The organism is Helicobacter rappini (assembly GCF_900198625.1).
Classification (GTDB): Bacteria; Campylobacterota; Campylobacteria; order Campylobacterales; family Helicobacteraceae; genus Helicobacter_A; species Helicobacter_A rappini.
Genome location: NZ_FZPK01000022.1, coordinates 1 through 48,299 on the forward strand (window position 1 = coordinate 1; position 48,299 = coordinate 48,299).

The 48,299-nt window shown below is 34.7% G+C and carries 53 protein-coding genes; 33 read left to right on the plus strand and 20 right to left on the minus strand.

What is annotated here, in order from left to right:
* The 12 genes from C6H17_RS05615 to C6H17_RS05670 form a co-directional block, all read left to right on the plus strand.
* Positions 1-908: hypothetical protein (locus C6H17_RS05615; RefSeq protein ID WP_233714096.1), on the plus strand; the 908-nt coding region annotated here is incomplete at its 5' end.
* Between the two features lie 210 nt (positions 909-1,118).
* Complete coding sequence (locus C6H17_RS05620; RefSeq protein WP_020995624.1) at positions 1,119-2,915, plus strand: HAD-IIIC family phosphatase; 1,797 nt, start codon at positions 1,119-1,121, stop codon at positions 2,913-2,915.
* Positions 2,908-3,150, plus strand: a complete 243-nt coding sequence (locus C6H17_RS05625) for an acyl carrier protein (protein WP_005218994.1) — start codon at positions 2,908-2,910, stop codon at positions 3,148-3,150. Before C6H17_RS05620 ends, C6H17_RS05625 begins: the two co-directional genes overlap by 8 nt.
* Position 3,151: 1 nt before the next feature.
* Complete coding sequence (locus tag C6H17_RS05630; RefSeq protein WP_104731374.1) at positions 3,152-3,580, plus strand: MaoC/PaaZ C-terminal domain-containing protein; 429 nt, start codon at positions 3,152-3,154, stop codon at positions 3,578-3,580.
* A gap of 23 nt (positions 3,581-3,603) precedes the next feature.
* On the plus strand, positions 3,604-4,332 hold the full coding sequence (locus tag C6H17_RS05635; protein ID WP_005218998.1) for an SDR family NAD(P)-dependent oxidoreductase: 729 nt from the start codon (positions 3,604-3,606) through the stop codon (positions 4,330-4,332).
* Positions 4,332-5,819 (plus strand): MBOAT family O-acyltransferase, encoded by a 1,488-nt coding sequence (locus tag C6H17_RS05640; RefSeq protein ID WP_020995626.1) that lies wholly within the window; start codon positions 4,332-4,334, stop codon positions 5,817-5,819. The genes C6H17_RS05635 and C6H17_RS05640 overlap by 1 nt, the downstream gene beginning before the upstream one ends.
* 8 nt (positions 5,820-5,827) lie before the next feature.
* Positions 5,828-6,820 (plus strand): hypothetical protein, encoded by a 993-nt coding sequence (locus C6H17_RS05645; RefSeq protein ID WP_020995627.1) that lies wholly within the window; start codon positions 5,828-5,830, stop codon positions 6,818-6,820.
* A 122-nt stretch (positions 6,821-6,942) separates the two neighbouring features.
* On the plus strand, positions 6,943-7,233 hold the full coding sequence (locus tag C6H17_RS05650) for a DUF2018 family protein (protein ID WP_004088200.1): 291 nt from the start codon (positions 6,943-6,945) through the stop codon (positions 7,231-7,233).
* Positions 7,226-7,726: a hypothetical protein gene (locus C6H17_RS05655; RefSeq protein ID WP_004088192.1), complete on the plus strand. Its 501-nt coding sequence runs from the start codon at positions 7,226-7,228 to the stop codon at positions 7,724-7,726. The genes C6H17_RS05650 and C6H17_RS05655 overlap by 8 nt, the downstream gene beginning before the upstream one ends.
* 220 nt (positions 7,727-7,946) lie before the next feature.
* Positions 7,947-10,064 (plus strand): polyribonucleotide nucleotidyltransferase, encoded by a 2,118-nt coding sequence (locus C6H17_RS05665; protein WP_020995628.1) that lies wholly within the window; start codon positions 7,947-7,949, stop codon positions 10,062-10,064.
* A gap of 1 nt (position 10,065) precedes the next feature.
* Positions 10,066-10,191 carry a hypothetical protein gene (locus tag C6H17_RS13265; RefSeq protein WP_020995629.1) on the plus strand — a complete coding sequence of 42 codons (126 nt, stop codon included), beginning with the start codon at positions 10,066-10,068 and terminating at the stop codon, positions 10,189-10,191.
* Between the two features lie 199 nt (positions 10,192-10,390).
* Entirely contained in the window at positions 10,391-11,008 is a 618-nt protein-coding gene (locus C6H17_RS05670; RefSeq protein WP_004088188.1) for a hypothetical protein, read from the plus strand.
* A 19-nt stretch (positions 11,009-11,027) separates the two neighbouring features.
* On the opposite strand, the gene C6H17_RS05675 is transcribed toward C6H17_RS05670, so the two are convergent.
* The gene (locus tag C6H17_RS05675; RefSeq protein WP_223808340.1) at positions 11,028-11,621 is read right to left on the minus strand and encodes a hypothetical protein; all 594 of its coding nucleotides are present in this window, start codon (positions 11,619-11,621) and stop codon (positions 11,028-11,030) included.
* A gap of 195 nt (positions 11,622-11,816) precedes the next feature.
* A complete protein-coding gene (locus C6H17_RS13270) occupies positions 11,817-11,942 on the minus strand; it encodes a hypothetical protein (protein WP_263363167.1) in 126 nt (41 codons plus the stop codon).
* A gap of 244 nt (positions 11,943-12,186) precedes the next feature.
* Between C6H17_RS13270 and C6H17_RS05680 the strand changes: the two genes are divergently transcribed.
* Entirely contained in the window at positions 12,187-12,786 is a 600-nt protein-coding gene (locus C6H17_RS05680; RefSeq protein WP_020995630.1) for a hypothetical protein, read from the plus strand.
* Between the two features lie 351 nt (positions 12,787-13,137).
* Here C6H17_RS05680 and C6H17_RS05685 read toward each other — a convergent pair whose 3' ends face one another.
* The 6 genes from C6H17_RS05685 to folD all read right to left on the minus strand — a co-directional run bounded on the left by C6H17_RS05685 (position 13,138) and on the right by folD (position 18,990).
* Positions 13,138-13,632 carry a ferritin gene (locus C6H17_RS05685; protein ID WP_004088183.1) on the minus strand — a complete coding sequence of 165 codons (495 nt, stop codon included), beginning with the start codon at positions 13,630-13,632 and terminating at the stop codon, positions 13,138-13,140.
* Positions 13,633-14,013: 381 nt separating this feature from the next.
* Positions 14,014-15,063: an N-acetyl-gamma-glutamyl-phosphate reductase gene (gene argC, locus C6H17_RS05690; RefSeq protein WP_005219008.1), complete on the minus strand. Its 1,050-nt coding sequence runs from the start codon at positions 15,061-15,063 to the stop codon at positions 14,014-14,016.
* Positions 15,057-16,106 (minus strand): AI-2E family transporter, encoded by a 1,050-nt coding sequence (locus tag C6H17_RS05695; protein WP_005219010.1) that lies wholly within the window; start codon positions 16,104-16,106, stop codon positions 15,057-15,059. Before C6H17_RS05695 ends, argC begins: the two co-directional genes overlap by 7 nt.
* Positions 16,107-16,172: 66 nt before the next feature.
* Positions 16,173-17,534, minus strand: a complete 1,362-nt coding sequence (locus tag C6H17_RS05700; RefSeq protein WP_020995632.1) for a ComEC/Rec2 family competence protein — start codon at positions 17,532-17,534, stop codon at positions 16,173-16,175.
* A 145-nt stretch (positions 17,535-17,679) separates the two neighbouring features.
* Complete coding sequence (locus C6H17_RS05705) at positions 17,680-18,075, minus strand: hypothetical protein (protein ID WP_005219014.1); 396 nt, start codon at positions 18,073-18,075, stop codon at positions 17,680-17,682.
* A gap of 51 nt (positions 18,076-18,126) precedes the next feature.
* Positions 18,127-18,990, minus strand: coding sequence for a bifunctional methylenetetrahydrofolate dehydrogenase/methenyltetrahydrofolate cyclohydrolase FolD (gene folD, locus C6H17_RS05710; protein ID WP_005219016.1), 864 nt, complete (start codon positions 18,988-18,990; stop codon positions 18,127-18,129).
* 133 nt (positions 18,991-19,123) lie between these two features.
* Between folD and guaB the strand changes: the two genes are divergently transcribed.
* The 7 genes from guaB (at position 19,124) to C6H17_RS05745 (ending at position 26,057) form a co-directional block, all read left to right on the plus strand.
* Positions 19,124-20,569, plus strand: coding sequence for an IMP dehydrogenase (gene guaB / locus C6H17_RS05715; RefSeq protein ID WP_004088172.1), 1,446 nt, complete (start codon positions 19,124-19,126; stop codon positions 20,567-20,569).
* Positions 20,570-20,974: 405 nt separating this feature from the next.
* A complete protein-coding gene (gene fabZ, locus C6H17_RS05720; RefSeq protein WP_005219018.1) occupies positions 20,975-21,463 on the plus strand; it encodes a 3-hydroxyacyl-ACP dehydratase FabZ in 489 nt (162 codons plus the stop codon).
* Between the two features lie 24 nt (positions 21,464-21,487).
* The gene (lpxA, locus tag C6H17_RS05725) at positions 21,488-22,318 is read left to right on the plus strand and encodes an acyl-ACP--UDP-N-acetylglucosamine O-acyltransferase (protein ID WP_005219020.1); all 831 of its coding nucleotides are present in this window, start codon (positions 21,488-21,490) and stop codon (positions 22,316-22,318) included.
* Complete coding sequence (gene clpX / locus C6H17_RS05730; protein ID WP_005219022.1) at positions 22,311-23,597, plus strand: ATP-dependent protease ATP-binding subunit ClpX; 1,287 nt, start codon at positions 22,311-22,313, stop codon at positions 23,595-23,597. The genes lpxA and clpX overlap by 8 nt, the downstream gene beginning before the upstream one ends.
* Before the next feature lie 22 nt (positions 23,598-23,619).
* A complete protein-coding gene (locus tag C6H17_RS05735) occupies positions 23,620-24,657 on the plus strand; it encodes a rod shape-determining protein (protein WP_004088161.1) in 1,038 nt (345 codons plus the stop codon).
* A 22-nt stretch (positions 24,658-24,679) separates the two neighbouring features.
* Entirely contained in the window at positions 24,680-25,495 is an 816-nt protein-coding gene (mreC, locus tag C6H17_RS05740) for a rod shape-determining protein MreC (RefSeq protein ID WP_005219025.1), read from the plus strand.
* 64 nt (positions 25,496-25,559) lie between these two features.
* Complete coding sequence (locus tag C6H17_RS05745) at positions 25,560-26,057, plus strand: hypothetical protein (RefSeq protein ID WP_005219027.1); 498 nt, start codon at positions 25,560-25,562, stop codon at positions 26,055-26,057.
* Between the two features lie 203 nt (positions 26,058-26,260).
* Here C6H17_RS05745 and C6H17_RS12480 read toward each other — a convergent pair whose 3' ends face one another.
* Positions 26,261-26,431 carry a hypothetical protein gene (locus C6H17_RS12480; RefSeq protein WP_020995633.1) on the minus strand — a complete coding sequence of 57 codons (171 nt, stop codon included), beginning with the start codon at positions 26,429-26,431 and terminating at the stop codon, positions 26,261-26,263.
* Positions 26,432-26,717: 286 nt separating this feature from the next.
* Between C6H17_RS12480 and C6H17_RS05750 the strand changes: the two genes are divergently transcribed.
* The 3 genes from C6H17_RS05750 to hemN all read left to right on the plus strand — a co-directional run bounded on the left by C6H17_RS05750 (position 26,718) and on the right by hemN (position 30,037).
* Positions 26,718-27,458 carry an efflux RND transporter periplasmic adaptor subunit gene (locus tag C6H17_RS05750; protein WP_004088153.1) on the plus strand — a complete coding sequence of 247 codons (741 nt, stop codon included), beginning with the start codon at positions 26,718-26,720 and terminating at the stop codon, positions 27,456-27,458.
* A 230-nt stretch (positions 27,459-27,688) separates the two neighbouring features.
* Positions 27,689-28,471 carry a toxin-antitoxin system YwqK family antitoxin gene (locus tag C6H17_RS05755; RefSeq protein WP_005219038.1) on the plus strand — a complete coding sequence of 261 codons (783 nt, stop codon included), beginning with the start codon at positions 27,689-27,691 and terminating at the stop codon, positions 28,469-28,471.
* Between the two features lie 186 nt (positions 28,472-28,657).
* Positions 28,658-30,037, plus strand: a complete 1,380-nt coding sequence (gene hemN / locus C6H17_RS05760; protein WP_005219040.1) for an oxygen-independent coproporphyrinogen III oxidase — start codon at positions 28,658-28,660, stop codon at positions 30,035-30,037.
* A 7-nt stretch (positions 30,038-30,044) separates the two neighbouring features.
* On the opposite strand, the gene yaaA is transcribed toward hemN, so the two are convergent.
* The 5 genes from yaaA to flhA form a co-directional block, all read right to left on the minus strand.
* On the minus strand, positions 30,045-30,890 hold the full coding sequence (gene yaaA, locus C6H17_RS05765; RefSeq protein WP_020995634.1) for a peroxide stress protein YaaA: 846 nt from the start codon (positions 30,888-30,890) through the stop codon (positions 30,045-30,047).
* Between the two features lie 120 nt (positions 30,891-31,010).
* Positions 31,011-31,241, minus strand: coding sequence for a YdcH family protein (locus C6H17_RS05770; RefSeq protein WP_004088143.1), 231 nt, complete (start codon positions 31,239-31,241; stop codon positions 31,011-31,013).
* Between the two features lie 66 nt (positions 31,242-31,307).
* Complete coding sequence (locus C6H17_RS05775; protein WP_005219046.1) at positions 31,308-31,805, minus strand: DUF4149 domain-containing protein; 498 nt, start codon at positions 31,803-31,805, stop codon at positions 31,308-31,310.
* Positions 31,806-32,363: 558 nt separating this feature from the next.
* A complete protein-coding gene (locus C6H17_RS12890) occupies positions 32,364-33,296 on the minus strand; it encodes an FkbM family methyltransferase (protein ID WP_233714097.1) in 933 nt (310 codons plus the stop codon).
* Between the two features lie 134 nt (positions 33,297-33,430).
* A complete protein-coding gene (gene flhA, locus C6H17_RS05790; RefSeq protein ID WP_005219048.1) occupies positions 33,431-35,668 on the minus strand; it encodes a flagellar biosynthesis protein FlhA in 2,238 nt (745 codons plus the stop codon).
* Between the two features lie 229 nt (positions 35,669-35,897).
* Here flhA and rpsO point away from each other — a divergent pair, with 229 nt between their 5' ends.
* Positions 35,898-36,173, plus strand: coding sequence for a 30S ribosomal protein S15 (rpsO, locus tag C6H17_RS05795; RefSeq protein ID WP_004088133.1), 276 nt, complete (start codon positions 35,898-35,900; stop codon positions 36,171-36,173).
* 253 nt (positions 36,174-36,426) lie between these two features.
* Here rpsO and C6H17_RS13275 read toward each other — a convergent pair whose 3' ends face one another.
* Entirely contained in the window at positions 36,427-36,561 is a 135-nt protein-coding gene (locus C6H17_RS13275; protein ID WP_263363168.1) for a hypothetical protein, read from the minus strand.
* Between the two features lie 89 nt (positions 36,562-36,650).
* Here C6H17_RS13275 and ccoN point away from each other — a divergent pair, with 89 nt between their 5' ends.
* The 9 genes from ccoN to C6H17_RS05840 all read left to right on the plus strand — a co-directional run bounded on the left by ccoN (position 36,651) and on the right by C6H17_RS05840 (position 43,982).
* Complete coding sequence (gene ccoN, locus C6H17_RS05800) at positions 36,651-38,114, plus strand: cytochrome-c oxidase, cbb3-type subunit I (RefSeq protein ID WP_005219050.1); 1,464 nt, start codon at positions 36,651-36,653, stop codon at positions 38,112-38,114.
* Positions 38,115-38,123: 9 nt separating this feature from the next.
* Complete coding sequence (gene ccoO / locus C6H17_RS05805) at positions 38,124-38,822, plus strand: cytochrome-c oxidase, cbb3-type subunit II (protein WP_005219052.1); 699 nt, start codon at positions 38,124-38,126, stop codon at positions 38,820-38,822.
* Between the two features lie 24 nt (positions 38,823-38,846).
* On the plus strand, positions 38,847-39,080 hold the full coding sequence (locus C6H17_RS05810) for a cytochrome c oxidase, cbb3-type, CcoQ subunit (protein ID WP_005219054.1): 234 nt from the start codon (positions 38,847-38,849) through the stop codon (positions 39,078-39,080).
* A gap of 2 nt (positions 39,081-39,082) precedes the next feature.
* Positions 39,083-39,970 carry a cytochrome-c oxidase, cbb3-type subunit III gene (ccoP, locus tag C6H17_RS05815; protein ID WP_005219055.1) on the plus strand — a complete coding sequence of 296 codons (888 nt, stop codon included), beginning with the start codon at positions 39,083-39,085 and terminating at the stop codon, positions 39,968-39,970.
* 14 nt (positions 39,971-39,984) lie between these two features.
* On the plus strand, positions 39,985-40,194 hold the full coding sequence (locus C6H17_RS05820; protein ID WP_004088124.1) for a DUF4006 family protein: 210 nt from the start codon (positions 39,985-39,987) through the stop codon (positions 40,192-40,194).
* Between the two features lie 117 nt (positions 40,195-40,311).
* Positions 40,312-41,073 (plus strand): hypothetical protein, encoded by a 762-nt coding sequence (locus C6H17_RS05825; protein ID WP_005219056.1) that lies wholly within the window; start codon positions 40,312-40,314, stop codon positions 41,071-41,073.
* 2 nt (positions 41,074-41,075) lie between these two features.
* Positions 41,076-41,696 carry a hypothetical protein gene (locus C6H17_RS05830; RefSeq protein WP_005219057.1) on the plus strand — a complete coding sequence of 207 codons (621 nt, stop codon included), beginning with the start codon at positions 41,076-41,078 and terminating at the stop codon, positions 41,694-41,696.
* A gap of 15 nt (positions 41,697-41,711) precedes the next feature.
* Positions 41,712-42,134: a ribonuclease P protein component gene (gene rnpA / locus C6H17_RS05835; protein WP_005219058.1), complete on the plus strand. Its 423-nt coding sequence runs from the start codon at positions 41,712-41,714 to the stop codon at positions 42,132-42,134.
* Positions 42,135-42,434: 300 nt separating this feature from the next.
* Positions 42,435-43,982, plus strand: a complete 1,548-nt coding sequence (locus C6H17_RS05840; RefSeq protein ID WP_005219059.1) for a peptidase U32 family protein — start codon at positions 42,435-42,437, stop codon at positions 43,980-43,982.
* Between the two features lie 100 nt (positions 43,983-44,082).
* Here the strand turns inward: C6H17_RS05840 and C6H17_RS05845 are convergent, their stop codons facing one another.
* From C6H17_RS05845 to C6H17_RS05865, 5 genes are all read right to left on the minus strand, one after another.
* Entirely contained in the window at positions 44,083-44,769 is a 687-nt protein-coding gene (locus C6H17_RS05845) for a C39 family peptidase (protein WP_005219060.1), read from the minus strand.
* A gap of 1 nt (position 44,770) precedes the next feature.
* Entirely contained in the window at positions 44,771-45,658 is an 888-nt protein-coding gene (locus tag C6H17_RS05850; RefSeq protein ID WP_005219061.1) for a hypothetical protein, read from the minus strand.
* Positions 45,659-45,825: 167 nt separating this feature from the next.
* A complete protein-coding gene (locus tag C6H17_RS05855) occupies positions 45,826-46,587 on the minus strand; it encodes a hypothetical protein (protein WP_005219062.1) in 762 nt (253 codons plus the stop codon).
* A gap of 100 nt (positions 46,588-46,687) precedes the next feature.
* Positions 46,688-46,999: a hypothetical protein gene (locus C6H17_RS05860; protein ID WP_005219064.1), complete on the minus strand. Its 312-nt coding sequence runs from the start codon at positions 46,997-46,999 to the stop codon at positions 46,688-46,690.
* A 416-nt stretch (positions 47,000-47,415) separates the two neighbouring features.
* Positions 47,416-48,168 carry a hypothetical protein gene (locus C6H17_RS05865; protein WP_005219067.1) on the minus strand — a complete coding sequence of 251 codons (753 nt, stop codon included), beginning with the start codon at positions 48,166-48,168 and terminating at the stop codon, positions 47,416-47,418.
* Positions 48,169-48,299 lie beyond the last annotated feature (131 nt).

The following is a 48,299-nucleotide window of genomic DNA, read 5'->3' on the forward strand; positions in this document are numbered from 1 at the left end:
TTGGGCAGATTTTCTATATGTATATAGAATATCCTCAATATACTCACCAAAAGCAGAAAACGGTACAAACGCATAATGTTGATATTGTGATAATTGGCAATTCTCGTGCAAAATCTGGTTTTATCCCAAATGAAATTAAAGATTCTAGCTCTATTAATCTTGGCGTAGGTGGTTCTAGCCCTATTATTGGATTCTATACATTAAAACGATATCTTGAAAACAATAAACCTCCAAAGGTTGTAGTTTTGTCATATTCCGCAGATTTTCTTATAGATCCCGCTGAGTATTTCTGGCAAGGTGGTGTAAAGACTAAATTTTTAGATTTTAATGAAATTTTTAGCGTTCTGGAAAAAGCTAGAGAGTTAAAAGATTGTATGCCATTTGAAAAATCTGGTGGGGGCTGTGAAAAAATAGATGTCTATAAATATTTTTTAGATTTAAGAAATTTTGGTGAAGAATTGACTACTATCAACATAACGCTAAGACGCTACAGAACCAATAAGCAAATATTGATAGAATTAGATGAATCAAAAGGACATTTCTATTATGGTAGAGAAAAAGCTGCTAATGGCAATTTTAGCGAAGTATCCCTGAAAGACTTTTCTGTCAGTCCTTTGGTGAGTTATTATCTTCATGAAATTGCCTCTCTTGCAAAGCAACATGGTATTATTGTGGCAATGTATGCAATGCCGATCAATATACATTCTTTTCAACACCTAAACCCAAGATTTTTGCAAAATTACAATAACTTTTATGATACCCTGCAAACACAATATGGAATTGTTGCGTTAAACAAACTTTATGCAATGCCAAATGAAGCATTTGGAGATCATTCTCACCTTTATGCAGGAGCAAAAGAAGTAACATGGGATATTTATGATAGATTAAGAAAAAGAAAGTTGATATGATGAGATTCATATCTATATAAGATATTCAATTCTCCACCTATTTCACAGAGTTCTTATTAAGATTATGACAAATTATCGCTTCATGTTGTTTTTATGCCATTAATACAATGACCATGTGTGTAGGTTTTGTAATTCTAAAAATTGCTTGACTTGTTTTTTTTTTTTTGTAATCTAGCGGACATGTTTTTGCTAAATGTAAAAAGGATATTTATGCTTTTTTCCTATCCGTTAGATTCTACACTTCTTTTGCGTAAGAAAAAATCGCTTAAGAAAAGGTTGCTAGATAATTTACAAACGAATACAGAATCCACTTTACACAAAAATATTGCTATTTTGGGTGGATCTAGCACGCAAGAAGTATGTGATATGCTAGAATTATTTTTGCTTGATTGCGGGATTGTGCCGCATTTTTATCAAAGCGAATATAATAAATTTTATGAAGATGCTGTTTTTGAAAATAAAGCCTTGAAGGATTTTAAGCCAGATATTATCTACATTCACACGAGCTTTGTTAATGTGCGTTTTGATGGGAGTGAATGGGCAGCTTTTACTCAAGTGTGGCAAAGTCTAAGCGATACATATCAATGTGCGATTATTCAAAATAATTTTGAATTGCCTCCGTATAGAATCTATGGCAACCTTGATTCTATCCTGCCGAGTGCGAAAACGCAGTATATCCACACGCTGAATGCGAAAATCCACACAAAAATATATGAAACCCCAAATCTCTATATACACGATATTTGCTATCTTTCAGCTAGTCTTGGACTAGAAAAATGGTATGACTTCTCGCTCTATGCAAGGACAAAATATGCCCTAAGTCTTGAGTGCATACCACATCTAGCGTGGAATCTAAGCCATATCATCAAAGCAATTTTTGGTATCAATAAAAAGGCTTTAGTGCTTGATTTAGACAATACGCTGTGGGGAGGTGTGATAGGCGATGATGGCTTAAGTGGGATACATATAGGCACAGAAACGCCATTGGCAGAGAGCTATACGCTCTTTCAAAAATACATTAAAGACTTAAAAGATCGCGGTATTATGCTCAGTGTCTGCTCTAAAAATGAATATGAAAATGCTAAAAACGGCTTCACACACCCTAGCTCCATTTTGCGATTTGATGATTTTATGAGTTTTCAGGCAAATTGGAATCTAAAAAGTGAGAATATAAAAGTCATAGCTAAAGAGCTAAATATTGGGCTAAATACACTTGTATTTATTGATGATAACCCAACTGAAAGACATCTTGTTTCACAATCTCTGCCAAGTGTAGCCGTGCCGGAATCCCACAACCAACAAATTGACAGAGATTCTCAAGCTGTCCCTCAAATGCTTGGCGTAGATGTGCTAGATTTTATCCCCCATATTGATAAAAATGGCTATTTTGAAAGTATCTCTGTATCACAAGAGGATTTAGAGCGTAATAGCTACTATACGCAAAACAAGGCAAGAGATGAGGCTTTAAGTGCATTTACAAACTACAACGAGTTTCTTCAAAGCCTTGCTATGAAAGCCCAAATTATTCCATTTTCTCCTCTATTTATGGAGCGTATAGCACAGCTTACAAATAAAACAAATCAGTTTAATCTCACCACTAAACGCTATACACAAGCCACTTTAGAATCCATAGCAAAAGATTCTAGCTTTATCACATTGCAGGGGCGGTTAAAAGATAAGTTTGGCGATAATGGGCTTATTGCCCTACTCATCGCAAGAATAGAGGATGAAACGGCACATATTGATTTGTGGCTTATGAGCTGCCGTGTCCTAAAGCGGACAATGGAGTATGCTATGCTTGATACCCTTATCAAACACGCAAAATCTAAGGGCGTGAAAACACTTATAGGCTATTACTACAAAACGCAGAAAAACGCTATGGTAGCGGATTTATATAGCGATTTTGGCTTTAGCTTGAAAGCACAAAATGGCGATGATAGCATTTGGCAGCTTGATATAGATAAGTATAAGCCCAAAGCTTATTTTATAGGAGTAAATGATGACTAAAGAAGCAATTCATAGTAAGGTGCAAGATATTTTTAGAGATATTTTTGATGATGAGACACTCAATATTACAGAGCAAACTCATAGTGAAGATATTGAAGAATGGGATTCTTTAAGTCATATTAATTTAGTTGCTGCGATTGAAAAAGAATTTTGCGTTAAATTTGCCTTAGGCGAACTGCAAGAGCTAAAAAATGTCGGCGATATGCTGAATCTTATTATAAAAAAGCGTGTATAAAATGAATGCTTACACATTTGATGAGATTAGCATAGGGCATACAGAAACTTTTGAATTTAGTGTGAGTGAAGAAAAAATGGATACATTTTTAAAGCTTACCAACGATACAAATCCTTTGCATATAGATTCTACTTATGCCAAGCAAAATGGCTTTAATTCTCGCGTAGCGTATGGAATGCTAAGCGCGAGCTTTCTATCAACCTTTGCAGGCGTGTATCTCCCCGGTAAGTTTTGCCTACTACACGAAGTGGCTATTGGATTCTTAAAGCCTGTGTATGTGGGCGATATGCTAAGAATCACAGGAAAAGTGATAGAAAAGCAAGAAGCATACAAGCAAATCACTATTAAAGTAGCTATTGAAAATACGGGGGGGGGGGTAAAACCATTTAAAATTGCCAAAGGACATATCAAAGCTGGTGTTTTACACTAGAGATTTTACACAAGGGGACAATATTGAAAGATTCCATTCTTATTACCGGAGCAAGTTCTGATTTAGGTGTATCACTTATTCAAAGGCTAGATTCTAAAGCTACCATTTTTGCACTTTATCATAGCAATAATGTTTTCAAGCAACAATGTTTTAATGATAGGCACATTATTCCACTGCAATGTGATTTGAGCAATACGCATCAAATACAAGCGATGATAGCACATATTCAAACCATAGATATACCTAACAAGATCGTTCATTTAGCTTCCCCTAGAATCTGCAATACACATTTTGGCAAACTTGCTTGGGAGGATTATAAAACACATTTAAGTATCTCTTTGGAATCCATATTTCACATTCTTCAAGCCTTTATACCGCAGCTTGTAAGGCAAAAAGATAAGCGGGATAAAAAGGTAGTCTTTATGCTTTCAAGCTACACTATGGGTGTCCCACCTGCGACGCTAAGTCATTATGTAACAGCAAAATATGCACTTTTAGGCTTACTTAAATCACTCGCAAGTGAGTATAGAAGCAAAAATATTCAATTTAATGCCATCTCTCCATCAATGATTGAAACAAAATTTCTATCAAATATAAATGAAAAAATAATAGAGCTAAACGCCTATAATCACCCACTTAAACGCAACGCTACAATAGATGATGTCCTGCCTGCACTGCTCTTTTTGCTAGGCAGAGAATCTAACTACATTAATGGCGAAAATCTCATCATATCTGGCGGAGAGGTGTTTTAATGCTATTTTCATCATATATCTTTATTTTTGCCTTTTTGCCTGTGGTGTTTTGTGTGTATTTTATGCTTAATCACAAAGGATTCTATAGGGCTTCTATTGTGTGGCTTACATTTGCTAGTTTATTCTTTTATTCATATTGGAATATTATGTATCTGCCGCTTTTGCTACTCTCCATTGGCTTTAATTACACAATTTCTGGCTTTATGCTAAAAGCTCAAGAGAAAGCAAAGCTTGGCAATGTGCTATTTTTGAGTAATAAAAAATTGCTTTACATCGCACTTATTTTTAATATCTCATTACTTTGTTTTTTTAAATATATGGACTTTTTTATAGAGAATGTGAATCTAGTTTTTGGCAGTGACATTGGGCTACTTCATATTGTGTTGCCTTTGGGGATTAGCTTTTTTACTATTACGCAAATTGCGTTTTTGGTGGATTGCTATGAAGGTTTGGTGAAAGAGAGAAATCCTATCAATTACGCACTTTTTGTTACATTTTTCCCTCATCTTATTGCCGGTCCTATTTTGCATCATAAAGAGATGATGCCCCAATTTGCCGATACGAATAATAAGATTCTAAACTATAAGAATCTCTCTCTTGGGCTATTTCTCTTTGCTATTGGTCTGTTTAAAAAAGTAGTCATTGCAGATAGTTTTGCAAAATGGGCGAATACTGGATTTAGTGTGGTAGAAAATGGCGAGATTCTTAATTTTTTTGAATCTTGGGCGAGTATTTTATGCTATGCCTTTCAGCTCTACTTTGACTTTAGCGGATATAGTGATATGGCTGTGGCTTTGGGACTTATGTTTAATATCAAACTGCCTATTAACTTTAACTCCCCATTTAAAGCGTGTAATATTTCTGATTTTTGGCGTAGGTGGCATATAAGCCTTACAAATTTCATCACCACTTATATCTATACGCCTATGATTAGAGCTTTTAAGAATCCTACATTTGCCAAAATGATGGTGGCTACATTTTTGACTTTTCTCATCGCTGGAATCTGGCACGGATCTGGCTGGGGCTTTGTGATATTTGGGGCTTTACACGGCTTAGCCCTTGTAATCCATCAATATTGGAGTAAAAAATGGAGTAAGATTCTAAAATTTAAATTTCCAAAGATTCTAGGTTGGCTACTCACTTTTCTACTCGTGCTTGTGGCTTGGGTATTCTTTCGTGCTGAAAATCTGCAAGGGGCGGTGAATCTGTTAAAGGGAATGTTTGGTGTTGTGTGGGTGGAGCTACCTACTAAGTGGTATATGGCTTCATCTGCATTACACGACATTCAAGGGCATGATAAGACTTTGGTTTTCTTGTTGTTAGGTTTTCTTATATGCTTATGTTGTCGCAATAGTATGCAAATACTAGAAAGATTTGACAAAAGAATATATCTTTTTTCCTTCTTTGCAAGTCTTATGTTTGCTTGTGCTATGTTTTATCTACTTGTTGCAGAAAGCTTACCAGAATTTATTTATTTTAATTTTTAGGGAATGTTATGCGATATAAAAAAGCAGTATTTATTATGATTCTTTTACAACCATTTTATCTTTTATGTTTGTATTGTCTTGTATTTTTTGGGCAGATTTTCTATATGCATATTGAGTATGCGATACATAGCAATAAAAAATACAAGACACAGCAGGCACACAATGCAGACATCATAATGATAGGAAATTCAAGAGCAAATGCTGGTTTTATCCCAAATGAAATTAAAGATTCTAACTCTATTAATCTTAGTGTAGGGGGTTCTAGTCCTATTACAGGTTTTTATACACTGAAAAGATATCTTCAGCATAATAAACCACCAAAGGTTGTAGTTTTGTCATATTCCGCAGATTATTTTATAGATCCATCTGATTATTTCTGGCAAGGTGGTGTAAAGACTAGATTTTTAGAATTCAACGAAATCTTTGAGGTTTTAGAGCATGCAAAAGCATTGAGCGAATGTGTATCGTTTGAAAAATCTGGTGGGGGCTGTGAAAAAATAGATGTCTATAAATATTTTTTAGATTTAAGAAATTTTGGTGAAGAGCTATCCGCTATAGATATAACATTAAGACGCTACAGGACAAATAGAAAAATTTTTGCGGAATTAGATGAATCAAAAGGACATTTCTATTATGGTAGAAAAAGTGCTGCGCATGGCAATTTTAGTGAAGTATCCCTAAAAGACTTTTCTGTCAGTCCTTTGGCAAGTTATTATCTTCATGAAATTGCCTCTCTTGCAAAGCAACATGGTATTATTGTGGCAATGTATGCAATGCCCTACAACGCATATTCACAACCTAATTTTAATCCACAATTTTTGCAAAAATATACTAATTTTTATAATACCCTAGAAGCACAATATGGCATTATTGCGCTCAATAAACCTTATATAATGCCAGATGAAGCATTTGGAGATCCAGCCCATCTTTATGCAGGAGCAAAAGAAGTAACATGGGATATTTATGATAAACTCATCGCAAAGAATCTACTAAAACAATAGAGAAATAATTATTTGGTGTAGCTATTTTGTAAATAAAACTCAATATAAAAACAACTCCAAACCTTGCATAAAAACAAAAAATATGTAAAAATACCCTAATCTAAAAACAGAAAGGATAAAACATGTGGGAAAATCCACTTGACAATATGGAAGTTTTTGAAGGCAGCCCAGTCGATAAATGGAAAGAAGTTATTTTTAATGCTAGTCGCACACTTGCTAGTAAAGAAATAGAGCGATTATTAGAAGAGTTGGCTCTATATGAAATGGCATTTGAAGCGGAAGAAAAGCCTACAAATCTTCGTGAGTTTTTCTATAATATCCACCATGATGCAGAGTTTAAGAAAAGATTCTTAGAAAAGAAAAATAGCCTAGCTATTGAATCTATGGCAAAGATTCTCAGTGAAAATGAATAGACACTATAAAGACTATATGATGGTAGTCAATATGCTATTGCCCCGTAAAAAGTATGTAAAAAGCCTTTTTATTGTATTAATAATGCTATGTTGCTACACGATAAGCCATGCAAAAGGCATTGTGCCGACAACAGAGCTTGACCTAGATCTGAAAAAAGATGAAGTAGTATATGCAACCATTAGTGCATCAAAAGATTCCCAAAGTATGAGTGCCACAAAAAACTTTACTTTGCGTTGGACTTTGTATCGTAATCAAGGGCTTGTAGTCCTTATGCGTTATGATAACTATCCCTATCAATTTATACTTTATAAGGATTATAGACTAAATAGCTTTACACTCAATCTACTTGACCCACAAGGTGTAAATAGAAGCCCAAAGCAACCGCAATTGCGTATAACATTTATGGGCATTGATGATCCATTTAATGATGAGAAAACCATTGCACACTTAAAAATCACTGGCTTTGGAGATATGGATTTTACACGGCAGTAGATTTTATCTTTAGTGGTTAAACATGAATAAAAACTACGGAATCACTCATGCAAAATTATTGTATGCTACACTACACACAAGATATGTGTTTGCTGGCTTATAAAGCATATTTTTCTTTTCACTTCTATTTGAGTTGCGGCAAGTATTAAACATCCTATCTACACAAATATTTGTTACAATTATCTTATTTTTGCCATATTTATTTTTTACAAGGATAGCTATGAAAATCATTGAGATTACCAACACCCAAACAGAGACATATATACTTGATAAATATGCGACACTTGCGGATAGGTCGGTTATGCTAAAGGTTGGTGGTAGCGTATTGTTATGCAGTGTTTGTGTAGATTATGAGAATCCAAGTAGTGAAGACTTCTTACCCCTTAGCGTCCAATATGTTGAGAAAATGTATGCTATCGGTAAAATCCCGCAAGGCTTCCTTAAAAAAGAGGGCAAACCAAGTGATAATGAGATTCTAATCTCGCGTTTAATCGATAGAAGTCTTCGCCCACTTTTCCCAAAAGACTATCCCTATCCCGTGCAAATCACAATACTTGTAATGAGCTATGATAATAAGATTGATATATGTCAAAAAGCTATGAATCTAGCAAGTATTTGTCTGTATCTCTCAAGCATTCCGCTAACACAAAAAGGGATTCTAAATGGCATAAGGGTTATGCGGCGTGATGATGAGTTTAGTCTTTGTGATGATTTAAATGATCTTTTAGAATCTAAACTAGATTTATTTGTAAGCGGCATAAATAATAATGTTAGCATGATAGAAATGCAAAGCTTAAAAACAACTACACAAAATAAAGATTCTATAATAGAAAATGCAAATGAGATAAGCAAAAATGACTTACTAGAAGCGATAAACCTAGCAAAAAAACATATAGAAACTATGTCTATGCTTTATATGAAGCATTTTGAGCCTTTTATTTTAGAAAAAAGGGAATATGAGGGTAGCAATAAGCTAGATTTAGCCTTGAAAGAAAGCTTAGAGAAAGAACACACAGATTCTATAAAAGAGTGTCTATGCGGCATGTCAAAGACAGAGCGACACACACAGCTTATAGCCCTTATTAAAGAGATTTCACAGACACACAATCTTGAGCGTGAAATTGTAGCAAAGCATGTATTTGCTATCAAAAAAGAGATTATGCGAAGCATGATTCTAAACGAGGGCAAAAGGGCTGATGGCAGAGCTTTAAGAGAGATACGAGAGATAAGTATAGAATCTAATCTTTTGCCTAAGACACATGGCAGCGCTTGTTTCACACGGGGGCAGACACAAGCCCTTGTTACCTGCACTCTAGGCAGTCAAAATGACGCACAAACACAAGAGGGCATTCTAACTCAGGGCAAAAGTAAGATTATATTCCATTATAACTTCCCCCCATTTAGTGTCGGCGAAGCCTATCCTATTGGGGCAAGTTCAAGACGAGAGTTAGGACATGGCAATCTTGCACTAAAGGCAATAGAATCTAATGTAGCAAATACGCCGCATACTATCCGCCTTGTATCAGAGATATTGCAGTCAAATGGCTCAAGCTCTATGGCGAGTGTATGCGGGGCTAGCCTTGCCCTGCTTGGTGCGGATATAAAAATGCATAATATGGTAGCAGGTATTGCAATGGGGCTAATTTATGAGAGTGAAGAGAGATTTGCGATACTAAGCGATATTATGGGCTTAGAAGACTTTGATGGCGATATGGATTTTAAGATTGCTGGGAATGAAAAGGGCTTTAGTGCCTTGCAGCTTGATATAAAGATACATGGACTTAGTGAATCTATACTAAACCAAAGCCTAGAGCAAGCAAGGGAAGGGATACTACATATTCTCTCACTCATGCGGAATGTAGAGATTAAGCCAAACTATGAGTTACTCCCGCAAAAAGAGAGCTTTTGTGTGCCACACACAAGCATTGGGGAGATAATCGGGCAAGGTGGGCGGACTATACGCGATATTATCTCTCGTTTTCAAGTTAGTATCAACATCGATAAAGATGAAGGTATCGTGCATATTAGTGCAAATAATAAAGATTCTATGCAGAATGCAAAAAATTTCATACTTGATCTTTTACGCAAAAAAGAGAAAAAAGAGTTGCCCTATAAAGTTGGAGAATGTGTTGAGGGTGTAGTGAGTAAGCAGGTAGAATCTGGCTTTCTAGTGGATTTAGCACAAGGTGGTAATGGAATCTTAAGGACTATTTCCATGCAAGAAGAGTTGCAAATAGGTCAAGCTTTATCTGTTAGGATTCTAAGTTGTAGTTATGGTAAGACTGAGTTAGAGATTATAGACAAAAAAGAAGAGAATGCAGAAAATTTAGGGGTTTAATATGCAAGTAGAGAATTTAGAAAATCTTAAGCAAGGCACTCTACTTGAATTACTAAAAGATCGTGAAACAAAAATCTATCGCATGATACATTACAACATGTCTATACGATATATAGGAAAACTATAAAATAAACTTTATATTTGCCGCAAAATGCCTAAAAGCAAGTATTTGCATGGGAAATAAAATAAAACTTAACATAGAATAATTTCTTTGAAACTTACTCATTGGAAACAAAATGCCCCCTTATGCAACCACAAAGCAATATATGTTAAATTTACAAAAACAATATAGAATCCTTTGCAAAAAATCTATAAAAAGGAATGCAATGTTTCGCAATATGCTTAAATATTATCTGCATGTTGTTTTATTTATCATGTTTATAAATACAAATTATTTATTTTCGCAAAATTATGGTGGAAATTATGATTGGCGTATGCTTGGTGGGGGACCATTGCAGCTTGTATCATTTCACATTGGCACAAATACAAGTATCAATCGCAATTCCACAGGCTATAATATCGGTGGGAGTGTGGGGTGGAACTATCTATCGAGTTTTTATAACGCATTTGATGGCATTGATCATATTTTTGATATGGGCGTAAGAGTTAAATACATGTTTAATGATTCCATTATTAAAAGCCATCTTGTTGGGACGGAGCTTTATTTTCATTTCCCATGTAGCACGACTAACCTTTTTCGTCATGCACCACAGCCTCTTTCGCTTATTATCGGCGGTGGGGCAATCTTTGCAAAAAATAATACTCAAGCGCAGAATCTATCTTTAAACGAAACAACAGGGTATTATGTAGAAGTGGGTGTTGGACTTTTTAAATACTTTGTTATTAATGCAAATTTATTATATCGTGCGAGTTTTTTTCAACCAAATGCTTTGAATATACAGCCTATCGAGCATAATTTCCTTGTGGAATTTGCGATTTTTTAGGGATTATAAGTTTAATCACTTACTTATTAAAAGCTGGTGCTATCAAAGCAGCTGGGATATAAATCGGTAGGGCAACAGCCGTTATAGCAGCAGCTGGATATACCGCAAATGGAAAGCGAAGTGAGAGCTGAACGGAGTGTTGCGTGGGGGCATTTGTGATAAAATCGCTTCTAAATACAAGTGAAGCATGCACGGGGCTACTTGGTAAAATAAGCATACCAGCATCTATATATGTCCCACCATTTATACCTATATTATCAAGTCTGCCACCAACCCCAAATACTACACTTGCAATTTGCCAACCTTGAATGTTAAACAAAGGCGGATGATAATATGTCTCAATGCCAAATCTATGTGTGCCATAACTTCTTACATCAAAGCCATACTCATATCTACCCTTTACACCAAAATCTAAGATTCTACAAGATGACCCGCCAATTCCCATCCACCCTATATCAAATGCAAGATGATGGGCTGGAAGTTGTCTATCCATCATAATAGAATCTGTGCTATGTGAAGATAGACTAAAGCCATATCCATATTCTGCTCCAAAAATATTACTAATAGCACTCAAATAGGTCATATTTTTATAAAAAGGCATGTTTTCATTCAATAAATCCCCATCGGATATATAGCGAATAAAAGATTCACAAGCCCTAGCGCTATTGCCTATAAAGATACTTATGATAAGAATGTATAAGGTATGTTTATAGAGTTTATTATAAAGTGGCATAAATGATAATTCCCATAGATTTGAATCTGTCTATTATAGCATTTGTTTGTTTTAAGAGAATGGCTTTGTTATAATTTAATCCGTTGTGATTATAGCAGGCAATGTGCTTGAGATTCTAATAGAGAGATTCAAATATGAGTAATTTAATAGGGATTTATGCAAAACACTTGCATTGCGAGTTATTTTATAGTAGGATTTCATAGATTTTCTTAGAGAAATACTATTTGCTTAAATCAATGTAAGTTTAGAATCTTCTTTGCTTAGTCGTTCCATAGTTTTGCAAGCAAACCGCTGTATTTGTAAATATTTTTGCCACAGATGTGTAAAATGCAGAATGATATATTGATTGGTATTATTGGATTGATATTTTGGAATCTCTTTTGCTTGTATAGGCGTTTAGTTAGTGTATTTTAGAATCTAGTGATTTTGTTGGTTGGAGTGTGTTGTGCGTTGTTGTAAAGTGCTGTTTATGTGTTTATGTGTAGTCTCTTTGTTGTTTGCTGAAGGTGATTTATCTGTGGGCGAAAAAGCTGATGTGGAGCAGCTTGAGCTTGCTGGTGGAGATTCATTTGAATATGATATTGACAATAAAATCCGTAGGGCAAAAAGCAGCGTGCAAGTTGGCGTGGGTATAAACTTCACACATAATGTTGATACGAAAGCATTGCAGGTAAATGCGAGTGTAGCACTTGGATATAGTTACTTTTTTCATAAGACTTTTGGCGTAAGGCTGAATGGCATTTTTGATAATACGCAGACAAGCTATTTTGGTGGGGTTGGATTGGATGTTATGTGGGATTTTATCCAGACAGAGCCATTTGGCTTTGGTGTGCTTGTTGGCAGTAGTGCTGGATATACAGAGCGATATGGCACTTATAAGAATGGTGGATTTTTAGGATACTTTCATGTGGGGCTAGGCATGGTGTTTGATGGTGGTAGAAGTAGGCTTGATGGTATTACTAGGATACCATATAATACTATTGGCACAGCAGGACAAATATCGACAGATATTACTTATGTGCTCATGTATTCCTATACTTTTTAATTATTTATTTTGCATTAGAAGACTTTGTGGTTCTTGCGGTAAGATAGTGAGAATCATAGAGTGTTTTTTATTTCTCTATTTTGTATATATTTTCAGAATCATATATAATTACTATGCTTTGAGTTATCAAGTTGAGATAGTTTTGGAAAATAGATTCTAATTAAGATATATGACTTAAAATGGCTTGGATTCTCTGCATTAAATATGTTTGGAAATATTATGTGATTAGAAAGATGATGACAATGAGAGTAATGAAATTAAAATCTTTTAATTTCATTACTGCAATAAAATTTATAAAAAAGCTAAGTCTTAATCTAGATTAAGACTTTGAGAGTTACACAGAATCTATACTTATTTGCCTATAAGTGTTTTAATGTATTGATCTGCTAAATAAAGCCCATTGCTTTGTTCGCCGATAAGCTTTATTTTATCCACTATGCCACGAAACAACGCCTCTTCTTCATGCTGCTCTGCTACATACCACTGCAAAAAGTTAAAAGTTGAATAATCCTTATTTTCTAGCATAAAACTTACAAGATCATTAATCGATTTTGTGATCGATAACTCATGTTGATAAGTTTTTTCAAACACATCAAGTAAATTTTTGAAATTAGATTCTGGCTTTTCTATCGCTTGTAGCTCCACAACAGAATCTGTTTCATTAAGATAAGTGATTAGCTTTTTAGCATGATCGCTTTCTTGTCCTGCATGTGAAAATAAAAACTGCCCCGCACCATCTAATCTGTTATGAAAACACCATGAACTCATACTTAAATACAGATTTGATGCAAACATTTCTTTTGCAACTTGCTCATTTAACTTTTTTGTAACTTCAGCTGATAACATATTATGCTCCTATATAATAAAATATTTTGATAATTTGATACAATTTCAAATTAACTTTATCATTATAGTATATTAAATGATAATAAGTCAATATGTAATCCACTTTTTACTATAATATGTAAATTATAAAAAAATATTATAGAAATGTTTTGGTAATAATATGTGGAGTCTAGATTTACAAACACATTATTGTTGAAGTATTAAGATATGGATTCTATATGCTATGTCGAGATGGTGTAAAAGTCATAATACAAAATATATTGTAAAGGTAATTATGAAAAATGGGGAATCTAAAACTCTATTCACAAAGTCTCTGTGTGTAGATTTGCATATTGCTAATTTCTTTGTAAATGTTAAAATGATTAAGCATATACTTATGAATCAAGGAAACAAAGGCAATTGATTTAGGGCTTTATGTTCTGTAAATCCAAAGCGGATATTAAGATTCTGTATGGCTTGTCCTGCTGCACCTTTTACAAGATTATCAAGGGCTCCCATCATAATTAATCGCTTATTTCGTTTATCAAGACATACACTCACATCGACAAAATTACTCCCTTTAACCCAACGCGTTTGCGGTGCTACGCCATATTCTAGCACTCTAACAAAATAGCTATTAGCATAAAAATTTGTAAGAATCTCTTGTATCTCTTTCTCTGTAATGCTCTCATATTTACTCTCTAATTGTGCGTAAGCAGTGATTAAAATGCCGCGATTCATAGGGATTAAATGTGGTGTGAAGCTAAGCGTGATTTCACTATTTGAAATGATAGATAAATTCTCTTCAATCTCTGCTGTGTGTCTATGATTTATAAGCCCATAGGCTTTCACATTTTCATGCACTTCGCAAAAGAGATTATCTAGCTTTGTGCTACGACCAGCCCCCGATACCCCACTTTTTGCATCGATTATAATGCTTTTTTTATCAATGATTCCATGCTTTAAAAATGGAGCGATACACAATGTGCTACAAGTAGGATAGCAGCCCGGATTTGCTATGAGATTTGCTTCTTTAATGCTATCTCTATAAAGCTCACTTAGCCCATATACAGAATCTTGTAGTAAAGAAATATTTGGGTGAGTGAAGTTATAATACTCTTCGTATTTCTTAGCATTTTTCAAGCGAAAATCTGCGGATAAGTCAATAATTACGCATTTTTTTAGCATATCTTTCGTGAGTATTTTTGCTAAAAAATCATGCGGGGTTGCTGCTAGAATGCAGTCATTTTCTTCACACACAGATTCTAAGTCTTTATTATCCATGATAGAATCAAAGTGTTTATAAAAATGCCCTAAGCTTTTATCTATCCTTTGCCCAGATTGTGTATTTGCCCCAAAATAATTGAGTTTTACCTCATCATGTGCGTTTAAGATTCTAAGAATCTCTGCACCACCATAGCCACTTGTCCCAAGAACCGCAACTTTTAACATATCATTTCCTTATTTTTATCTACAAATTCATGCTCATACACACGCAATAAAGCGATAAAAAGCGCTGTAATCGCAGGTCCAATAATAATGCCCCAAAAGCCAAACGCCCCAATACCCGCTAAAATCGCAAAGAATATCACAAACTCATTAATCTGTAAAGGCGTGCGTAAAATCCGCTTATTCACAATGCCTATAAGCCATGGCTTTACAATATTATCGATTATAAAGCCAATAAATACCGCACTATAAAGCCCTACAATTACCGCACCTTTAAAATCGCCCTGATACACAAGTATAGCACATATTGGCAGCCATACAATCACCCCGCCAACAATTGGAATCATAGAGCAGATTCCATACAAAATACCAAGCAAAACCCCATCAAAGCCAAAAAAATACGCAATAATCCCAAATGCAGTCCCCTGCATAACAACATTAAAAAAAGTAGAGAGAAATACAAGTCGCAAAGTCCCGCTAACTTCCATTGCCACTTCATTAATCTGTGCTTCTTCAAAAGGCAATATGCGTTTCATATACGCATAAAGCCGCTCTCCAAAGTAAAAAAACACAAATAAAAATACAATAATAACAAAGCCATCGATAATAAATTTTAAGCCATTCTCTCCCACTATGCTAGATAATTTTAAGACTATGCCAGAGATTTTAGCAAATGAGATTTCATTCAATAATGAAGGCAAATAATCGTGTATAAAAGGTAGTTTTTCAGCAAGATTCTGTAATGCTAGTTTTGATTGGTCAAACATGCTTTGCAAACTCAACCAATTGATCATTTTCACACCTAAAAACGCACGATAACACACAAATAATACGGGTATAAATACTAGTCCTATCATAAGCAAAAGTGCGAATAGAGATGCTAAGAGTGCATTTTTTACATAGTTTTGCAACCAATGTTTTAACCAAATCGTAGCAACACAAAGCAAAAATGCAATCAATATATTAAATAAATAAGCTTGATACAGCATAAGTGTCGCCACACATACACCACCAAACAATAAACCAAAAACTATTTTGCTTTGCATTTTTTGTCTCATATCTTAGAATCTAAAGCTGACATTATAGCTTAGATACATATAAGATAAAATAATCTAGCTAAAAAACAATACTAAATTTATCACATAAAATATAGACGCACAAATAAGACTTGCAACATACGCCCATAAAAATCGCATAGCAAATAGACATAATAAAAGATAAAAGAGCAAAAACCATAAAGGTGTATAAAGCATGGATAAAGAAAATTCATGTGATATAACCCATAAAATTACAGAATCAAATATATCTCCAAAGCCAAAAATATGTGCGATGATAACAAATGGAAAGATTAGGGCAAAAAGAATGCTAAGCGGTATTGAGATGATTTGATAAGGTGAGAATTGCGGGAAAAAGTAATGCGTAATAGGAATCATTTGCAAAAAAATAATGCAATTAAATAGCACAACGCCAAATACAAACTTTTTTAGCCCCTTATAGTTTGCACTCATACTAGCAAAATGCCGCATAAATAAAAAGATACAAAACACCCCCGCCACAGAGAGCAAAAAGCCAATATGAAACAAAAGGCTAACATTCCATGCAAGTCCAAATAAAACGCATAAGAAAAGATTCAAAAAATTTGTAATTTGCAATCCAAAAAGAAGTATCATGTATGCAAAACATGCCATGATAAATGCCCGTAAGAAACTTGGCTGAAAATCAATCAATACAAGATAAAAGAATACAAAAATAAGCCCCAACAAACCTAAATCATACACCGCATTACGATAGCAAAAATAGCGATGAAATATAAAGTAAATAGGACACACAAGGGCATAAAATATAAAGCTTAGGATAGCAAGATGAAAGCCGCTAATAGCAATCAAATGGGCTAATCCAAAGACAATAGCCCCTTGCCTTAAGGGCTTTTCTAAATGATCTGCAAAAAATAGGGCATTATATAGATTTGCTGCTAATTTATCTTCATGTTGAGCGTTAATAAGGTGTCGCAAAAACTGCTTTTTATCAATGCTTGGGAGAAGTGATAGGCTTGAGTTATAGATATTACAACTACGCAAAAATTGCAAAAAACTGCATTTATAAATCTTACCATACACAAGAGCCTTTTTACCTGCTATTTGCTTAAATTTCCCCTTATATGTCGCATAGAATATGTTGCCTTGTGAATCTTGTAGCTTAAATCTCTCGCTATTTTCCTTTTTTGTGTAGTGCAAAAGTATTGTTGCCTCAAAGACATGCCCTTGCTTTAGGGCTAGAAAAGTTTGATATTTTGTAAAAAGATTGTAAGAGCAAAGCACAAGTAATATGAAAATAAGGATAATATAGTGCTTTAATGGAATCTCTATGGCAAAAAAGTTTGTCTTATTCTGTCTTGTGTTTATAAAATAGATTTGTCGCAACTTGTGCTGGATTGTTTGTGAGATGGTTTGTAAAAGATTTTGCAAAGACTTCATTGCTTTATCCTATTTGGATTCTAATTGATTAAGATTCTAAATCATAATAGAAGTATAGAATCCATGTCTCTCAAATAGTATTGCTAAATCTACTTTCATAAAGAATACTTAAGAAAGACTTTAAGGTGTTAATTTTAAAACAAAACTACTTTCTAATCTTAGCTAACTTTGCTTGATAGTCATTATCACTAATTCTTTTAACTTTTTCTTTTGTTGATGGTTTAGGGTAGCGTCTAATATAAAGCATATAGAATCCATCTAAATCCATTGATAGTTCATAAGAGTGCTTTGTCTGCAAGTCATAGAAAGTATAGCCGATAAGATTCTTAGAGAGTGAGCCAACTATTGGCTCTCCGCCTTCAATGACAATGGTTTTTCCATTGCTTTTACTTGTTTGATTATAGGTAACGCTTGTGCAAGTTGTGCTTTGCTCTGGACACCTTGAGCTAATCCAAATCAAATAGCTATCACTCTCAAATGCAGCCCCACCATAAGAAAATACCATACTCACGCATAATGCAAATAACATTTTAAAACGCATATAAACCTCCAGAATCTAAAGCCTTTTTCAAGCATAAAATATACCTTTAACCTATCGTTTAGGTCGCTTTTTTGCACTCTCTAGTGTGTTTTGTAATAGAGAAGCGATAGTCATAGGTCCTACACCGCCCGGCACAGGTGTAATGTAGGAACAATGTGAGATAAGATTCTCTAAATCTACATCGCCTACAATCTTTCCGTTCTCTAAGCGATTGATACCTATATCTACTACGATAGCCCCCTCTTTTATCATATCTTTTGTAATGAGATTTGGTCTGCCAACACCAACGCATACAATATCTGCATTTTTTGTATAAAAACTCAAATCTTTTGTGAGAATATGACACACACTAATTGTTGCCCCTGCATTCAGCATTAAGGCTGAAAGTGGCTTACCCACGATGTTACTAGCACCCACAATACACACATCTTTACCTTTAATATCAATATTATAATGCCTAAGTAGCGTCATAACCCCAAGTGGTGTAGCGGGCACAAAGCCCTTTAAACCACTATGCAATTTACCGCTATTTTGTGTATGGAATCCATCTACATCTTTATGCGGTGCTATCATATCAAGAATCTCTGAAGCATTAATATGCTCTGGCAGGGGTAGCTGGACTAAGATTCCATCAATTTGATCATTTTTATTTAGGCTATCAATTGTTTGAAGTAGGTCTTGCTCACTTGTATTTGTAGGCATTTCATAAAGAATAGAGGTAATGCCAACCCTTTTACACGCCTTTGCTTTCATTGTAACATAGGTTTGACTAGCACTATCATTACCTACTAGAATCACCGCAAGACTCGGGACAATGCCCTTTATGGCTAACTCTTTTGTTTCCTTTATAATGTCTTCTTCGATCTTACTTGCAAGCTTTTTGCCATCCATTAAAACCCCATCTGCTAAAACCATAGATTTCCTTATAGTGTAAAATAAAGCAAGATTCTAGCACATTTTCATTTGATTTAAAAAAATGAAAAACTAATCATTATTTTTTATAAAGTAAAATATTTGCATTCATTCCACATTACAAGAGAGGCACATTATGAATCTAATCACAAAGGCATTAACATTTGAAGATATTCTACTCATTCCCGCATATTCTGAAGTGATACCAAAGGAAGTTTGCACGCAATCCATGCTTACACGCAATATAAGTCTTAACATTCCATTTGTAAGTGCTGCGATGGATACCGTTACCGAGCATAAAAGTGCCATTGCTATGGCAAGGCTTGGCGGCATAGGTATCATACACAAAAACATGGATATAGAATCTCAAGTAAAAGAAATCCGCAAGGTAAAAAAGAGTGAAAGCGGCATTATCAATGACCCTGTGTTTATCACTGCTGATAAGACTTTAAATGATGCGGAACTCATTATGCAAACCTATAGTATCTCTGGTGTGCCTGTGGTAGATTCTAATAAATGTCTTATTGGAATCTTGACAAATAGAGACACTCGCTTTGAAACAGATTTTAATAAACTTGTAGGCGAAGTGATGACAAAATCCCCCCTTATTACCGCACATGTAGGCATTAGCCTTGAGAAAGCAAAGGACATTATGCATAAAAATCGCATTGAAAAATTACCGCTTGTTGATGAAAATAATGTGCTTCATGGCTTAATCACGATAAAAGACATTCAAAAATGTATTGAATATCCAAATGCAAATAAAGATTCTCTAGGTAGATTAAGAGTTGGGGCTGCTGTTGGTGTGAATCAAATTGATAGGGCTAGTGCGTTGGTTGAAGCTGGAGTTGATGTTTTAGTGCTTGACTCAGCACACGGACACTCTAAAAATGTGATTAATACGCTAAAAGAGATTAAATCAAAGCTTGATGTTGATGTGATAGTTGGCAATGTCGTTACAGGTGAAGCGACTAAGGATTTAATCTTAGCGGGGGCTGATGCAATAAAGGTTGGTATAGGACCGGGCAGTATTTGTACCACAAGGATTGTAGCGGGTGTTGGTATGCCTCAGGTTTCTGCCATTGATGGTTGTGCTAGAGTGGCAAAGGAATATCAGATTCCAATCATTGCAGATGGCGGGATTAAGTATAGTGGCGATGTAGCAAAAGCCCTAGCAGTTGGGGCATCAAGCGTTATGATAGGCTCACTGCTTGCAGGCACAGAAGAAAGCCCGGGTGATTTAGTCATATTTCAAGGACGACAATATAAAAGTTATCGTGGTATGGGAAGCATTGGGGCAATGCAAAGGGGCAGCAGCGATAGATATTTTCAAGAGGGAACAGCCCAAGAAAAGCTTGTGCCAGAAGGGATTGAAGGCAGAGTGCCTTATCGTGGTAAAATCGCTAGTGTATTGCATCAGCTTGTTGGTGGATTGCGTTCATGTATGGGTTATCTCGGTGCAAAAGATATTCCTGCGTTGTGGGAGAATGCACGCATTGTTGAGATTACTTCAGCAGGTTTAAGAGAAAGCCATGTGCATGATGTAGTGATTACGAAAGAAGCTCCAAATTATCATGGATAAAATCATTGTTTTGAGAGTATGAAAGAAGTATTTAATGTGGGGTTATACTTGATTGCTTTGTTTGTTGTGATTTGATTTAATATCCATGTGCTATTTATAAAATCACTTTCTTATATTTATGATTATTTTGTATTTTCTCTACAAGAAACATGTAATACAATTATAGAATCTACAAGGCAAGCTTTTTATTTTGCTTACAAGTTTTTGGTGTGTATAGACTTTCATTAAGTCATATTTAGCGAAAATAATAAAGGATAGAATCTAAAAGTTTTACAATATTTAAAAGTTTCATTCCATTTTGTATAAAACAAAGGTTTTTTCACTTATATAGCATAGAAAAATAATCAATTTAAAAATATTTTGTGTTACAATTAGCGAAAAATTTTCACTTTTTAGGGTTGCCACATGGATAATGAAAAACAACTACAAACTTATGAGAATCTAAATATCGACAAAATCATGCAAGTTTTACCGCATCGCTACCCCATGTTGCTTGTAGATAGGGTGCTTTCTCTTAATCCACATAAAGAGATTAAAGCCTATAAAAATGTAACAATTAATGAGGAAGTATTTTTAGGGCATTTTCCAAAAGAGCCAATATATCCGGGCGTTATGATTATTGAGGGAATGGCACAAGCTGGTGGAATCTTAGCTTTTGTTAGCACTTGGGGGCTTGACTTTGACGCAAGTAAAGATAAGATTGTGTATTTTATGACAATTGATAATGTGAAATTTCGTGTGCCTGTGCGACCCGGAGATCGCTTGACTTATCATATGGAAGTGATGAAGCAAAGAAGTAATGTATGGCAGCTGCAAGGCAGGGCTTATGTTGATGATTCTCTTGTGAGTGAGGCGGAATTAAAGGCTATGGTAACAGATTCGCATAATAAATAAGTTTAAGATTTTAAAAGGTTTTATATGACTAATAATGTCGTTATACACCCAACTGCTGTAATCGCAAAGACAGCGGTTATAGAGGGGAATGTTAAGATTGGAGCAAACGCAATAATAGGGGATTATAGTGTAATTAAGGGTAATGTAAGCATTGGTGAAAAAAGCTATCTTTATAATCATGTAACAATTATAGGAAATACAACTATTGGTAAAAATAACAAGATATTTCCTAATGCTGTGATTGGCACACCACCGCAAGATTTAAAGTATAAAGGCGAAGAGAGTGTGCTAGAGATTGGAGATAATAATACGATTCGAGAATCTTGCATGTTTAATCCGGGCACAGAAGGCGGTGGCAATATCACAAAAATAGGCAATGATAATCTTTTCATGGCGTATGTGCATATAGCCCATGATTGCATTGTAGGTAGTCATAATATTTTGGCAAATAATGCAACACTTGGCGGACATATCCATGTCGCAGACCATGTGAATATAGGCGGTATGACACCTGTGCATCAGTTTGTAAAGATTGGCGAGGGGGCAATGGTAGCTGGGGCTTCTGCCCTGTCGCAAGATATCCCGCCTTATTGTATGGCGGAGGGTAATAGAGCGCGTATTATCGGGCTTAATAGATTCCGTATGCGAAAGATTATGGAAAGAGATGAAATTGATATGATTGATGCACTCTATAAGCGTTTATTTTCCGGTAATAAAAGTTTGCGTGATTTAGCCGCTATGGAACTTGAAGTAGCAAAAGGTATGGAAAATAATACGCATATTATTAAAATTTGTGAGTTTATATTAGCATCTGAGAGAGGCATACCCTATAAAAGAGGTGAGTTAAATGAGTGAAACATGTAGCTTTTGTGGCAAAAAAAAATCTAAACCAAATCCTATCGTATCAAGTAATGAAAAAATTACTGGAACAAAAGCTTATATATGTAAAGCATGTGCGGTTTTTATCTATACAACGCTGTTTAGTAGTGAAAATAGCATTACAAATTCAGAATCTTGGGGCTTAGATGATGTGCCATCACCAAAAGAGCTAAAAGCACATTTAGATGAATATGTAGTAGGGCAGGAACAAGCTAAAAAAGTCTTTAGTGTAGCAATCTATAATCATTACAAAAGGTTATTACACCAACAAAGAGTAGCCGCTAAAACAGATGAAAATATCGTCAATGTAACAGATTTAGAAGAAAATGTAGAGTTATCAAAGTCAAATATTTTACTCATAGGTCCAACAGGTAGCGGTAAAACTCTTATGGCTCAAACCTTAGCAAGATTCCTTGATATTCCTATCGCAATCTCTGATGCGACTTCTCTTACAGAAGCTGGATATGTTGGCGAAGATGTGGAGAATATCTTAACGCGTCTTTTACAAGCAGCAGACTATGATTTAAAACGCGCTGAAATGGGCATTGTTTTCATCGATGAGATTGATAAAATCTCTAGACTTTCTGAAAATAGATCTATTACGCGTGATGTATCGGGCGAGGGAGTGCAACAAGCTTTATTAAAGATTATTGAAGGAAGTGTTGTAAATATCCCTCCAAAAGGTGGGAGAAAGCACCCAAATCAAGAGTTTATCAAAATGGATACAAGCAATATTCTTTTTATTTGCGGTGGTGCATTTGATGGGGTAGAAGATATTATTAAGCGAAAACTAGGTAATAATGTCTTAGGTTTTGATTCTAATCCTAAACAACAAGCAGATGAAGATAATATCCTGCATAAGATTGAGACTGATGATTTAGTGAGTTTTGGTTTAATACCAGAACTTATAGGGCGATTACATGTCATAGCAACGCTAGATTCTATAAGTAAGGAAGCTATGATTTCAATCTTAACACAGCCAAAAAATGCGATTATAAAGCAGTATCAAAAGCTATTTGAGCTTGATGGGGCAAAGCTTGTATTTGAAGATGATGCGATCGAGCGTATCGCAGAACTTGCTATGGAAAGAAAAACGGGTGCTAGAGGTTTGCGTGCTATTGTTGAAGACTTTAGTCTTGATATTATGTTTGACCTGCCCAATCTTAGCGGATATGAAGTCATCATTACACGCAAATGCGTAGATAAGCTTGAAAAGCCTATTTTAATCAAAAAGAAAAAAACAAAAGCTATATAGTCATTAATAAGGAGATTACAAAGTGTTTTTAAATAAATTAGTCGGTTGGTTTTCACATGATATTGCGATTGATTTGGGGACTGCAAATACGATTGTGATGATAAAAGGACATGAGATTCTAATCAATGAGCCCTCCATCGTAGCAGTGAAAGTTGATAAATATCGCGATGGAGAGATTCTAGCAGTTGGTAAAGAAGCAAAGGAAATGATAGGAAAGACACCTGATAATATCCGTGCTATACGACCTTTGCGTGATGGTGTTATCGCAGATTTTGAGATTACTGAAAAGATGATACGATATTTCATAGAAAGGGCGCATAAAAGAAAGTCATTTGTTAGACCTAGAATTATGGTATGTGTGCCTTATGGGCTTACCTCTGTTGAGAGAAAAGCGGTTAAAGAATCTGCTATGAGTGCTGGGGCTAGAGAAGTATTTCTTATAGAAGAGCCACTTGCAGCAGCCATTGGTGCGGGCTTGCCTATACAAGAGCCACAAGGCAGCCTTGTGGTTGATATTGGCGGTGGGACAACTGAAATTGGTGTGCTTTCACTCGGTGGGCTTGTTATCTCAAAATCTATTAGAATCGCAGGGGATAAACTCGATACAGCGATTATGGAATATGTCCGTAAAAAGTTTAACTTGCTTATTGGTGATAGAACCGCAGAAGAGATTAAGATAGAGATTGGTTGTGCCGCACCACTTGATACACCACTAGTAAAATTAGTAAAGGGTAGAGATCAAGTAAGCGGGCTTTTAAACTCTATTGAATTAACGAGTGAAGATATAAGAGAAGCAATTAAAGATCCTATTAAAGAAATGGGAAATGCCCTAAGAGGCGTGCTAGAGGAAGTCCCACCAGATTTAGCAGGGGATATTGTAGAAAATGGCATTGTGCTAACTGGTGGTGGTGCTTTAATACGCAATCTTGATAAATATTTTTCAGACATTGTAAAGCTTCCTGTATATGTCGGTGATGAGCCTTTACTCGCTGTGGCAAAAGGCACGGGTGAAGCGATGGGCAATTTAGATATGCTTGAAAAGATCGCAGCAAGAAGTTAGATTCTAAAATTAGGCATGTAGTGTGAGAAGATTCTATGTTATTATTGCTACACTATGCCTTATTATAGCCATAGCATTTGGATATGTGCCGTTTTTACAGCAATACACCCTTAATGTTTCACTACAAATCAAAAAATACTACAATGATAAAAAAGAGGGCATAACACTCTTTATTAATGATTATATGAATCAAGCCGCACAAATAAAAGATATGCGAGCAAAAATCACACAATTAGAAACAGATTCTATAAAATACAAAGCCTTGCAAGCAGAGTTTGATAATCTCTATTACGCCCTTGAGAGTGAGAGACATTATCTAGACCCCGATGTGCATTTAGTAAAAGTGCTATCCTACAAGACACTTGGGACATACACAAAGATTTGGATGGATTATACACATGTAAGCGATGAGCCAAAAATATTTGGACTTGTAAAAGATGGCTATGCAATCGGCATTGCTAAAATGGTGGATAATCACATGCTTGGAATCTTAAATGGCGATGAAGATTGCAGTTATAGCGTATATATTGGGGAAAATCGAGTCCCGGGGACCCTACGCACAATGGAGAATGGCGAGATTGTCATTGATTATATCCCCGCGTGGCAGAGCATTAAAAGTGGGGATAGTGTGGTAACAAGTGGGCTAGATGGAATCTTTTTTGAAGATGTGCAAGTTGGCACAATCGGCAGTATTAAACCAGAAAATGGCTACTTACACGCCGAGTTAAAACCACATAGATTTAGCAATCGCTTGAGTTATGTATGGCTTATTGATACCAAAATCCCGCAAACAACAAATTTAAATACAAATATATTGAAACCAGAAGATAACGACTAAAATCGCTTGACTTGTTTTTTTTTGTAAAATCGCTGCTTTAATATTTTAACACAAGGATTAAAGCATGGAAAATACGGAAACGCTAAACTCAAATCAAGCATTTGATTTAGATAATTTTGTCTCTAAAAAGTATGGCATATCTTTTATTGCATATGTAAAAGTTGGTCTTATACATGCCTTTTTGTTTCTCATTTTATCGTCTGTATTGCAGAAAAACATGGTTGCTGTTATTGGTGTGCTAGTTGTTCAAATTATTATCGTTGCTTTATGTTTTATATCATATCGTGTGCAGTATGTCTATTTTGACACAAGGGGTGTGTGGTATTATAGTGGCTTTTTACCATGGACTAAGGGCATTCGTGGTATTACTTGGAGTGATTTTGGCGGTGCTTCATTTTATCAAGGATTTTTTGCTTATATATTCCATGCTTACAAGATTTCAATAAATAATAAATACACAGAATCTAGCAGAATTTTCATCAGCAATATACACAATGGCAATGAATTTGTATCAGCAGTAAATGAATGCCGAGATATATTAATACAAAATGGAAAAATCTAAGATTCTAAATATGCACCCATTTTAGATTATGTCAGCTTGTATATGCAATTCCTAGCCTATTTTCTAAACTCATTTAAATTTAAGGATTTTATCCTAAAGTCCTGCCAAAATACACAGGAAGCCCCATGCCATCTATAAAGGCGTAGAATCTAAAACCCTTATCACAAAAAAAGCATGTTTCTAACGCAGAACTTAAATATTCTCTATTTCAAAGTGCCTTCAACTTGTGTGCAAACTTGATTACATTCTGTGTTGCTACATACCATATCGCATTTTGTGCTGACAAACACACCAGAGGGCTTTTGCTTTTTTGCAGCACAACCAGAGAGTGCCATAACACTTGCAATACAACCAATAATAAAAAGTAGTCTCATCACATATCCTTGTTTATAAAATCTCACTCATACAAGCAAAAAATAATCCAAACTTATCACATAAAGAAGAAAACTAAAAAATAGAATCTATGCAATACAATAACTCGCATAAAGAGACAGCACAGCTTGAATATATACGCAAAGCTATCAAACAAACCCTATTCGAACTACACTTTAGCATAACTTTTACATTCTAAAATTTAAAATCTATCGCAAATTTTTGTATATAATAACACCTTCAAAGACATAAATAGAATCAAAGTAGATTCTATACATAAGGAATAGTATGCGGTTATTTATCACATTTTTTGTAAGTATGCAGATCATGCTTGGAGCAGAGATTTATGGGGTGTTTAATGTGGCAGCAGTAAGAGATTCTAATCTCATGATGGATACAAGTGGCATTGTGTCAAATATCTATGTCGATGTGGGGACAGAAGTCAAAAAAGATGATGCACTTCTCTCACTCTCAAATGAAGATAAAATACAAAATGTCAATATGCAAAAAGCACAGCTAGAGGGCGCAAAGGCACAATACATTTTTGCAAAAAAACAATATGAAAGATTCAAAAAGAGTGGAAATGCTATCGATAAAAATACGCTAGATCAAAACTACTCAAACTATAAGAATCTTGAAAGCACCTATAACAACCTGCAATATAGCCTTAAATATCAAAGTGAGCTTTTACGGCGGACAACACTTATCGCACCATTTGATGGGGTGATCGCTAGTCGTAATATCGAGCTAGGCGATGGTGTGGGGGCAAATCAAACGAAGCTTTTTCGCCTGATTAGCAATGAAAAAAAGATGATTATCCAGTTTGATTCTAAATATTTACCAGATGTAAAAGTCGGTGATATTTATCGCTATAAAATCGATGGTAAGGGCGTGGAGAGAGAAGCAAAGATTTATAAGATATACCCAGCTGTTGATGTGAATACAAGAAAAGTGAGTGCTGAAGCTATTGTGCCAGATTCTATGCAGCCCGGTCTCTTTGGTGATGGATATATTATTACGAAAAAGTAGAATAAGTAAAAAACATATTTGAATCTTAGGAAATATTTTAGAATCTGTTTAGATTTGATAGATTGTCATTAAGCATAGCTAAATATCTAATATAGAATCTAAAGGAGATTTTTCAACTATAGCTTAAAATAACAAAAACTGAAATCCACAATTTTATAAGTGTGTGGTGTAAAGATGAATTTTAGAATCTTTCATTATAATTTAAATCCATTTAATATAAGGAATTTACAATGCAACACATAATTCTAAAGGCTTTTTATACACTTTTGTTTCTACAAAGCCCAAGCGAATACCAACAAGAATACCACAGCTTAAAAGAATGTAAAAGCGATAATGATAAACAGATGGGCTGTATTGAGCGAAAATTTTATGAAAATGGTGTGCTTAAGGAAGAATTGCCGTTTAAAAACAATGAAGTAAATGGCATTTTTAAAGCATATTATAAAAATGGGAAATTGGCAGACATGATACCCTATCGCAATGGCGAATTGCATGGTGAAGCAATATTTTATCATGAAAATGGGAATATCGAATGCAAGGCTACTTATCATCATGATATGCTTGATGGTGTAGCGACATGCTATTATGAAAATGGTAATATTGCCAGTGAAACAAGATATAAAGATAATAATAAAGAAGGTATTGAAACTCTCTATTATGAAAATGGAGAGATACAAGAAACAACTATATATAAGAATGATAAGGCAGAAGGTGTGAGAAGAAGTTACTATAAAAATGGAATCTTACAAGAGAGTGCAACATTTTCTAATGATAAACTACATGGGCTTACAATAACCTATGATGAAAACGCAAAGATGATAATAGAACAAATTTTTAAAGACGGAAAACTAAACGGCGTTACAAAATCTTATGATGAGAATGAAAAACTTAACATTGAGATTCTGTATGAAAATAATGAGATAATACAAGCAGTATGTGGCAATGGCAAACTAGTCTCAAGCAAAGATTTTTATAAGATAAAACAGGCAGATTATAGCATGTGTTTGGAATAGCCAATGTGAGAGTTTGCTTGTAAATATTGCAATTTTTATAAGACATAATAACTACATAGAATCTAAACATAAACCCTAACGCTTTCTTCTGTTTCTTTTGTGTATTAACACATTCCTTTTTGCTTTGGATATAATTACAAGTCTTAAATACCCAAAAAGTATGCAAAAAGGCAATAAAGGAATGATATGTATGAATCTATTGATTTTTCAGCATTAGCAAAGCACTCAAAGCCCGGACCAAGATATACAAGCTATCCTACTGCAAATGAGTTTCACAAAGACTTTAATGCAACCACTCTTTTAGAATCTTTTAATCGAGCAGATTCTAAATATAGAGACAAGGATTTATCACTTTATACGCATTTGCCATTTTGTAAAAGCGCGTGTTATTTTTGTGGTTGCAATGTGATATATACGAGCAAAGAGGATAAAAAAGAGCGTTATATAAAATACTTAGAAAAAGAGCTAGCTTTGCTTAAAGATTCTATGGATACAAAGAGAAAGGTGGCACAATTTCATTTTGGTGGTGGCACGCCGACATTTTTTGATGCAAAGCAGTTACAAACTATTACGCAAATGATAAGACATACTTTCCCAAATTTTAGTGAATCTTGTGAAATAAGCTGTGAGATAGACCCTCGCCATTTTAGTGAAGACCAAATGCGTGTGCTAAAGGATTGTGGCTTTAATCGCATAAGCTTTGGTGTGCAAGACTTTGATGACAAAGTGCAGCAGCATATTAATAGAATCCAGCCCTTTAGCCTTGTAGAAAGTAGCGTAACTTTAGCTAGAAAATATGGTATAGATTCTATTAATTTTGACCTTATTTATGGTTTGCCCTATCAAAGTGAAAAAAGCTTTGCAAATACTTTAGAATCTGTTATAAAACTTAGCCCAGAAAGACTTGCAATATTTAATTACGCACATGTCCCATGGGTGAAAAAGAGTATGCGTAAAATCGATGAGACAACTCTGCCAAGCCCAGAAGAGAAGCTAAAGATTCTGCAAAATACCATTGAATTTTTACATGCTAATGACTATGAAATGATAGGTATGGATCACTTTGCAAAAAAGAGTGATAGCCTATCTATCGCAAAAAATAAGGGGGAATTGCGTAGGAATTTTCAAGGTTACACAACAAAGGGCTTTTCACAAACCATTGGGATTGGGCTGACTTCTATTGGCGAAGGGGTGGATTACTATACGCAAAATCATAAAGACATGATGAGTTATGAAAATAGCCTTGATAACAATACTTTGCCTGTAGCACAAGGCATTCTCTTAAGCCCTGAAGATATATTGCGTAAAGAAGTGATTATGAGCTTGATGAATAATGCAAAGCTTGATTTTAAAGCGATTAATGAGAGTTTTGGTATTGATTGTATCACGCATTTTTCAAGTGAATTTGAATCTTTAAAGCCTATGTGTGAGCTTGGGTTGCTTACAATAGATTCTAATAGCATTCAAGTGAGTGCAACGGGAAAAATGCTGATTAGAAATATCGCAATGGTTTTTGATACTTATCTTGTGAAAAATATCACAAAGCAGTTTAGTAAGACTATATAATCTCTCTTTAAGATAGAATCTCATAACACAGAGTAAAACAATTAGCCTTTTGCGTATAGCTATGGAATCTAAAGTCTGTGTTGTGTAGAGAGCAAAGATATTCAAAGCACTTTTCAAAAGATTCTAATGCAGATTGATTGCACACAGCTTGTGCGATTGAGTGCAATATTTTTCCGCGATATAGCTTTGCATAATGACTTATGGTTTTTCCATTTTTTTGAAACTCAAAAAAGAAATGGGGTAACTTTGGCTTAAAAAGTTTCGTATAGATTCCAGCACGCAAATCAATCACATAATCTTTTGTTTGCATTGCTTTTTCTAAAGGTGGGATAAATGGGGTATAAATGTCTTTTAATGTGAGAGACTTTGTCTTTGTGCCTTGCTTTAGTTTATAATAGGGGATCAAATCACTAGCCCTTATCACACCAAATAGATTGCTAAAAATAAGCACATTTTCTAAGATAAAATCTTTTTCACTCTGTGTTAATGTGCTAAAAGATAATCCTTGAAATGCTACGCCACTATAAATCTCTATCGCTCTTAATAGTTTTTTAGAATGCAAGGCAGCATATAAATCAAAAATATTTTTATCATTAAATCCTTTTGCACCATACATAGATTCTAGCAAAGCCTTATCTCTATGTTCTAAAATCTTACATAAGTTTTCATAGTAGCATTGCATAATATTTGTTCTATGAGTATTTAATATCTCATTTTCCCATAAAGATTCTAAAAAAGCGGGTGGCATTATCTCTGGCATAGATACTTCTTTGAGAAAATCATCATTGTTTAGAATCTTATCTTTTTCTAGAATCTTATCTTCACTGGGACTAAATAAAATGATAAAGTTCATGTCTTTCCTTAGTATTGTGTGAAAACTGATATTATATAAAAGCTTCAAAATTGCATGAGAGTTTGGAGTAAATCGGGGCGATAGCAGATTTTGCTATCTTGTGGTTGCGTGTTGCGTATGCTAGGCTTTTGGATGGGCTTTTCTATGCTCAAGTATCATTGCATAAGCTTGGTCTTTCAAATGCAGTTTTTGCTTTTTTAGCACTTCGATTTCTTGATTGCTTAGATGTTCTATACCATTTTCCGCATTCTGTATCTTTTGGTCTAAGTCATTATGCTCATTAAAAATCTTTTCAAAATGTGCGTTGTGCTGTTTGAGATATGTGATCTCTTCTCTGTATTCATGAAACATGACTTCTCCTTAAATTTAAATTCACATATTGTAGAATAAAATAATTAATAAGCTACAACATTAAAACTACTTTTTAGGGCTTTGTGGCACATAGTGTAGAAGATAAGCCCTCCATATAAGCAATACGCTTAAGCCAAACATTAAAGATTTAAAAACCCATACGCTTTGTTCGTGCATACTCGCAAAATTTTCACTCAAAAGATTCTGTGTGTCTAAAATAAAAGGCGTATAATAATATACAAACAAGGCGATAAGCACAATATTAAACACACCCAAAATAAGCCAAAAATTTGAATACAAAATATCAAGTTTTAGAATCTTAGCAAAGAAACTAAAGCCCTCATATAACGCCATAATAATCGCTAAAAACATCAAATACGCATTCAAACGCACAAATATTTTCCCCATAACAAGCCCACTATCCATTTTTGAAAATGTGGGGATAAACTCATCAATATTAAAAATAATCGGTGCAGCAAACGCCCCACAGGCAATAATACCGCCAACCCCAACACCAAGCAATAATAAATAAAAAGAATCAAATATCCGCATGTATCTTGTCATAGCATATCCTTAGAATAATAATGAGATTAATTATAGCATATTTATTGTTAGCCTACCAACTGATTAGAACATTCAATTTCAATATAGACACACTGTGATTCCGTAAAACCCAATAGCAACTATATTGGATTTATTATAAAATGCATACTTGCCCCCACTCTCACTTAAAATTGAAATGACAGAAATGGCACTTGTGAATATCCCTAAAAGTTTGCAAGATATATCCATCATGTTTATAAGTGGGGCATTTTTCTCCCTTATGCCTTATCCTTTCAAGAGACTGCTATATACTAAGTCAAGTGTGATATACACCGCATTTTACTTAGGAAAATTTTCTCTTAGAAAGCTAGGCGTAGAGCTTTCGAATCAAAAAAGATTTTAATATGCAATAACCAACAACGAAAAATTTTGTTGTTAAAGACCCTAATTTACAAGATTAAACTTTTCATATCTATGCAAACAGATTTCAGTTCTGCGTGGATTGTATCGCAATCATGTTTATTGCTTTTAACACACTACATTTCACATGCCCTATTTGCCTTATTCTATGACAAAAGATTATTGAAAGGAAATTGGAATATTTGGCAATTTCTCACCATTTGGATAATCAAGATTTGGTATATCACCACATTCATTTCGTAAGGTAAAATCTCTTGGTAATAAGTCTTTTCTTGCGTAGCTCACCTCAAACACATTTGCCATAAAACGATCCTTGACATAAAAATTATGTCCATATGGATTAAAGTGTAAATGTATTGGTTGAAAGGCATGATGAAACCTTTCTAGTATGGCTACATGTCGTTCTGTTTGCAATGAGGCTCTAGGATCACAATCATGGAATTCTAAAATAATTTGTGAAAAATATTTTTCAAGTATGCTAAAATCAAGCTTCTCAAAAATCTCCCATTCCGCCCCTTCAATATCTATTTGCAATATATTATGATCTTTTTCATTGAAGCTATATTGCTGCATAATGTCATCAAAAGTTATTGTTTGATGATCTCTTGTCGCTCCAACAAATTTTTTATGAAAAATCATGTTTTTATGTGTATCTGGGGCTTTTTCTATGCTCGCATCATATTGTAATACTTGATAGCCCATATTTGCCATTTCTAAATCCCAAGGGGAAAAGTCAGAAACGCCTAGAGAGACTGCCTTTGGTTGTGAGTTTGACAATGGGGGGGGGGGGGGTAACATCACATATCCACCATCCATTTTGCCACCTATTCGCACAAGATTATCAAGTTTTGCAGGACGCACAGCATTAAGATATTTTTTTGTATTTTCAATGCAAGACTTACGAGAATCTACTGATACCCACAATCCCATTTGAAGCATTGCAAAGAGTAAATCTTTATGTTCTTCATTTTTCACACAAGCTTGTATCGCATGGCTTGTGCTAGTAAGTCTCTGCAAAGCATGCAAACCTTCATTAACGCCATTTAATCTTCTTTTCACACCGCCTAATGGATTTAAACGCAATTTTCTCATAAATTCAACTCCGTATTATAAAATAAAGCCTTGTATTATAGCACATATTAAGTTCAAATACTTAGTCTCTAGTGATTCTAAATTCTCATTATCTTGCACCCCTACGCCCTGCACCCGCCCAAATGGTTGAGTTTCTAAAATCCAACTTCAATAGTCCCAAGCACTTCAAATGAAGCATTTGGATCGATTTCAGCGTGGCTTAATACCACGACAGAATCTAGCTTAAATTGCTCTAATTTAATGCTTAAAGGCATGCGTAATTGTGGATCAACCACCAAAATAACAGGCGTGATATTTCTTTGCAGGATTTTTACGCTTTCTTGCTCTACTGCGTCAATTAGCTTTTGCATTTCGCTTGTATTCAGTAGTAAGAATTTCGCACCATGCTGGTCTTTTAGCTTATTCAATAAGAAATGCTCAGAATCTTGAGAGAGTGTAACAAGCTTTATGTTGCCATCTTCAGATTTAAAGACATTTGTAATAACCCTTGAGAGTTTAGATCTTACTTGCTCCACGATAATTGCCACATCATTTTGCACGCTTGGGGCAATATCTGTGATTGTCTCAAGGATTGTAAGCATATCTTTAATCGGTATGCCCTCATGCAACAAGGCTTGTAGCACGCTGCGGATAACGCTGGAAGGCACTTTCTTTGCCTCTTCGATTGCGGCTGGATACTCTTCTTCAAGTCTATCCATAAGTTTTTTAACTTCATCTTTTGTGATAAATTCTTCAGCGTATTTTTTCACAAGCTCACTCATGTGAGTTGCAATAACCGTTGATGGATCAATAACCGTGTAGCCTTGAATAATCGCGTCTTCTTTTAAATTCGCATCAATCCACATAGCATCAAGCCCAAAGGCTGGCTCTTTTGTGGGGATTCCATCAATCTCTTTTGCTACCATGCCTGTATTCATAGCAAGGAATTTATCTGGCATGACTTCACCGCTACCAATTTCAATGCCTTTTAAGAAAAACTGATAAGTTGTAGGTCCAATGCCCGGGTCATCTGTCATGCGGATTTGTGGCATTAAAAAGCCATAGTCTCTTGCTATCTTTTTTCTAATCCCACGCACTCTCTCTAGCAAGTCTCCGCCTTGATCTACTGCGGCAAGACGGATTAAATGATAGCCTAAATGTAACTCTAAAAATTCTACTTTTAGCACTTCATTTATTGCTTTTTCTTCTTCTTTTTTGATTTCTTCTTGTGTTTTTGGTGGTCGTTTTGGTGCTGGTTCTTGTATCGGCACTTTTTCCCCGCTTGCTTGTGCTGCCTTTTTTGCGGCTTGTTTTTCTTTTGCTTTTTTGTTGCCAAAACCGCCTATTAATTGATTGAATTTCGCAAATACAGAATCTTCATTATCCCTATTAATAAGCCATGCAGCAAACCAAAACACAGCACCAACAAATGCAAGTGGTAAGGTAGGAAAGCTTGGGGCAAGTGAGAATATAAATAGGATAAAGCCTACAATGATGAGTGTTTTTGATTTGTCTGTTAATTGTTTTACAAGATTGTTTGCAAAGTTTTCTTCTTCACCTTTTGTTGTTCGTGTCGCTACGATACCTGTAGCAGTCGCTACGATTAGGGCTGGGATTTGTCCTACGAGACCATCACCGATAGTAAGAATGGTAAATACTTTTGCCGCTTCTGCCATTGTCATGTCGTTTTGAAATACACCGATACAAAATCCACCGATAATATTAATGATAGTAATGATAATAGCAGCGATAGCATCGCCCTTTACAAACTTACTCGCACCATCCATTGCACCATAAAAGTCAGCTTCTTGTGCTAGACTTTCACGCCTTTGCTTTGCTTCTTTCTCATCAATTAGCCCTGCATTCATATCCGCATCAATTGCCATTTGCTTACCGGGCATCGCATCAAGGGCAAAACGCGCTCTAACTTCTGTTACACGCGTTGAACCATTTGTAATAACAAGCAGATTCACTATAATAAGAATCACAAAGATGATAACACCAATGGTATAGCTACCACTTGCTACAAACTCGCCAAATGCTTCTACAATGCGACTCACATGTGCTGCACCATTGCTACCCTCGCTAAGAATCATACGCGTTGTAGCTACATTGAGTGCGAGTCGATACGCCGTTACAAATAAAAGCAGGGTTGGAAAAGTAGAAAAATCCATAGGTTTATTAATATAAAGTGCGATTAAGATAATAAGAATAGAAAGGGCAATAGAAATGGTTAATAATAAATCAAGCATAGGTGCTGGTAGTGGCACAATGATGACTGCTAGAATCATCACTACAAACACCACAACACCAAGATCCTTTGACTTCCCAATGAGCTTTAGAAACGGAAAAGCTCGTTGTAGAATACCACCATTTTGTTCTTTGTCTGCCATAATAATTTTTACCTTAAATTCCTGTTTCTTGTCATATTGATCCTTTGAAAAAGGCAAGCTACCTTATAAATCCATAAGCGGATATTCCACTTCGCTCAGCATAAACAAGTTATTTTAGAATCTAGTTTCCTTTAAGTTTTTAGAAATAAATTGCATATTTTACCAAAAATATTGAAAAATATGTTAAAATCCAATCTTTAATTTCATTTTACCATTTATGGAGGTCATCATGGCTACTGAATTGGCAAATAAGCAAGAGATTATCTCACAATTTGCTAGAGATTCTAAGGATACAGGCTCAAGTGAAGTGCAGATCGCACTTTTAACACATAGGATTGCAAATCTCACACAGCATTTAAAAAGCAATCCAAAGGACCACTCAAGTAGATTGGGACTTTTAAAGCTTGTTGGACAAAGAAAAAGTTTGCTGAAGTATTTAAAGAAAAATAAATATGAAAGCTACATTAAAACCATTAAAGCGTTGAATATTAAAGATAAAGTGTAATCGCATATTATCATATTATCTTAATCACGCCTTATGACTACAAGCTAGATTCTAATGTTTTTTGAGATCATTGCAGGACATTTGAAAAGCAAATTTTCTTGGGATAACAGAATCTAGCACATCTTGCTACATTAAGCTTTTACTCAATTTTTAAGTTTTGCTGTTTATTTTTATACATTGTGCAACATAATCTAGATACATTTGGTTTCATCAATTATTATGTGCGTGATTTTTGGGATTACCTTTTTGTGTTTTAGATGATAGATTCTAGCTGCATTAGCATGTGGTGTAAAGCAAGTAACTTTATTGCAATAAGTAACGCCATAACTATCTCAAAGCATTGCATTAAATTGTTGTAGTGTAATGTCGTTAATTTTTTATTAACCATTTCCTTTATTTAAGCTATTACTAATAAAATGAATACTAAAATTACACTCGTGTTCATGTGACTCAAAATTTTGGAAGAAGGAGACTTGTATGCAAGAGGGCATAAAGCAGTATGACTACTCACTTGCGAAGCTTTTTTTGCTTGTTTGTATAGCAACGGGCTTTCTAGGTATGTTGATAGGTGTGGTTTTGGCATTTCAGTTGGCAGTTCCAGATTTAAACTATATCGCTGGGGAATATTCTATTTTTGGTAGATTGCGACCATTACACACAAATGTGATTATTTATGGTTTTACATTGAGCGGTATTTGGGCTGGCTGGTATTATTTAGGGCAAAGGGTGCTTAAAATCACATATCATGACCACCCGTTTTTAAAACTTGTTGGTATGTTGCACTTTTTCATGTATCTTGTGGTGCTTGTGTTAGCACTTTATACATTGTTTTCTGGGATTACTCAATCAAAAGAGTATGCAGAGCTTCCATGGATTGTGGATCTTTTGGTTGTAGTTACTTGGGTGCTATGGGGTATGAGTATGTTTGGGTCTATGGCAGTTAGAAGAGAGAAAGTTATCTATATCTCTTTGTGGTATTTCATTGCTACTTTTACTGCTATTTCTGTGCTTTATATCTTTAATAACCTTTCTGTTCCTACACAATTAGTTACAGGTTATGGTAGCTTTTGGTATAGTATATCTATGTATGCGGGGACAAATGATGCACTGATTCAGTGGTGGTGGGGGCATAATGCGGTTGCATTTGTTTTCACTTCTGGTATTATTGGTTTGATTTATTATTTCTTACCAAAGGAATCTGGACAGCCTGTATTCTCATATAAATTAACATTATTTTCATTCTGGAGTTTAATGTTTGTATATATTTGGGCTGGCGGACACCATGTTATTTACTCAACCGTGCCAGATTGGGTGCAAACTCTTGGGTCTGTATTCTCTGTTGTGCTTATTTTACCTTCTTGGGGAACTGCTGTAAATATGCTTTTAACCATGAGAGGGCAGTGGCATCAGCTTAAAGAGTCACCATTAATCAAATTCTTGATTCTAGCATCTACTTGGTATATGCTTGCGACACTTGAGGGTCCTATTCAGTCTATTAAATCAGTTAATGCTTTAGCACACTTTACTGATTGGATTGTAGGGCATGTGCATGATGCGGCACTTGGCTGGGTTGCTTTCACTATTATTGCTAGTGTGTATCACATGTTGCCTCGTCTTTATGGTAGAGAAATCTATTCTAAAAAGATTATTGAAGCACAATTCTGGATTATGACAATAGGTATTGTATTCTACTTCTCAAGCATGTGGATTGCAGGTATAGTGCAAGGTATGATGTGGAGAGATATTACGCCTTTAGGTCAGCTTAAATATTCTTTCATTGATACTGTTGCGGTATTAAAACCATACTTTATTATGAGAGGTATTGGTGGATTGCTATATCTTGTTGGCTTTGTAATGTTTATCTATAATGTTGTAATGACTATGGTGGCTGCTAGAACTCTTAATAAAGAGCCTGAGTATGCTTCACCTATGGCATCTTAAGGAGGCTTTATGTTTGCTTGGTTAGAGAAAAATCCTTTCTTTTTCACAATTGCATTTGTTGTTGTGTTTTCTGTGGCTGGGTTGGTGCAGATTATCCCTGACTTTAGAAAGTCTTCGCAACCTATAGAGGGTTTGCGTCCGCTAACAGTGCTTGAGACTGCTGGGAGACAAGTATATATTAAAGAGGGTTGTTATAACTGCCATTCACAGCTTATCCGTGAGTTTAAAAGCGAAGTAATGCGTTATGGTATGTATAGCCTTAGTGGTGAGTATGCTTATGATAGACCATTCTTATGGGGTTCTAAGAGAACTGGACCTGACCTACATAGAATTGGCGATAGAAGCAGTAGCGACTGGCATGCTAATCACATGTATGATCCAAACTCTGTTGTGCCTAAGTCCATTATGCCAGCTTATAAGCATTTATATGATAAAGAAATAGATTTTGACACTGCGTATGCAGAAGCATTAACTCAAAAGAAAGTCTTTAATGTGCCTTATGATGTTGAAGGCTTAAAGACTAGCGTTAAGCTTGGGACTATAGAAGAGGCAAAAGAGCAATTTAAGACTGATGCAGCACAGATTGTAGAAGAGATGAAGCATAGTCAAACCGCTCAAATGTTTGATGATGGCAATGGTAAGATTACTGAGATTGTCGCACTCATTGCCTATCTTAATAGTTTAGGTTCAAGTAGAATTGTTAAATAGATTGGAATCTAAAAGGAGATTTGTATGAGTCTTGTAATATATGGTTTTGATTTATTGAGTTTAAAGGGGGCTTATTTGCTCTCTACTATTTTTCTAGCAGTTTGGCTATATGCTTATATTTATCATCTTTATCGCTCTCAAGCGACTGGAAAAATAGATTATGAAAAGTATGGCAAACTTGCACTTCAAGATTCTTTAGACGATGCGTTAATAGAATCTTGTGATGACAAAAACAACAAGACAGCAGAAAGGAGATAATAATGGGTTGGTTAAGCGATCATGTCAATTTACTTGGCTTTATTGGTGCTGTGGTGATTCTTTTACTAACCATTGCAATAGCGTGGTTTTACATTCAAAAGATGAAGACAGAGAGTGTAGGTGGAGAGCTTACGGAGCATTCATGGGATGGTATTAAAGAGTTTAATAATAATATCCCAACAGGTTGGCTTTTATCCCTTTTGGGACTTATGATATGGGCTGTTTGGTATATCCTTTTTGGCTATCCTTTGAACGCTTACTCACAAATTGGTGAATACAATCAGGAATCTCATGCCTATAATCAAAAGTTTGAAACCGTGCATGCAAATCTAGATTCAGATAAATTGCGTGAAATGGGTGAGCAAATCTTCCTTGTGCAATGCGCACAATGTCATGGTTTAACAGCTGAAGGCAATGATGGTAAAGCACAGAATCTTACTCATTGGGGTAAGATCGATGGCATTATGGATACTATCCGCAATGGTAGCACAGGGCTTACAAAAGAGAATGGCGAAGAGTTTGGTGGTATGCCTCCGGGTCTTTTAAGTGAAGAAAAAGATATTCAAGCAGTTGCTCACTATGTAATGAGTGAAATCGTTAAAGACACTTCTATGAAATATGATGAAGAGCTAGTAAAAGCTGGAAATGAAATCTATCATAGTGAAGAAAATGGCACATGTTTTCAATGTCATGGTGCTAATGGCGAGGGTGTAGAAGATATGGGTCCATCACTTCAAACCTATGGAAAAACTGAGTTTTTAGCAAATGTTTTGAAACATGGTAAAAAAGGCGAAATAGGTCTTATGCCATCTTTTGAATATCTTAATCTAAGTCAAAAAGAAGTAGAAGCTTTGCAGTCATTCATCGCAGCAAAGCAAAAGATTCAGTAATCTAAGGAGAATGTATGCAAGCGATTATAAATATTCTAAATAGTTTGGTTGGCTTTTTACTTGCCGTGTTGCTTGTAGTGGCTGCAGCAGCGATTGGCGGTTATAATGCTGTAAAGATTCAGCAATCAAGTGCTACAACATTTTATAGCATTGATTCACATAATCTAAAAAAGAATGACACTGCAAATCGTGATGCGTTTAAAATTGTAGAAAGCAAGGAATAGGAAGGAGTTTATGATGAAATTTACAGGACTTGAAAAATTTGTAGCACTTGTGCTTGTTGGATTTGGCTTACTTACTATCGCGCTTACGCTTATGCCTTATGAATTTTTGCATGCAGTATGAAGCAAGAAGTGAGTTGCAGTTTGAATAAAGCATATATTTTAATATATATTATTCATTTAGCCATACTGCAAACATTTATGTTTGCAAATGGTAGTAAGCAATCTAGCATTGCAAACACAGAATCTACTCTGCTAGATAAATCTAGCAAAGATTCTAAAACTAATGAAAAATTAGCACAAGGTGCTAGTGCATATTTGCAAGGGGATATTGATATACTCTCGCAAAATGCACCTACAATCGTGCAAGAACTCTCTAGTATTATATATGAAAAAACAGGTGTAAAAGTCTTTTTACATGTTGTTAAAAATACGCCGCAAAATGATACACAGACAGATATAAATGCAAAATTTCAAAACAGAAGATCCTATGAGACTCACATTACAGAACAAATACAGGGTAATTATGCTATTATATTTCTTTTCTATAATGACCATTCCATAACGCTAAAAAGCAATTTGCCTTTTTTAAACGATACTCATGCAGCAGAGTTACTAGAAGACTATGCCTATCCTTATTTACCCGCTGATTCCGTTGGGACATTGCGATATAATGATGGGGTAAATGAAGGGGTATCAAATCTATATCTTGCATTAACACATAAAATTGCAAAACATTATAATTTTGAGCTTAACGCACCAAAACCTATGGAAAAACAAAGCGACGCAACGAAAGTTGTCATATACGCCATGCTACTCATTCTCATTGGCTTGTTTATACTTGTGCGTTTTGGGTTACTTGCATTTAAGAAAAAAGGATAAAGATGACAGAAAAAAAACGCACATTATGGCCACTTGGGATATTGCTTGTTATCGCATTGGGCATTGTTCTCATTGTGATAAGCATTAGGATTTCAAGTAAGCAAAGCATTGATACAGATCGCACTTTTAACCTAAAACGCATAGAGCTAGATGAAAAAATTAATGCCATTATGCAACAACAAAACGCCTTTGAAAGTCTTTATAATGTGCGTATTAGCACCATTGGAGATCGCATGAATGCAGTGATTATGAAAAATCCCTATTATGTAACCCCTGTTCCACGAGACACACCAGAAAAAGAGGGTTTATTGCAAAGTAAAGATAATGTAATCACAATATATGTTGAAAAGAAAAAAGATAGCAATAATATACAAGATATGCCTATAGAATCTGTCGGATTAGAGTTTGTAAGACTTGACCAAGGTGAAAAGGAAGTGAGTGTGCTTACCATTCCTATGGAAAAGAGTGAGGAAAATACATATTCCACTAAAACTTTTTCATTACCTATGCAAGGGTATTATCAAGCTAGATTTAAGATTAATGTTAAAAATGCGACACAAGATAAAGAAATCCCGGTTTATTTTTATCATTGGGTGTTTAATAAGCAAGATTCACATCTATAATATTAAGCGATATTCATGCAGCAATCTACAAATACAAAACATAAGAAAATAGACACGCTAAAAAATTCCTATGAATTTGATATAGTGTTTAAAAATGGTTTGCGTTTTAATAGGGATTTCATGGCAATTTATGCTATGCCTTTGCGTGATTTTATATTTCATTTACGCAAAAAAAAACAATACAATCGTTTTATAGAATCTAAAATGCTTTTGGGTTTTAGCATTAATAAAAAAGTGGCAAAAGCATGCAAAAGAAATCTCATTAGACGCAGGATTAAGGCAGTTATGCAGGAATATGGCACAAAATACAGGGGATATGCCTTTGTTTTTATATGTCGAAAAGGTATTAGTGACTATGATTTTATCGCGTTAAAAAAACATATTCTATATAGCACAAAAAAGCTTACTCAAGCAAGAAATATAACTGAAAATAAATAGTAGTTTAGCTTATACCCCATAATAATTTATATAACGCAAAACTTAGCAAGCTATGAAGTTGTATAGGAAAGATCAGGTAAGAGAATTTTTAAGGATTACCAATAAAGCTAACCGCTGAAATCATTGCATTTAACTATAATTATCTTACAAAATTTTCATATAATTTAAAAAAAATCATTATGAACATAATGAGTTAATATCAGAATCTAACCCCTTGCACTTCACACACAATACAATACATTATTTAGTTTTAGATAAAATATCACAGATAAAAAATGATACAATAAAAAAGGCAAAACTATGCAAAAAGATGAAGTCATAAAAGAAACAACACTAGGTTTCACACATACAAATAGCACCAAACATAAAGTCCAGCTACTCTCACCAGCAGGTAATCTCACAAAGTTAAAAATCGCATTGCAATATGGAGCAGATGCGGTATATGGCGGTGTAAGCCATTTTTCACTGCGTAATCGTGCAAGTAAAGACTTCACTTATGACGACTTTAGAGAGGGCATAGTCTATGCGCACAATCTTGGCAAAAAAGTCTATGTTACTATTAATGGCTTTCCATTTAACTCACAGATAGAATCCTTAAAAACTCATATCGCAAAAATGCGTGATTTAGAGCCAGACGCTTTCATCGTAGCAGCACCCGGTGTTGTGAAACTTGCAAAAAGCATTGCCCCAAATATCCCCATACACCTTTCTACACAGGCAAATGTATTAAATGTGCTTGATGCAGGGGTGTTTTATGATATGGGCGTGAAGCGGATTGTCGCGGCAAGGGAGATAAGCCTTAGTGATTGCGAAGAGATAAAAAAGGTGCTGCCAGACTTAGAGATTGAAATTTTCGTGCATGGGAGCATGTGCTTTGCATTTTCTGGGCGTTGTTTGATTTCTGCCTTGCAGCATGGCAGAGTGCCTAATCGTGGGAGCTGTGCGAATGACTGCCGCTTTGATTATGAATACTTTGTGCGTGATGAGACAAGTGGGGAGCTTATCCGCTTTAATCCAAATGAATTTTATGCGAAGAATCCAGATAATAATGTGTTTTTGCGTTTGCAAGAAGAAGAGGGTGTAGGCACACATATATTTAATGCGAAAGATTTAAATCTAGCAAGTCATCTGCACCATATTATGCAATCAGGCGTGATTGATGCCCTAAAGATTGAGGGTCGCACAAAAAGCACATATTATGCGGGTATCACAGCACGCACATATCGCCTTGCCCTGCAGGATTATGATAGGCAAGTTTCTCGTCCGACTCTCTATCAATACGAGCTACATACGCTAAAAAATCGAGGCTTTACTGATGGATATATCATTCATCGCCCATTTGTGCGGCTTGATACACAGAATCATTTTAGTGCGATAAGTGAGGGCAGCTATCAGGTGTGTGCAGAGGTTGATTCTAGTGGGCTTTACTGCCTTTGTAAGCATACGATAAGAAAGGGCGATTTATTAGAGATTATCGCCCCATTGCATTACTATCCAAATACGCAGTTTGGGATACAATCTCATGCAGTGGCAAAACAAAATAACGCAGAATCTATGGGGTTAGATGAATTATCATATATACAAGATTCTAAAAGCCCAAATAGTATAGAATCTAGTTTAGATATACAAGATTCTATCTCATTAGATTCTAATGAGATAGAAAAGCTTACCGCACAAAGTAATGAAAATGGCATTATTTGTTGCATTGATGGTAGATATTATTTGCGATTACATAGAATCTTACTGCAAAATGGAAAAGAAGTGGATTCTATACATAGTGGCAATACAAACCCCATTGCACTGCCTTTTAAATTACCGCCTTTTAGTTTTTTGCGTGTAAGGTTATAAGGTTTAGAATCTTTTGTTGCTTGTTATAGTTTTTGATTATATTTATTTTATGTTTCAAGCAAGAATAACTTAAGATTGCATTACTTTTAACACATTAGCATTATTGCATAATGCTTTTATCTTGTATGACTTGCTCTATAAAATTTACATTATGCTTAATTGTCATGAACTTTTCATTGATTTGCATGGCTTTATCTTGTGGTAAAATCACAAGCAATTTTCCCGGATAGTTTTCATCACTGCGTTGATAAAACATTTCTTTAAACTTTTCCTTGCTTATCTTAATATTGCCAAAGCTAGGGTCTGACAAATACACAAAATAATCATCCATTCCACGATACACACTAAAATGATCATTATTTCTTGCTTTTACATACAATATTGCTGGCATTTTTAGTTTTCCTAAAGATTCCATATTGAGTGCTAATCCAAGCGGTTTAAATCCTTTTGTCTCTGCATATTTTGCTAAATCTAAGAATGAAGTGCTAGCCTTCTCTCTTAAGTCATCATTCCATTCAATCTCTTCTTTTCTGTTAATATCAATACCTTTATCTTTTAGCATAAACTCTATTATATCTTTTTCGCTGACATTGTGATTGTAGTAATAGGTGAGTATTGTCGATAATGATGCAGAACCACAGCTATAATCATATCTTTGCTTTGTGAGATTGCTATCTCTACTTTGTGTCCAAGTTTTTATCTGCTTTTCAATCACAATAGAATCTGTTGTGATGATTACCTTTGAGTGTGCTATAACACAACATAATATAAATACAAAATATTTCATTCTAGATTCTATATGAGAGAGTAAGATTTATCGCATTGCTTGTATAGTCATTTGTTTGTAAATGTTCTACGCTACTAAAGAATATAAGATTCTGTTTTATCTCATAAGCAACACCAAAATTATATGCAATAGAAGAGCCTTGCATAGAAACTATGTTGTTATCAACAAAATCTTTAGTTTTGTATTGATAAGTTATACCAAAATTAAGCGATACATAAGGATTCACAGCAAAATATATCATAGGTGTTAATGTAAAAATTTCTCCATTATTAATACTAAGGCGTTCATTTGCGCTATAAAGATTCACTCTAAAACCTGCTTGTAATAGAAAAACAAGTGGGTCTATCGTGTAGTAACTCATTGCTAATAATGAGTAGCCTTTAAAATATTGCAGCTTTGATTCAGCATTACTAAAACTTGCCATATTCATTATATCAATGCTACCACCAACAAGTAAAGATGGATATTTATCCTCTTTTTTTACTTGAGCTAATATGCCTAGATTCCAAGTGTTAAAATTACCACTATGTTTTTCTATGAAGTTTGCATTTATATTTGTTGTATTGTGCTGATAGAAGGCATTTAATGTGCTAAAGATTTCTATATTTTTATAGATTCCATATCTAGCACTCATAGCAAAGTTTAGATAATCGGTATTAGCATTTGCAAGCATACTAATAGGAATTGACACAAAATCGCCACTACTTATTTTATGAGATATTGTCGTTAATACAGAATTTTTGCTCTTAATGTTTATATATGAAAGCTGACCTAATATCCTAATCTGCTTTTTTCCACTTAGCACTTCATCAATACTTACAGGTTTCGCATTCAAAGCTTTAAATAATAAACCAAAAAGAAAGAATATATAAACAAACTTTTTACACATTAACCCATCTACTCCTATGATTTTATATTTGATTATTAGAATCTAAATCCCACAATTTAGACTATGAAAGTATAAGAATCTCATATAAAAATAGATTCTAAATTAAACATAGCATAATAAATCATTATGTGTTTCTGCGTTCAGCTAAACGCTATCATATAGTTATATTAAAAACTAAGCCCTGTTTCTAGCATAACACTCCACGCATGAGCTGCAGGAAAATTTACTTGTTTGCTATTAATAGTTAGAGCATTGCTTTGTGGGACATTATAATATTTTATAATGCCTTTTACATATATCCCAAGCATACTTGTTAAACTCACATCTACACCAAGTGAGCCAAAGAGACCATACCCAAGTTTGTTTTCACTAAAGCTTTGCTTACTTTCTTTAAGCACATAAAATGGACGCACAGCACCACCACCAAAGCTATATAATAACTTTGCCTTTTGTGTTAATGTTTTCTTCCCCTCAAGTTCCGCTCCATATGATCCAAAGGCATGTCCAATCGCACCAAAATGTCCTTCTATACCAAAAACAAAATTTATGTATAAGGGCGAATTAAGACTTGCTACATTAAAACCCATTTTATACTGAGCATTTGCAAAATAGCCTGTGTTACCTGCAATAAATCTATCAGACTCACTTGGAGCATTTGTGCCAAATACACCCATTGAACCCGGACCAACTTTAAAACCTAAGCCAAACTGCAATCTTCTTAACACTAAAAAATCAATATCAAATGCACCATAGCCACCCTTGAAGTTACCATCTAAACTGCCATTACCACCAAAGTCGCTATATACAGCACCAATCCCAACATTACCACCAATACAAAATAGAGAATCACATGCGGCATTTGCACTCATCATCAATGAACCAGCTAATACGATACCTAAACCTAGCTTTTTATATATGTTAATATTCATTGTAGTCCTCCTAGTTAATAATATGTCGTGCTAAACTGCATTCTAGCCGTGCTAACAGTTAGCACAACATTTTAGATAAAGTGTAAAAATTGCAATTCAACTAAAACCTAACGCTATGCAATATATCCCATTTGTAACCAAATATATCACCCACCTCATAAACTAAATCCATAATAGCATTCAACGCTCCTGCCCAAGACTCACCCTTAGTCTCACTCATCTCTACATTACTCAATGCAATAACATCGCCACTCTTAACATCATTAAATAGCATATTCATATCATCATTACTGATACTTGCTACTTTATGTGTTTCAATAATGTTTTGTGCATTATTTGCATGAACTTGTGCTTGCAGGGCAGTAAAACTTAAGATTGAACCCAAAACCAAAACTGAAATCATCTTTTTCATGATTTCCTCCTTTATGTAAAATTTATTTAGTTTATATTTCATTAATTAATTATTAAGAAATATAAACTTGCTTCTATCTTACATAAAAGCAACTTAACTAAAGCTTAAAATCAAAAAAAACAAAAAATCTCAATTTATGTTGCTTTAATGAAAAAACATACATAAAATGTAATGTATTCTTTACATTTTATTATTAAATTTATAATATTTATGAAATGTTATAAACACGCTTTCAATACATTTATAACATTGTAGAATAGAATCTAAATCCTACATTTAGACTATGAAAGTATAAGAATCTCATATAAAACTAGACTTGAAACTAAAATATAGCATAATAAATCATTATGCTATATAAATTAAAGGTTTGTGATTTAGCCTTATTGGAGTAAAAGCTAAATTAGCTAACAAATACTTTAAAACGCAATACCAGCTTCTAATCCAGCCTGCCAGCCATTTGATTTTGGCATACTTGCATTATTTGCTGTATTACTTGCATTGAGATTATAATACTTACCAAAACCTTTGAAATAAAGACTTATATGCTCACTCACTTTAGCCTGCGTCCCAAGACTAAACATAATGACATGACTTTTCTCATTAATATCAGCATAAGATTTACCAAAAGAATACGCTCCATTAAACACATAGCCATATCCAGCACTATATATAAGCTTCATTTTTTCACTTAAAGCGATTTTTCCATCAAACCCCGCTCCAATTATCATAAAATCCCTACCGACACCGCCATTAGTCTTTGCCATATCATACCCCAAAAGAAAATTGATAAACAAAGGTGAATTTACTCCCGCTACATTCACACCAAGTTTAGCAATCCCATCGATTTGAAATAATCTATTATCCTTGCTAAGTGTGCTAAGACTAGTCCCACTCACACTATTGCTACCATAGCCAATCTTTGCATCAAGACCAAATTGCACTCGATTAAAAAATATATCAGCCCCACCCAAAGACAAGAAGCCCAAAGCGTTATTTATGTTTGCCCCATTTCCCTCTATCTTTTCATAGTATCCACCAGCACCTATATAGAAATCTGTGCAGTAGTTTTCCGATGCACATATTGCATTTGCACTCACTCCCAAAGATCCAACTAATACAAAGCTTAAACCCAATTTTTTATATGTATTTACTGAAATCATCTGTTTCATGATTTCCTCCTTTATGTAAAATTTGTTTCGTTTATATTTGATTGACTAATTGTCAAAAAATATAAACTTGCTCGTATTGTAAATGAAAAAAATTTAACTCAAACTTAAAACCAAAAAAAAAAAAAAAAAAA

Excerpts from the sequence above, each read along its gene's own strand:
- C6H17_RS05620 (WP_020995624.1), top strand. The coding sequence starts at position 1,119 with ATGCTTTTTTCCTATCCGTTAGATTCTACACTTCTTTTGCGTAAGAAA.
- C6H17_RS05625 (WP_005218994.1), top strand. The coding sequence starts at position 2,908 with ATGACTAAAGAAGCAATTCATAGTAAGGTGCAAGATATTTTTAGAGAT.
- C6H17_RS05630 (WP_104731374.1), top strand. The coding sequence starts at position 3,152 with ATGAATGCTTACACATTTGATGAGATTAGCATAGGGCATACAGAAACT.
- C6H17_RS05640 (WP_020995626.1), top strand. The coding sequence starts at position 4,332 with ATGCTATTTTCATCATATATCTTTATTTTTGCCTTTTTGCCTGTGGTG.
- C6H17_RS05645 (WP_020995627.1), top strand. The coding sequence starts at position 5,828 with ATGCGATATAAAAAAGCAGTATTTATTATGATTCTTTTACAACCATTT.
- C6H17_RS05650 (WP_004088200.1), top strand. The coding sequence starts at position 6,943 with ATGTGGGAAAATCCACTTGACAATATGGAAGTTTTTGAAGGCAGCCCA.
- C6H17_RS05655 (WP_004088192.1), top strand. The coding sequence starts at position 7,226 with ATGAATAGACACTATAAAGACTATATGATGGTAGTCAATATGCTATTG.
- C6H17_RS05665 (WP_020995628.1), top strand. The coding sequence starts at position 7,947 with ATGAAAATCATTGAGATTACCAACACCCAAACAGAGACATATATACTT.
- C6H17_RS13265 (WP_020995629.1), top strand. The coding sequence starts at position 10,066 with ATGCAAGTAGAGAATTTAGAAAATCTTAAGCAAGGCACTCTACTTGAA.
- C6H17_RS05670 (WP_004088188.1), top strand. The coding sequence starts at position 10,391 with ATGTTTCGCAATATGCTTAAATATTATCTGCATGTTGTTTTATTTATC.
- C6H17_RS13270 (WP_263363167.1), bottom strand. The coding sequence starts at position 11,942 with ATGAAATCCTACTATAAAATAACTCGCAATGCAAGTGTTTTGCATAAA.
- C6H17_RS05685 (WP_004088183.1), bottom strand. The coding sequence starts at position 13,632 with ATGTTATCAGCTGAAGTTACAAAAAAGTTAAATGAGCAAGTTGCAAAA.
- argC (WP_005219008.1), bottom strand. The coding sequence starts at position 15,063 with ATGTTAAAAGTTGCGGTTCTTGGGACAAGTGGCTATGGTGGTGCAGAG.
- C6H17_RS05695 (WP_005219010.1), bottom strand. The coding sequence starts at position 16,106 with ATGCAAAGCAAAATAGTTTTTGGTTTATTGTTTGGTGGTGTATGTGTG.
- C6H17_RS05700 (WP_020995632.1), bottom strand. The coding sequence starts at position 17,534 with ATGAAGTCTTTGCAAAATCTTTTACAAACCATCTCACAAACAATCCAG.
- C6H17_RS05705 (WP_005219014.1), bottom strand. The coding sequence starts at position 18,075 with ATGCGTTTTAAAATGTTATTTGCATTATGCGTGAGTATGGTATTTTCT.
- folD (WP_005219016.1), bottom strand. The coding sequence starts at position 18,990 with ATGGTTTTAGCAGATGGGGTTTTAATGGATGGCAAAAAGCTTGCAAGT.
- guaB (WP_004088172.1), top strand. The coding sequence starts at position 19,124 with ATGAATCTAATCACAAAGGCATTAACATTTGAAGATATTCTACTCATT.
- fabZ (WP_005219018.1), top strand. The coding sequence starts at position 20,975 with ATGGATAATGAAAAACAACTACAAACTTATGAGAATCTAAATATCGAC.
- lpxA (WP_005219020.1), top strand. The coding sequence starts at position 21,488 with ATGACTAATAATGTCGTTATACACCCAACTGCTGTAATCGCAAAGACA.
- clpX (WP_005219022.1), top strand. The coding sequence starts at position 22,311 with ATGAGTGAAACATGTAGCTTTTGTGGCAAAAAAAAATCTAAACCAAAT.
- C6H17_RS05745 (WP_005219027.1), top strand. The coding sequence starts at position 25,560 with ATGGAAAATACGGAAACGCTAAACTCAAATCAAGCATTTGATTTAGAT.
- C6H17_RS12480 (WP_020995633.1), bottom strand. The coding sequence starts at position 26,431 with ATGAGACTACTTTTTATTATTGGTTGTATTGCAAGTGTTATGGCACTC.
- C6H17_RS05750 (WP_004088153.1), top strand. The coding sequence starts at position 26,718 with ATGCGGTTATTTATCACATTTTTTGTAAGTATGCAGATCATGCTTGGA.
- C6H17_RS05755 (WP_005219038.1), top strand. The coding sequence starts at position 27,689 with ATGCAACACATAATTCTAAAGGCTTTTTATACACTTTTGTTTCTACAA.
- hemN (WP_005219040.1), top strand. The coding sequence starts at position 28,658 with ATGTATGAATCTATTGATTTTTCAGCATTAGCAAAGCACTCAAAGCCC.
- yaaA (WP_020995634.1), bottom strand. The coding sequence starts at position 30,890 with ATGAACTTTATCATTTTATTTAGTCCCAGTGAAGATAAGATTCTAGAA.
- C6H17_RS05770 (WP_004088143.1), bottom strand. The coding sequence starts at position 31,241 with ATGTTTCATGAATACAGAGAAGAGATCACATATCTCAAACAGCACAAC.
- C6H17_RS05775 (WP_005219046.1), bottom strand. The coding sequence starts at position 31,805 with ATGACAAGATACATGCGGATATTTGATTCTTTTTATTTATTATTGCTT.
- C6H17_RS12890 (WP_233714097.1), bottom strand. The coding sequence starts at position 33,296 with ATGAGAAAATTGCGTTTAAATCCATTAGGCGGTGTGAAAAGAAGATTA.
- flhA (WP_005219048.1), bottom strand. The coding sequence starts at position 35,668 with ATGGCAGACAAAGAACAAAATGGTGGTATTCTACAACGAGCTTTTCCG.
- rpsO (WP_004088133.1), top strand. The coding sequence starts at position 35,898 with ATGGCTACTGAATTGGCAAATAAGCAAGAGATTATCTCACAATTTGCT.
- C6H17_RS13275 (WP_263363168.1), bottom strand. The coding sequence starts at position 36,561 with ATGGTTAATAAAAAATTAACGACATTACACTACAACAATTTAATGCAA.
- ccoN (WP_005219050.1), top strand. The coding sequence starts at position 36,651 with ATGCAAGAGGGCATAAAGCAGTATGACTACTCACTTGCGAAGCTTTTT.
- ccoO (WP_005219052.1), top strand. The coding sequence starts at position 38,124 with ATGTTTGCTTGGTTAGAGAAAAATCCTTTCTTTTTCACAATTGCATTT.
- C6H17_RS05810 (WP_005219054.1), top strand. The coding sequence starts at position 38,847 with ATGAGTCTTGTAATATATGGTTTTGATTTATTGAGTTTAAAGGGGGCT.
- ccoP (WP_005219055.1), top strand. The coding sequence starts at position 39,083 with ATGGGTTGGTTAAGCGATCATGTCAATTTACTTGGCTTTATTGGTGCT.
- C6H17_RS05820 (WP_004088124.1), top strand. The coding sequence starts at position 39,985 with ATGCAAGCGATTATAAATATTCTAAATAGTTTGGTTGGCTTTTTACTT.
- C6H17_RS05825 (WP_005219056.1), top strand. The coding sequence starts at position 40,312 with ATGAAGCAAGAAGTGAGTTGCAGTTTGAATAAAGCATATATTTTAATA.
- C6H17_RS05830 (WP_005219057.1), top strand. The coding sequence starts at position 41,076 with ATGACAGAAAAAAAACGCACATTATGGCCACTTGGGATATTGCTTGTT.
- rnpA (WP_005219058.1), top strand. The coding sequence starts at position 41,712 with ATGCAGCAATCTACAAATACAAAACATAAGAAAATAGACACGCTAAAA.
- C6H17_RS05840 (WP_005219059.1), top strand. The coding sequence starts at position 42,435 with ATGCAAAAAGATGAAGTCATAAAAGAAACAACACTAGGTTTCACACAT.
- C6H17_RS05845 (WP_005219060.1), bottom strand. The coding sequence starts at position 44,769 with ATGAAATATTTTGTATTTATATTATGTTGTGTTATAGCACACTCAAAG.
- C6H17_RS05850 (WP_005219061.1), bottom strand. The coding sequence starts at position 45,658 with ATGTGTAAAAAGTTTGTTTATATATTCTTTCTTTTTGGTTTATTATTT.
- C6H17_RS05855 (WP_005219062.1), bottom strand. The coding sequence starts at position 46,587 with ATGAATATTAACATATATAAAAAGCTAGGTTTAGGTATCGTATTAGCT.
- C6H17_RS05860 (WP_005219064.1), bottom strand. The coding sequence starts at position 46,999 with ATGAAAAAGATGATTTCAGTTTTGGTTTTGGGTTCAATCTTAAGTTTT.
- C6H17_RS05865 (WP_005219067.1), bottom strand. The coding sequence starts at position 48,168 with ATGAAACAGATGATTTCAGTAAATACATATAAAAAATTGGGTTTAAGC.